Below are 57671 nucleotides of genomic sequence, written 5' to 3'. Positions count from 1 at the left end.
CGTGATCCGCCAGGGTGCGGTACGCGAGGGCCTGCATGCCGTGCATGTCGGCCTCGTCGAAGTTCTGCATCCAGCTGGGGTTCTCCTCGTCGCGCCGGTCGGACACGAACAGGTCCTCGGCCTCGCCGAGGGTGCGGCGCATGGCCTGGCCCCGGCCCATCGAGGCCTGCGCCCAGGCCTCGATCGTGTGGAACATGGCGCGAGTCCTGGGCAGGACGCGTTCACCCGAGCCGTCCTTGGCGAGCTTCATCAGGTCGAGGGCGTCGTCGGGCCTGCCCAGGTGCACCATCTGGCGGGCGGCACGGGACAGCGCCTCGCCGGCCCTCGGCCGGTCTCCGCCCTCACGGGCCGCGTGAGCGGCGATCACGAAGTACTTCTGCGCCGTGGGTTCGAGGCCCACGTCGTGGGACATCCAGCCGGCCAGGACGGCCAGGTTGGCGGCGACGCCCCAGAGGCGTCGCTGGAGATGGTCGGCGTGGCGGTAGGCGAGCATGCCGCCCACCTCGTTGAGCTGGCCCACCACGGCCTTGCGCTGGAGTCCGCCACCCCGGGAGGCGTCCCAGGCACGGAACACCTCCACCGAGTGCTCCAGTGCCTCGATCTCCTCCGACCCGATGGGGGCGGCCTCGTAGCGGTCGAACCCAGCGGGGTCGGCGTGGAGGGGATCGGTGGCCCGTTGGGGAGTTCCCTGGCGAGCGGGGTCGGTCTGCAGCCAGTCGTGCATGGCATTGCTGAGTACGGAGCCGGCGGCAAGCGCGGCACCCGCGCCCACCAGGCCGCGTCGGTTGAGCATGAGGTCCATTCCCGTGAATTCGGTGAGGACCGCCGCCGTACGATCGGGTGCCCAGGGCAGCCCGTCAGGGTTCTCCGTCTTCCTGACGTCCTGCTGCTTTCCGCTGCGCCCGTGTCGTACGAACCCGAGGTCCTCGATGGTCACGACACGGCCGAGTCGCTCGGTGAACAGTGCTGCCAGCACCCGGGGGACGGGATCGCGGGGGGTTTCGCCCCGGTCGATCCACCGCCGCACCCGCGAGGTGTCGGTCGCCAGCTGGGGGTGGCCCATGGCCGCCGCCTGCCGGTTGACGAGTCTCGCGAGTTCGCCCTTGGACCATCCGGCCAGGCCGAACAGGTCTGCCAGGCGGGTGTTGGTTTGTCCGGTCACGTCTAAGCCCCCAGGTTCTCGGCTGAGTTGACAGTAGCCCTCTGTCATAGGCCTGGCGACAATTCGCCAGGCTTCGCCAGGGTGCGCGAGATGTTCCGCCACCCGCGCCCGGGTGTCAGGTAGGAACGCGCCACCCCGCCCCGCCGACCGGCCCTCATTCCCCAGGGTGCGGACCGGGGGCGGGCGGGGCGACGCACGCAACTCGTCGGCACACGAAGGGATCTGTCACCTCCATGTACACAGCATCGTCCTCCGTGTCCGCCCCGCCCCGGCCGCAGCACCGCATCGTCCCGGCCGGCGCCGGGCCCTACCTCGCTCCCGCTCCGCAGGCCGTACGGCCGCGGCGCTGGGCGGCCGGCACGGGTACCCAGCCGATCAGCGGGAGAATCGATCTGTCCGGCCCTCAGGGGGCGCAGCTGAAGATCGCGATCGCCTCCGTCCACCGCATCTGCCCGGAGTTCAACCCGGTCCAGGTGCTGCGGCGCAGCGGGCGTTCCGTACTGATCGTCGGAACGACCGGGCGGACCACGGCGGTCGCGAAGTGTTTACTGGACCACTCCCCCGCGTGGGTCGAGCGGTTCCGGCACGAGATAGCTTCCTACCGCTCCTTCGTCCGCCACCGTCCGCCGGTGCGCGCGCCACGGCTGATCGCGGCCGACCCGGAGAACTGCACGCTGGTGATCGAGCGGATGCCCGGGCGGGCGGCGGCGCTCTCGCGCCACCCCGTCGAGGCTCCGCCCCGCGCCGACGTGCGGGCCGCGCTCGGCGCGATCGCCCGGCTCAACGCGTGGCGGCCGCCGGCCGGGACGTTCGACGCGCCGCTGGACTACGGCACCCGCATCGCCCGCTACCACGAGCTCGGACTCTTCACCGACCGGGACCGGGACGACCTGCAGAAGCTGCTGCACGGTCTGGCGCACGCGGGTGGCCGCCAGGGCATGGGGCAGTTCTGTCACGGTGACGCCCTGCTCTCCAACATCCTCCTGTCCCCCGCCGGACCGGTCCTCGTCGACTGGGAGCACGCCGGCTGGTACCTGCCCGGCTACGACCTGGCGACCCTCTGGGCCGTGCTCGCCGACGCGCCGCTCGCCCGGCGTCAGATCAGTCAACTCGCCCAGCAGGCGGGCCCGGCCTCCCGGGACGCCTTCCTGGTGAACCTGATGATCGTGCTGACTCGGGAGATCCGGACCTACGAGACGGCGGTGCAGCGCACCATGAAGGAGGCTCCGCCGGCCGGTTCCGTGCCGGTACCCACGGGCGCCCTCGCACCCGGTGAGGAACAGCGGCTGCTCCTGAGGCGGCTGCACGACGACTGCGCCATGGCACGGCGGGCCGTGCGCGCGGCGGTCGGGACGCGCTGAACGGGCGGGCCCGACCGACGACACGGGGGGGGTGCGCCGTGCGCCCGGTGCCGACACACCGGGACGCGGCGCACTGGCGTCTCCGCCCTCGGGCGGGGCGCGCCAATGGTCCACTCCACTGACGCGTCCCAGGCCCGGGACCCGTCTCGGCGAAACTCCGACGGATGGCCTCCATTCCCGCTCTGACGTGGGAACTTCCCTTCGCGCGAGCGTGATTGACGGATCGTCCGGGAGCCGATACCCCTGTACGGGTTCGGTCCCGCACGCCCCGGTGTCACCCCCCGCCCCTGGAGGCTGCCTTGCTCCGTTCCGCGTCCCCCAGACGTACGCCGTCCGGTCGTCTGCCGAAGACCCTGGGCGCCCTCGCGTCCGCCGCCCTGTTGCTCCCGCTGTTGTCCGCCGCCCCGCCGGCCGGTGCCGAGGCGCCCGAGGCGGGTGCCCTCCAGGAACAGTTCGCGCGGGCGGCCGCGCGCCACGGCGTACCGGAGAGTGTCCTGCTCGCGGTGTCGTACCTCCAGTCGCGCTGGGACGCCCACGGTGGTGCGCCGAGTGTGACCGGTGGCTACGGGCCGATGCATCTGACGGACGCGGTGACGGCGCTGGCCGAGGCGCCTCCGCACCACTCGGACGGTACGGAGGACGCGCGCGGCGACTCCTCTCGCACCGTGCGCTCCGGCGCGCACTCGCCCGAGCCCGCCCCCGTCCCGGCCGACGGTTCGCTGCCCACCCGGCTGCGGACCCTGGACCGGGCGTCCGCGCTGTCCGGGATTCCGGCCGAGGAGCTGCGGACCCGCACGGCCGCGAACATCGAGGGCGGGGCGGCGCTGCTGGCCGCCGCGCAGCGGGAGTCCGGGCGTCCGGCGAGCGCGGACCCGGCCGACTGGTACGGGGCGGTGGCGCGGTACTCGGGCGCCGACGACTCGGCGACTGCCGCCCGGTACGCGGACGACGTGTTCGACGTGATCCGGTCCGGCGAGTCGCGGCTGACGGACAGCGGGCAGGTGGTGACGCTCGCGGCAGCCCCGGAGGTCGCGCCCGACACCGCGCAGGTCGCCGGTCTCGGCCTGCGCCGCCCCGCCGACGGTCCCGTGGAGTGCCCGCGCACGGTGGCCTGCGAGTGGATCCCGGCGCCGTACGAGGAGTTCGGCGACGGCGACTACGGCAACCACGACAAGGGCGACCGGCCGGTCTCCCAGTCGATCGACTACATCGTCGTCCATGACACCGAGGCCACCTGGGACGTCACCCTGAAGCTGGTGCAGGACCCGACGTACGTCTCGTGGCAGTACTCGCTGCGCTCCTCCGACGGGCACATCGCCCAGCACGTGGCCCTCAAGGACGTCGGCTGGCACGCGGGCAACTGGTTCGTGAACGCCAAGTCCGTGGGCCTGGAGCATGAAGGCTTCCTCACCGCGCCGGACTCCTGGTACACGGAGGCGATGTACCGGTCGTCGGCGCGGCTCGTGCGGTATCTCGCCGCCCGGTACGACATCCCTCTCGACCGGCAGCACATCCTGGGCCATGACAACGTGCCGGGAACGGTGACGTCCACGATCAAGGGCATGCACACGGACCCGGGGCCGTACTGGGACTGGGCGCACTACTTCGAGCTGCTCGGCCGGCCGATCACGCCGAGCGCCGGTCCCCGGGCCGGCGTGGTGACGATCCGGCCCGACTTCGGGTCCCACCGTCCGGTCTACACCGGGTGTGTCGCGGCCGGCGAGGCGTGCGCGCCGCACGGCAGCGGGGCGGTGCGCCTGCACACCGGGCCGAGCGCCGACGCGCCCCTCGTGAGGGACATCGGGCTGCGGCCGGACGGGCAGGAGTCGACCACCGGGGTCAACGACACCGGGGCGCGTGCGTCGACCGGGCAGAGCTACGCCGTGGCGGAGCGCCGGGGCGACTGGACGGCGGTGTGGTACCTCGGGCAGAAGGCCTGGTTCCACAATCCGGCGAAGGAGCCGACCGCGGTGAACGCACGGGGTCTCGTCCTGACGCCCCGCGAGGGGCTGGCGTCGGTGCCGGTGTACGGGAGGGCGTACCCGGAGGCCTCGGCGTATCCGGCGGGTGTGCCGGTGCAGGCGGTGTCGCCGCTGCCCTACCAGCTGCTCGCGGGGCAGCGGTACGTGGTGGGCGACCGGACCCCGGGCGAGTACTTCTTCGCGCCGGTGTTCGACAGCAGCGGGCACACGGTCGTCCGGGGGCAGGAGGAGTACTACCAGATCCAGTTCGGCCACCGGGTGGCCTTTGTGAAGGCCGCCGACGTGCGGGTTTCCCAGTCCTGACGGAGGCATGGCCGAAAGCTGCGGGGTGGTGCCGGACGAACGATCCGGCACCACCCCTTCGGCGTTCATAGGACTATTCGGGAGATCGCGTGCGCCGTACGGGCGACGGGTAAAGGTGGGCCGGACACAGCCCATGCTCACCGGAAGGCCCCCCAGCGAATGCCTCAGCCCTTCGTTATGCCGGATTTCTATGTTCCGTATCCGGCGCGGCTCAATCCCCATGTGGAGGCAGCCCGCGCGCACACCCGTGACTGGGCGCGGGAGATGGGGATGCTGGAGGGTTCGGGCGTCTGGGAGCAGCACGACCTCGACTCGCACGACTACGCGCTGCTCTGCTCGTACACCCATCCCGACTGCGGAGAGGAGGCCCTCGACCTCGTCACCGACTGGTACACCTGGGTCTTCTTCTTCGACGACCACTTCCTGGAGATCTTCAAGCGGACCCAGGACCGGGCAGGCGGCAAGACGTATCTGGACCGGCTGCCGCTGTTCATGCCGGCCGACCCCGCGGCGGGCATGCCCGCGCCGACCAACCCGGTCGAGGCGGGACTCGCGGACCTCTGGCGGCGGACCGTTCCCTCCATGTCGGCGGGCTGGCGGGTGCGGTTCGCGGAGGCGACGGAACACCTGCTCTACGAGTCGCTCTGGGAGCTCGACAACATCAACGACGGGCGGATCGCCAACCCCGTCGAGTACATCGAGATGCGGCGCAAGGTGGGCGGTGCCCCCTGGTCGGCGGGGCTCGTCGAGTACGCGGCGGGGGCGGAGGTCCCGGCCCAGGTGGCGTACTCCCGGCCGCTGCGGGTGCTCAGGGACGCCTTCTCGGACGCCGTCCATCTGCGCAACGACCTCTTCTCGTACCAGCGCGAGGTGGAGGACGAGGGCGAGAACAGCAACGGCGTGCTCGTCCTCGAGAAGTTCCTCGGCTGTACGACCCAGGAGGCGGCGAACGCCGTCAACGACCTGCTGACCTCACGGCTCCAGCAGTTCGAGAACACGGCCCTCACCGAAGTGCCGCCGCTCGCCGCCGAGAAGGGCCTCGACGCGGCCGAGTGCGCGGCCGTCGCGGCGTACGCGAAGGGGCTGCAGGACTGGCAGTCCGGCGGCCACGAGTGGCACATGCGCTCCAGCCGGTACATGAACGAGGGCATGGTCGGCGGCCCTTCGCACCTCGAAGGGGTCCTCGGCACCTCCGCACTCGACATCCGCACGCTCTTCGGGCGCCCGGCGGCGTCGCGGCTGAGGGCGCTCACCCACGTACCGCACCAGCGGGTGGGGTCCTCCCTCCTGCCCGAGTTCGACCTGCCGTACCCGCTCACCCTCAGCCCGCACCACGCGGAGGCGCGCCGGCTGTCGCTCGACTGGGCCGAGCGGTTCGGACTCCTGGACGACCTCTGGGACCGACCGATGGCGGAGGGCTTCGACCTGGCGCTGTGCTCGGCCGGGCTCGACCCGGACGCCACCCTGGAGGAGCTGGAGCTCAGCGCCGAGTGGCTGACCTGGGGGACGTACGGGGACGACTACTACCCCGCCGTCTTCGGCCGCTCGCGCAACCTGCGGGGTGCCAGGGAGCAGACCGACCGGTTCAAGTCCTGCCTGCCGCTGGAGGATCCGGCCGCGGGCGCGGCGCTCGCCGTGAACCCGATGGAGCGCTCGCTCGCCGACCTCTGGGCCCGGACCGCGGGCCCCATGTCGCCGGAGGCCCGCAGCCAACTGCGGTACGCGCTCGACGTCATGCTGGACAGCTGGCTGTGGGAGCTGCACAACCAGGCGCAGCACCGGGTTCCCGACCCCGTCGACTACATCGAGATGCGCCGCAGCACCTTCGGGTCCGAACTGACCATGCTGATGTGCCGGTTGAGGCACTCCGACGTGCTGCCGCCGGAGCTGTACCGCTCGGGGACCGTACGCGCCCTGGAGAACGCGGTCATGGACTACGGGGCGCTGATCAACGACCTGTTCTCGTACCAGAAGGAGATCGAGGTCGAGGGCGAGGTGCACAATGGCGTCCTCGTGCTGCAGAAGTTCTTCGACTGCGACTACCCGACGGCGGTGGCCATGGTCGACGACCTGATGCGAGGCCGGCTGCGTCAGTACGAGCACCTCAAGACGCGAGAAGTCCCCTTGCTGTACGCGGACTTCGGGCTCGACGCGACGGGGCGTGCCGCGTTCGAGGCATATCTGCGGGAGTTGGAGGACTGGCTCGCGGGCATCCTGAACTGGCACCGGAAGGTGCGGCGTTACGCGGCGGAGGACGTGCACGCGGGCAGCGGTACGGTGCTGCTGCGGCGCGGGCCGACCGGTCTCGGCACCTCGGCGGCCCGGATCGCGGATCTCCTTGGGCCGGTCAGGGTCTGAGACGGCGTGTGGAGCGGCCCCCACGGGCCGCTCCACACGCCGGCGGTCAGCTGTGCCGTCCGCGCAGCTCGTCGAGTTCGCGGCGGTCTCGCTTGGTGGGGCGTCCGGCGCCCCGGTCCCGCACGGCGGCGACGGCCACGTGCTCGCGCGGCGGCGGGGGCGGGCTGTTGTCCACGTACGCCTCGACGGCGACCGGTGGGCCGACCCGCTTGGTGTGGAGCTCCTTGACCTCGACGATCCGTTCCCGCCCGCCGTGGAAGACCCGGACCTCGTCGCCGGGCTTCACCGCCTGGGCGGGCTTGGCCCGTTCGCCGTTGACCTTGACGTGTCCTGCCCGGCAGGCCGCGGCGGCCTGGGCACGGGTCTTGGTGAGGCGGACCGCCCAGATCCAGCTGTCGACGCGTGCGCTCATCGGCCCCCGCTTCCCCGTCAGCCCTGCTGGAACAGCTCGGCGGGGAGCGGCTTGAGCAGCGCGTACAGGTCGTCGGTGATCGGCCGGTCCCAACTGGCGATCGTGACGAGGACGTTGTCGCTGCGGTCGAACTGGACGCAGGAGATGCGGCTCTCGGAGAGCTTGAGGCGACGGACGATCAGGAGGTTGTCACCCTGCATCACAGGGACGTCCTCGGTGTCGAGGACCTCGACCGGCTCGTCGTTCTCGAGAGCGGCGAGCAGCTGGGCCACCTCGAAAGGGATCTGGCCGTCGGCGAGCTCGCGCGCCGGGGAGCCCTCGGGCAGGTTGCCGATGATCATCGCGGGGCCGCGGCCGCCGAACAGGTCGTACCGGAGGAAGACGCCCTGACAGGAGCCGTCGGGGGCGGGCAGCAGGCCGGCGCCGAGATTGCCGGGCCAGTCCCCCGGGTCCATGGCCAGGACATCGAAGTCCGGGCCCGCGGGAGTGGCGGCGCTGCGGCGGCGGAGGAAGGACATACGGCCATGGTACGTGCCCCGGCGCGCGATGCGACGCGCCGGGCGGCTCCGGACGGTCAGTCCTGTCCTGCGGGGTCCCGGGGCTCCCGTCCGGTGTTTCTGAGGGCCTGCGCGAGGCCCGTGCGGTCGGTTCCGAGCTTGCGGTAGACGGCCGAGAGGAGCCGGGCGACGGTGGTGGCGTCGACGCCGAGGATCGCGGCCGCGTCCTGGTCGCGGACGGTGAGATCGGCGGCGGCGCGCTCACGGGCGGTGAGCGTGTCCGTGCCCGCGGGGTGGAGCGCCCGGGGGCGGAGTCCGGCAGCCGCGAGCTCGGCGCGGGCCACCTCCACGAGCGCGTCGGCGCCGCAGTCCTGGGCGGCCTCCAGGCCCCGGTACAGGTGCTCGGCGGCCTCCCCGGCGCGTTCGGTGCGCCGCAGGGCCGCGCCGAGGGCGACGAGGGAGCGGGCCAGCTCGTACGCGGCGGGCGACTGGTCGAGCCAGTCGACGGACTCCTCCAGGAGCTTCACGCGATCGGCGGGCTCGGACACCTCGGCGGTCACGCGGAGCGCCTGGCCGATCGCGGAGGGCGCCCCGTACTGGCGGGCGCGGGCGACGGCCTCGTGGGCGGTGGCGAGGGCCTTCGACGGGGAGGTCGCCGCCTCGGCGAGCGCGAGGTGGAGCTGCCAGGGGCAGCAGGAGGGGTTGCGCTTGCCCCGCGGGTCGAGGCGCCGGCCGACGGCGGCCAGCTCCTCGGCGGCCTCCTGGGTGCGGCCGGTGGCGAGGAGCAGTTCGGCGTGGACGGTCTCGCAGTCGGGGATGGTGACGGCGGCGGGGAACGGCTCGCCGAAGTCGTGCTCGCGGGCGACCCGCACGGCCTCGTCCGTACGGCCGCGGGCGATGAGGACCTCGATCATGACGCCGGTGGCGTACCACAGGGCGGGGGTGCGGGCGCCGACGCGCTCGGCGAGACGGAGTCCGGCGCGGGCGAAGTCCTCGGCCTCCATCAGCCGGCCGCGCCGGAAGCGGATGTAGCCGATGAGGGTGTACGCGAAGGCGAGGTGCGCCCCGCGCCAACCCTGCTTCTCGAACTCGGCGGTTCCGGCGGCGAAGAGTTCCTCGGCACGGCCGGGCCGGTCGGCGTAGAGGTGGAGCAGGGCCACCAGGACCGGCACCTCGAAGCCCCGGCTCTCGTCGGCCCAGGTGAGGCCGCCTTCGAGGGCGCGTTCGGCCTCCTTGAGGGCGAGGGAGGCGGGTTCGGCGCGCAGGGTGGCGTCCCAGGCGCGCAGTCCGATGATGTACCGCTCGGTGACGTCGCGGCCGGTGAGCCGGTCCGCGAGCGCCGCGAGGCGCCGGGACCGGGCGGGCGATTCCGGTTCGTCGGCGCGCAGGGCGTCCCACATGAACTTCTCGGCCTGCATCCGCAGGCGGCTGCGGGCGTCGGTCGCCTTCCGGGCCTCCTCGCCGAGGAGCTCGGAGGCCTCGACCAGCCGGTCGCTGTGGGCGAGGACCTGGGCGAGACGGTAGACGATGCCGTGGCGGAGCGCCGGGTCGCTGACCGGCTCCTCCAGGGCGGCTCGCAGATGGTTGACGGTGGTGGCGGGCTCGGTGAGGAGCGAGGAGCAGCCGAGTTCGTAGAGGACGGCGGCCCGGTCGTCGGGGGCGGGCGGCTCGCGCAGGGCGCGGGCGAGGAAGCGGCGGGCCGCGTCGGGGGCTCCGGCGCGGAGGTTCTCGCCGGCGGCGGCGCGCAGCTGGCCGACGACCCAGGGGTCGCCCTCGGGGTGGGTCTCCAGGAGATGGCGGGCGGCGACGGTGGGGCCGAGTCCGGCGTCGACGACGCACCAGGCGGCCTGACCGTGCAGGGCGACGCGGGTGGCGTCCGGGATGGACCGGTAGACGGTGGACGCGATGAGGGGGTGGACGAACTGGAGGGGATCGTCGGCCTCTTCGGCCTCGGCGAGGACGCGGGCCTCGCGAAGCCGGGCGGCGCAGTCGGCGACCGCCTCGCCGCCGAGAGCGGCGACGGCACCCGCGAGTTGGGGCGAGATCTCGGTGCCGAGGACGGCGCAGGCCCAGGCGAGGCGGACGGTGGCGGGGCCGAGCCGTTCGAGCCGGGTGACGAGGCCGCTGCCCTTGAGGGCGGCGGAGAGGTCGGGGAGTTCGTGGGCGCCGTCGGCGGTCGGTTCGAGGCCTTGGTCGCGGACCTTGGCGGCGAGCTCGACCGCCTCGAAGGGGTTGCCGGCGGTGACGGACCAGAAGTCGCGGCAGAAGCTGTCGTCGGCGTGCGCGCCGACGCGGTCGCGGACGAGCCGGGCCACGGCGGACGAGGTGAGAGGGGCGAGGTCGAGGGGCCGCTGCCCGGACCGGCGTCCGGTGAACTCCACGCCCTCGGCAGGGAGTTCGTCGGGGCGGTAGGCGACGACGAGGAGCATGGGCAGTTCCTCGGCGCGCGGGGCGAACGCGGCGAGCCAGCCGAGGGATTCGGGGTCGGCCCAGTGGACGTCGTCCAGGACGACGACGAGGGGCGCGCGGCGTACGGCGAGATGGGTGAGGACCCAGTCCAGCCCGTCCCGCAGACCCTGCGGGTCGGGCGGCGAGCCCTCGGCGGAGGCGCGGAGCCCGAGGGCGGGGCCGACGATGTCGTACCAGGAGCCCAGCCGTTCGCGCAGTTCGGCGTCGGTGACGTGGGCCAGCTGCGGCTGGAGGAGCTGTCGGGCGACGTGGAAGGCGACCCGCTGTTCCTGGTCGCCGCCGCGCGCGGACAGCACCGTGCAGCCGCGGGCACCGGCGCGGCGCCGGATCTCGGCGAGCAGGGAGGTCTTGCCGAGGCCGGCGGGGGCGGCGTAGGCGAGGATGCCGCCGCGGCGGACGACCTGGGGGCGCGTGGTCTCGGCACCCGCGCCGGGTGCGGAGCTGAGCGCGGGTCCGGGGCGGGGACGGAGCTCCTGGGGCGATACGGAGCCGGCGTCGGGCACGGGCCGGAGTCCGCTCCGGCCGCCGGGGACCCGGTCGTCGTCGGACGGCGTGGACAGCGGGCCGGTCGCCGAACCGGCCTCCCGGGCGGACGTCCGGGAGGGAACGGCGACCAGGTGCGGGCCCCGCGTCTCACGGGGTGAGGGCACGACGACCGGCCACGGCGGCTCGTCCGCCAGACCTGTCAGGAGATCGAGCGCCTCCTCGGCCGCGGTGAGCGCCGCCTCACGCTCGAAGAGACCGGCTCCCTGACGGGCCGACCCGCCGTCCTGACGCACCACGTTCCACCCCCACACAGGGGGCGCGCGCCCGGCGCACGGTCAGGAGTGCCGAGCGGGAAGCCCCGCGAAAGTCCCAGCGTACGCCCGAAGGAGTGAGCTGGGACGGTCAACGGCCAAGCAAAATGCCGTCGTGTCGCAGGTGGCATATTCGGCTCGGCGCAGAGCGGTGGAGAGCGCCTTCGTCGCGCCCGTCCGCGGCCGCTTCCGTCATGGTCGGACCGGTGTCGACGGACGGGGTGACCTGCCGCTCCCCGCGCGGGGGGCGACGCCGAACGCCCGGTGTCCGACGGCCCGCACGCGTGGCCCCCGAACGGCTCTACGAGCGGCCCCGAGTGTCGCCGATGTCGCCGGCCATGAGCCGTTCGAGAACGGCCAACGCCTGCTCCGCGCGCGCGTGTTCCACGAAGAGGTGGTCGTGGTGGAAGCCGGCCACCACGTTGCAGCTGAGTCCCGCCCCGGCGAGCGCACCGGCGACGGCGGCCGTCAGCCCGACGGCGTCGAGCGCGGAGTGCACCCGCAGCGTGATCCGGCCCGCCACGTAGTCGTACGGGAGGGCGGCGGCGTCCGCCTCCTCCTGGCGTACGACGAGGGTGAGGCCCTCGTCCTCGGCGACGGTGACCACCGGGGCGACCCCGGCCGGGGCGGGGCCTGCCACCGTGGTGAAGACGTAGCGGCCGGGGTCGAGCTCCGGCCGCATCCCGGCGAGCAGCCGGGTCAGATCACGTTCCGCGTTCATGGCCGTCAGGGTAGGCGCCCGGCCCTGCCGCGCGGCTCAGCCGGTGGGCGGGGTGTCTCCCACGAGCCACATGGAGAAGAACTGGGCGCCGCCTCCGTAGGCGTGCCCGAGGGCCCGGTGTGCGCCGTCGACCTGGTGTTCGCCCGCCTCGCCCCGTACCTGGAGCGCGGCCTCGGCGAAGCGGATCATCCCGGATGCCCCGATGGGGTTGGTGGAGAGCACCCCGCCGGAGGGGTTCACGGGCAGGTCGCCGTCGAGTTCGGTCACGCCTGCCTCGGTGAGCTTCCAGCCCTCGCCCTCCTCCGCGAAGCCGAGGTTCTCCAGCCACATCGGTTCGTACCAGGAGAACGGCACGTACATCTCGACGGCGTCGATCTCCCGCCGGGGGTCGGTGACGCCGGCCTGCCGGTAGACGTCGGCGGCGCAGTCCCGGCCCGCCTGCGGCGAGACGAAGTCCTTGCCCGCGAAGAGGGTCGGTTCGCTGCGCATCGCGCCTCCGTGCACCCAGGCGGGCGGCCGGGGCGCGCGGGCCGCGCCCGTGCGGTCGGTGAGGACCATCGCACAGGCGCCGTCGGAGGAGGGACAGGTCTCAGAGTAGCGGATCGGGTCCCAGAGCATCGGGGAGGCCTGCACCTTCTCCAGGGTGAGGTCGTGCTCGTGGAGATGGGCGTACGGGTTCTTGAGCGCGTTGCGCCGGTCCTTGTACGCGACGAGGGAGCCGATCGCGTCGGGCGCGCCGGTTCGCCTCATGTACGCGCGCACGTGCGGGGCGAAGAAGCCTCCGGCTCCGGCGAGCAGCGGCTGCTGGAACGGCACGGGCAGGGAGAGGCCCCACATGGCGTTGGACTCGGACTGCTTCTCGAACGCCAGGGTGAGGACGGTCCGGTGGACGCGGGCGGCGACCAGATTGGCGGCGACGAGCGCGGTGGAGCCGCCGACGGATCCTGCCGTGTGCACCCGGAGCATGGGCTTGCCGACCGCGCCGAGCGCGTCGGCGAGGTACAGCTCCGGCATCATCACGCCCTCGAAGAAGTCGGGCGCCTTGCCGATGACGACGGCGTCGATGTCCGCCCAGGTCAGCTCCGCGTCCTCCAGGGCGCGGACGGCGGCCTCCCGGACGAGTCCGGCGATCGAGACGTCCCTGCGTGCGGCGACGTGCTTGGTCTGGCCTATGCCGACGACGGCGACGGGCTCCTTACCGGACATGCGGCTCTCCTTCCAGGACGGCGACCAGGTTCTGCTGGAGGCAGGGCCCTGAGGTGGCGTGGGCGAGGGCGCGGTCGGAGTCGCCCCGGTGGATGCGGGCGGCGGCCTCGCCGAGACGGATGAGTCCGGCGGCCATGACGGGGTTGGCGGCGAGCGCTCCGCCGGACGGGTTGACCCTCACGCTCTCGTCGAGGTCGAGGGCCCGGCGGAGGACGACCTCCTGGGAGGTGAAGGGCGCGTGGAGTTCGGCGGTGTCGACGGGCGCCTCGAAGGCTCCGGCGCGTTCGGCGGCGAGGCGGGTGGAGGGCGAGTCGGTGAGGTCGCGGACGCCGAGGGAGTGGGCCTCGATGCGGTGGTCCATGCCCCGGATCCAGGCGGGGCGGGCGCAGAGTTCGCGGGCCCGGTCGCCGACGGCGAGGATCGCGGCGGCGGCGCCGTCGCCGATGGGCGGGCAGTCCCCGGTGCGCAGCGGCCGCACCACGTACTCGCCCTGGGGGCGGGCACCGGGCAGCTGGGCGTGGGGGTTCGCGCCGGCGTCCTCGCGGCTGCGGCCGGCGATCGCGGCGAGGGCGGGTTCGTCGGTGGCGCCCGCGTCGACGAGCGCCTGCGCCTGGAGAGCGGCGAGGGCGACCGAGTCCGGCCAGAGCGGGGCCAGATAGTACGGGTCGAGCTGGCGGGTGAGGACGTCGCGGACGGAGCCGGGCGAGGACTTCCCGTACGAGTAGACGAGGGCGGTGTCCGCCTCGCCGGTGAGGAGCTTCACCCAGGCCTCGTACAGCGCCCAGGCGCCGTCCGTCTCGACGTGGGACTCGGAGATCGGCGGCCAGGCGCCGACGCCGTCGAGGGCCATCGTGAACGAGAAGGCGCGGCCGGCCAGGTAGTCGGAGGAGCCGGAGCAGGTGAAGCCGATGTCGGAGGTCCTGAGGCCGGTCTGCCGCAGCACGTCGTGCAGGACGGGCATGACCATCTCGACCTCGGAGAGGTCGTCGGTGCGGCGGCGGTGGTCGCTCTGCGCGAAGGCGACGATCGCCACCTCTCGGTCCGGCCGGTGCGGCGTCACAGCAGCTCCTTGTAGGTGTCGTAGTCGGCGTCGGGTTCGCCGGTGGGCCGGTAGTGGTCGGGGTAGCGGCCGTCCTCGCTCCACACGGGTTCGACGCGCAGGCCCATCCGGACCTGGTCGTACGGGATGCCGCCGATGCGTCCGTGGAGGGCGAGCCCGGCGCCGTCGAGGGCGATGTGGGCGTAGACGTACGGCACCTCGATGTCGAGATTCTTCGCCTTGATGTTGACGATGCAGTACGTGGTGACGGTGCCGCGCGGTCCGACCTCGACCTGGTCGGTGGTGGCGACCCCGCAGGTGGGGCAGGCACCGCGGGGCGGCACGTACACCTTGGTGCAGGAAGGGCAGCGCTCGCCGACGGTACGGCGCTCGGCGAGGGCGTGCAGGTAGCGGGTCTGGGCGCGGCCCGGGCTGTAGGTGTAGTCGAGCCGGGCGGCGGCGACGATGCCGGTGACGGGGTCGGTGAACCGTCCGTCGTGGGAGCCCGGTTCGGCCACCGGGTCGCTGTCGTACGGCTCGAAGCACGCGATGTCCGTGATGGCGCCGGACCGTTCGGCGGCCCAGCGGATCCGGACGCGCATGCCGGTGCGGACTGCTTCGGGTCCTGGGGCGTCGAGGGCGTGCAGGAGGGCGGTGTCGGCGCCGTCGAGGCGGACGAGGACCCAGGCGAAGGGCGTCGTGAGGGGCTGCCCGGGGCGGGGCCCGGGGTTCCATGCCCAGGTGGTGACGGTGCCGGTGGCACCGACCTCGACGAGGTCGTGGAGCTCGGCGGCGGTGGCGGGGTCGTACTCGACGGGTGGGACGAGGACCTCGCCGGTCTCGGTGCGGACGCCGAGGACGGTCTGTTCCCGGAGGCCGGTGAGGAAGGCGGACTGGACGGGGCCGAGGGAGCGGGTGAAGGGGAATTCGACGACGAGGGGTGCGCGGAGAGTCTCCGACGGAGGTGTCATGTGGGCTCCTTGGTGACGTTCGGTGGTGGATGCCGGGGGGGGGCGCTGCGCGGGGCTCTCCCCGCCCCTTCCCGAACCGGGGCTCCGGCCCGGGGCCCGCGCCTCACACGCCGGCGGGGCCGAGACGTCCGCCCGACGTTCGAAGGCTCGGCCGCAGGCCGTCCGGGGCGGGGAAGGGGCGGGGGGATCGGCTCACTCCCGCCGGTACTCCGGCGTCCGCTTCTCCGCGAACGCCCTCGCCCCCTCCTTCGCGTCCGCCGTGTCGAAGATCGGCCACCCCCGCTTGAGTTCGGCGGCCAGTCCCTCCGTCTCCGTCATCTCGGCGGTCTCGTACACGGAGGCCTTCACCGCCTCGACGGCGAGCGGCCCGCACGCGTTGATCCGCTCGGCGATGCCGAGGGCCGCGTCGAGGGCGGTGCCGTCGGGGACGACCCGGCCGACGAGGCCGATCCGGGCGGCCTCGTCCGCCGAGTAGGGGCGGCCCGTGAGGAGCATCTCGAGGGCGTGGGTCCGGGCGATCTGCCGGGGCAGGCGGACGGTGGAGCCGCCGATCGGGAAGAGCCCGCGCCGGACCTCGAAGAGTCCGAACGTCGCCGAGGCGGCGGCGACCCGGATGTCGGTGCCCTGGAGGATCTCGGTGCCGCCGGCGACGCAGTAGCCCTCCACCGCGGCGATGACGGGTTTGCGGGGGCGGTGGTGGCGCAGCATCGCCTTCCAGTGCAGGTCGGGGTCGGCCTTGAGCCGGTCCCGGTACTGCTCGCCCTCCATCCCCTTGCCGGCCAGGGCCTTGAGGTCCATGCCCGCGCAGAAGGCGCCGCCCGCTCCGGTGAGGACGACGGAGCGGATGCCGTCGTCGGCGTCGGCCTCCAGCCAGCCGTCGTAGAGGCCGACGAGCATCGGCAGCGAGAGGGCGTTCTTGGCCTCGGGCCGGTTCAAGGTGAGGACGAGCGTGGCGCCTTCGCGCCGTACGCCGAGATGTTCGGTGCCACCAGTGCCACCCATGGGGGTCTCCCGTCTCCAGTTCTGGAACAGGTTGCAGTAGCCGGGGGTCCAGTTCAATAGTTTTCTGACACTCAGTCAGATTCTTCCGCGCACCCCCTTCCCCCTGTGGCCGGTCGGCGCTCTAATGACCGCCGAGTCAGTGCGAACCGCGGTCAGGAGGAACGGTGGAGTACAACCTTGCCGACCTGTTCGAATCGGTGGTCGACGCGGTCCCCGACCGCGAGGCGCTGGTGTACGTCGATCATCCGGGGACGGGCGAGGAGCGCCGGCTCACCTACGCCGAGCTCGACGAGGCCGCGAACCGGATCGCGCACCACCTCATCGACGCGGGCATCCGGCCCGGCGAGCACCTCGGCCTCCACCTCTACAACGGCATCGAGTACCTGCAGACCGTCCTCGCCTGCCTCAAGGCACGGATCGTGCCGGTCAACGTGAACTACCGGTACGTGGAGGAGGAGCTCGTCTACCTCTACCGGGACGCCGATCTGGCCGCACTCGTCTTCGACGCCGAGTTCACCGACCGGGTCGCGGCGGCGCTGCCGCAGACGGAGAAGCTGCGGCACCTCGTGCGGGTGGGGACCCCGCCCACCCGTCACCCGACCGCCGCCCCTCACGGAGCGGCCGCGCTCGACTGCGTCCCGTACGCCGAGGCGGAGGCCGCCGGCTCACCCGCGCGCGGCTTCGGGCCGCGTTCGGCCGACGACCTCTTCATCATCTACACCGGTGGCACGACCGGGATGCCCAAGGGCGTCCTGTGGCGCCAGGAGGACCTGTTCTTCGCGGGGCTGTTCGGCGGGGACCCCTCGGGCGAGGCGGTGAAGCGCCCCGAGGAGCTGGCCGAGCGGGTCGCCGCGGGCGGCGCCGGCATCACCTTCTTTCCCGCACCGCCGCTGATGCACGGCACCTCCACGCTGACCGCGTTCATCGCCTTCAACTACGGCCAGCGGGTCGTCCTGCACCGCAAGTACGTCCCGGAGGAGGTCCTTCGCACCCTGGAGAAGGAGAAGGTCTCCAGCATCTCCCTGGTCGGGGACGCGATGCTGCGGCCCCTCGTGGACGCGCTGCGCGGGCCGCTGAAGGGCACGGACCTCTCCGCCCTCTTCAGCCTGTCCTCGTCCGGGGCGATCATGTCGGAGACCGTACGGGCCCAGCTGCAGGAGCTGATGCCGAACGTCCTGCTCCTCAACAACTTCGGCTCCACCGAGTCCGGTTCCAACGGCCGCGCCACCGACGACTCGGGCCCGGCCAAGGGCTTCCGGCTGCACGTCAACGAACGCACCCAGGTCGTCGACCCGGCGACCCGTACCCCCGTCGCCCCCGGCGAGATCGGCCGGCTGGCCCAGCGCGGCCACGTGCCGCTCGGCTACTACAACGACCCGGAGAAGACCGCCGAGACGTTCTTCGAGCGGGACGGGGTCCGGTGGGTACTCCTCGGCGACATGGCGACCGTGGACGAGACCGGGGTGGTCACCGTCCTCGGGCGCGGCTCCCAGTGCATCAACACGGGCGGCGAGAAGGTCTACCCGGAGGAGGTGGAACAGGCCCTCAAGTCCCACCCCGACGTGTACGACGCCCTGGTCGCCGGAGTGCCGGACGCCCGCTGGGGCAACCACGTCGCCGCGGTCGTCCAGCTCCGCGCGGACGCCCCGCCGCTGGACCTGGAGACCCTCCAGACCCACTGCCGGCCCCGCCTGGCGGGGTACAAGGTGCCACGCCAGCTGGTCCTCACCGACCACATCCAGCGCTCCCCCAGTGGCAAGGCGGATTACCGCTGGGCCCGCACGGTGGCGGTGGAGGCGGACACGCACGCGGGCCCGGACACGCACCCGTGAGCGAAGCGGAGCCCGGTCAGCTCTGCTCGGTGATGTTGACCATCCACGTGACGCCGAACCTGTCCGTGCACATGCCGAACACATCGCCCCACATCTGCTTCTCCAGAGGGACGGCCACGGTGCCGCCGGCGGACAGCTTGTCCCAGTAGCCGCGCAGCTCCTCGGCGTCGTCGCCGCTCAGGCTCACCGCGAAGCCGTTCCCCGGGGCGTGCTCCGTGCCCGGCGGGTTGTCGGCGGCCATCAGCGTGAAGCCGCTGGGCGTCTCCAGCATGCCGTGCATGATCCTGTCGGCGAATCCGGGCGGCGCATCGGAGCCGAACGCGCCGTACGTGTTGAGGCTGAGGTCGCCTCCGAGGGCCTGCTGGTAGAACTCCAGTGCCTGCTTCGCGTCGCCGGAGAAGCTGAGGTAGGGGTTGAGACGAGTGGTCACACCTGGCTCCTGTCATGTCGCGCCGTGGCGATGTCGGGCACCGTCCGAGGGCGCCGCCCCACCGATCCTCCACCGGCGGCCGCCCGTACGGCCGAGGCGCGCCGCCCATGGGCCGATCGGCCCATGGGCGGGAACACGCTGCAGCGGGTGTCCTGCCGGTCACGCCGCTCCCCCGATCCGGCCCGCTCGGCAAACGGGCCCTAGGCACGCGACGGCGTGTCCCCCGGCCCCGCCGCGAACGCCAGCGGCGGTGCCATCGCCCGGGCATCCGCGTTCTCCCCGACCCACAGCCCGATGAAGAGCGCGGCCGTCGCCTCCAGGAGCCCCGCCCTGTCGAGTCCTCCCCCGGCCAGCGGTGTGCAGCCCACGTCCCTCACCAGCTGCCGTACGAGCGCGAGCGCGGTGTCGTCGTCGCCGCACACCGGGACGGCGAGACGCTGCCCGCCGAAGACGGGAGGGTCCATCCTCCACACGTCCTCGTGGCACAGGTTGAAGGCCTTGACGACCCGGGTGCCGGGCGCGGCGTCCGCGAGGCGGCGCGCCGCCGAGGGGCCCCCGTCCGTGAGCAGCCGGAAGCCGGGTCCCACGGGGTTGGCGCAGTCCAGCAGCACCCTCCCGGCCAGGGGCGCCCGCAGCTCGCCGACGATCGTCTCCCCCGCCCCGTACGGCAGCGCGGCGAGGACCACATCGCCGAATCCCGCCGCCGCGCGCAGGCTCCCGTGTCCGGCTGCGCCACCCAGACGGCTCGCCAGGTGCCGCGCCTTCGCCGCGTCGCGGCCCCCGACGAGGACCTCGTGTCCCGCCCGTACCCAGTGGGTGGCCAGGGCGTCCGCCATGTTTCCCGTGCCCAGTACGCCGATCCTCATCGTCCGTCCCCTCTCCGCGCCGGCTTTCGGCGCCTCGGGAACGACGTTAGGAGGGCGGTCGGGCACCATCTGGTACGTGACTTCCGACGCCTATCTCGCCGACTGCCGCGCCCGGCTCGCCTTCGACCTGCTCTCGAACACCTGGAACGCCGTGGTGATCTGGTCCCTGCGACGGGGCCCGAGCCGCCACGGCGAACTCCGGGAGCTCATCGGCGGGATCAGTTCCAAGGTCCTCACCGAGACGCTGCGGCGGCTGGAGTTCAACGGGCTGGTGGAGCGACGCGTCGAGGACGGCGCGCCGGCCAGGATCAGCTATGAACTCACCGCTCTGGGACGGACCTTGCTGGGTCCGATCGACGCGTTCGGCGCATGGGCCTTCGAGCACGGTGACGAGGTGATGGCCGCCCAGGAGCGCCACGGCGGGTGACGGCGGCCGCCGCGACACGGCGGAACCGGCAGGGAGCCTGTCTCCCTAGAGGCCGAACTCCCTCAGTGCGCGGAGGAATTCGTCCGGTGCGTCGGTGTGGACGAGGTGCCCCGCGGTGATCGTGACGGACCGGGCGCCGGGGATCCGGTCGGCCAGCCAGGACAGCTGGTCCTGGCGGACGTGGCTGGTCGGGCCGCCCGCCACGACGAGGGTCGGGGCCGTGATCGCGGGGAGATCCTCGCGCCAGGCCGGGTCGGGGTCGTTCAGCTGGGCATCGGTGGACGGGACGATCTCCCAGTCGAAGCCGAGTGCGCCTTCGGGGCGTTCGACCGGAGGGCGCGGCGGGTCGAGCGGGAAGAACACGGGGACGTCCTCCAGGACGAGCCGGCCGATCAGGTCCGGTTCCCGGGCGGCGAGGAGATACGCGGCCCCGCCGCCCATCGAGTGGGCGACGACGGTAGCGCCGGTGAGGCCGAGGGCCTTGAGGAAGCCGCCGAGCTCGTCGCGGAAGACGTCGAAGCCGTAGCTGCCGGGCCGGTCGCTGAGGCCGTGGCCGCGCAGGTCGACCGCGTACACCCGGTGGTCGGCGCCGAGCTCCGTCGCGAGGCGTGTCCAGGTGGTGCTGTTCTCGCCCCGCCCGTGGACCAGGACGACGGGCGGGGCACCCTCGGAGCCCCGTACCCGGTAGGCGAGGCGGACGCCGTCCACCGTGACCGTACGGACCTCCGGGTCGAGGAAGGCCGCGACGGGGCGGACGAACGCCTCCGCGTCGTCGACCCACGGGAAGTGTCCGGCGCCGGGCAGCACGACGAGCTCGGCGTCCGGGAAGAAGGCGGCTGCCTCGGCGGCCTTGGCCGGGGTGGGGCCTGCGTCGTACTCCCCCGCCACGAGGAGGACCGGAGCCGTGAGCGCCGTGAGCGCGCGGCGGGTCGCCTCCGGGGAGTACGCGCCCTCCCCGTGGTACGCGGGGGAGGCCTCCCGGTTCAGCTGCTCCGCTTCGCGGGCCGCGTGGTCCTGGGCTGCCGCGTCCCAGCGGCCGTACGTGAAGGGCGCGATGATCTCGCGGACGCGGCCCGGCGGGGTGTCCGGGCCGATCGCGTCGAGCGCGGCCCTGGCCTGCGGGTACCAGGGCCGGTCGGCGAAGATCTCGGCGGCCTTGTCCCACTCCTCGTCGGTGGAGTCGACGCCGAGCGCCCGGCCCGCGCTGGTGACGAGAACGAGGGAGCGGATCCGCTGGGGATGGTCGGCGGCGTACAGGGTGGCGAGGTTCCCGCCCCCCGAATGGCCGAGCAGGTCGATCCGCTCCAGGCCGAGGTGGGCACGGAGCGCCTCGACGTCGCCGACCTGCCGGTCGCAGCGGTACGTGCCGGGGTCGGCGGGCTCGGCACTCGCCCCGGTCCCCCGGGCGTCGAGCAGGATCAGGGCACGGTGCGCGGCGAGTCCGCCCAGGTCACCGAGGTAGGTGGCGTCGCGCATCGGCCCGCCCGCGAGGCACACCAGGGGTTCGCCCTCCCCCACGATCCGGTAGGCGAGTTCGGTTCCGTCATACGAGGTGAACTTCGGCATGACACCGATCCTCACGGACCACGAACGATCTTCGCAACGGGTTTGGCGGGGAGCGCGATACGGTGGGTGGACCGTCCCCGACCAGCGAAGGAATCCTTCCACCGTGCCCGAGCCCCGGGAATCCGCACTGCGCGGCGACTGCGCCAACTGCTTCGGCCTGTGCTGTGTGGCGCTGCCTTTCGCGAAGTCGGCCGACTTCGCCGTGAACAAGGCGCCGGGCGAGCCCTGCCGGAACCTCCAGGAGGACTTCCGCTGCGGCATCCACACGCGGCTGCGGACGAGTGGCTTCCAGGGCTGCACGGTGTACGACTGCTTCGGCGCCGGCCAGCAGGTGTCCCAGGTGACCTTCGGCGGTGTGTCCTGGCGCGAGGCGCCGGAGACCGCGGGCCGGATGTACGACGTGTTCTATGTGATGCGCCAGCTCCACGAGCTGCTGCGCTATCTCACGGAGGCGCTGGCCCGACCGGCGGCCCGCCCCGTCCACGCCGAGCTGCGGACGGCGCTCGCCCGGGTCGAGGACCTCACCGCGGGCTCGGCGGACGCCCTGGAGAAGCTGAGGGTGCCGGACGTGCGCGCCGAGGTGAACGAGCTGCTCCTGCGGACGAGCGAGCTCGTCCGCGCCACGGCCGGAGCGAAGCCGAAGAGCCGGCGCGGGGCGGACCTGATCGGCAAGCGGCTGCGCGGGGCGAAGCTGCGCGGCACCGACCTGCGCGGGGCGCTGCTGATCGCCGCCGATCTGACGGACGCCGATCTGTCGCTCACGGATCTGATCGGCGCCGACCTGCGGGACGCCGATCTGTCGGGTGCGGACCTGACCGGCTCCCTCTTCCTGACGCAGCCCCAGCTGAACGCGGCGCGCGGGAACGCCGAGACCCGCCTTCCGGTGGGTTTCGAGCGCCCCGCGCACTGGGCGTCCTGAGCTACGACGCGGGGGCCGCGTTGCGCCAGACCGTCACGTCGAGCGTCATGTAGGTACTGGGCGAGTCCTCCGGGGAGATGCCCTTGACGGTGACGAGGCCGATGTGGCCGGTCCCGGTCGTGACGCAGAGCTGGCGGCCCTGGGACAGCTTGTTCACGTACACCTCCTTGGTGAACCGGGTCTCCCCGCGGCACACGTCGAGCGAACCCTCCTGTCCCGGGTCGAGGAGCACCATGTTGCCGCCGCTGCTCTCGGCGTCGAGGTAGCCGCCGGTGTCGTAGGAGAGTTCGTACCCGCCGTCCTCGCCGTCCTGGGGCCGTACGACCGCGTCCCCGAGGGTCAGGTGGTACCCGGCGGTGAGGTTGATGCCCTGGAAGTCGGCGGGCTTCGCGGCGGACGCCGTCGAGGGCTTCGCACTCGGCGTACCACTGGTTCCCTCGGTGCCGCTGCCGGTGCCGGGGGTGCCCGAGGCCGTCGGGCCCCCCGTGGCGCCGCTCGGCTTGTCGTTGTCCGAGGCGTTCGTCCGCTCCTTGTCCTTCAGGAGCGTGTAGGCGGTGACACCGCCCACGGCGCCGAAGGCGACCACGGCGGCCAGGGCGACGAGGAGCCCCTTCCTGGCCGAGCCCCGCCGTGGACCGGGCGGCGCGGACATCGGTCCGCCGGGGGCTCCGGGGTGCGGGTACGACGACGGCGGGTACGGCCCCTGCGCCTGCGGGTGGACGTGGCCGGGTACCGCATGGGCCGGTGCCGTGTGCGCCGGCGCGGCGTGGGTCGGCGCCGCGTGCGGCGGGGGCGTGCTGTACGGCCCGGGCGGCGGGGTCGCCCGATGTCCGGCGGACGGCCCGTACCCGCCGGGCGGGGCAGCCGGGGTCGACGGAGCGGTCGGCGAGTAGGCCACGGCGGGCGCGGGCGGCCCGGCCGGAGCGGTGGGCGTGTAGCCGCCCGTGGGCGCGGTCGTCGGGGGCGGCGGCGTCTGGACGGGCGCCGGAGCGGCCGCACGCGCCGTGATGTCGGCGGAGACCGGGCCCGGCAGCCAGTCCTCGGGCCGGCGGAGCACGGTCGACGCGTTCGCCGCCTGGCAGAGCTGGATGATCTCGGCGAGCGACGGCCGTGCCTCCGGATCCTTCGCCAGGCACCGGGTGACCAGCTCGCTCAGGCGCTCGGGCACCGCGCCGAGGTCGGGCTCCTCGTGCACGATCCGGTAGAGGACGCCGTGCGAGGTCCCCTCGCCGAACGCCGGCACGCCCGTCGACGCGTACGCCGCGACCTGACCGAGCGCGAAGACGTCGGTGGCCGCGGTCACCCTGCGCCCGGCGGCCTGCTCGGGCGCCATGAACGACGGAGTGCCGATGGTGACGCCGCTGCCGGTGAGGGAGGTCGCGTCGGCCGCGTGCGCGATGCCGAAGTCGATGACGCGGGGCCCGTCGGCGGCGAGCAGTACGTTGGACGGCTTGAGGTCGCGGTGCACGATCCCCGCGCCGTGGATGACGTGCAGGGCCTCGGCCATGCCCGCGACGAGCAGCAGCACCGTCTCCACGGGCAGCGCGCCGTGGGAGACGACCGCGTCGGCGAGCGAGGGGCCGGGGACGTAGGCGGTCGCCAGCCAGGGCTGCGCGCCCTCGGGGTCGGCGTCGATCACGGGCGCGGTGAAGAGCCCCTGCACGCGCTGCGCGGAGCGCACCTCCTGGGCGAAACGGCGGCGGAACTCGGCGTCCTCGCCGAACTCGGGGCGGATGAGCTTGATGGCGACGGGCCGGCCTCCGGGGGTGTACGACAGGTACACCTTGCCCATGCCGCCGGCGCCCAGCCGTGCGGCGAGCCGGTATCCCGCGACCGTGGTGGGATCGTCGGCCGCAAGCGGCTGGAAGACCTCGCCCGCGTCGCCCCCGCGACCCGACTGCTGACCACTCATGAACTCGTGTCTCCCCACGCAGACCTCAATTGCCGGTCGGCACCCTACCGTTCCGGACACCCGGCCCGCCGTGTCCGCGGGTTGCGCCGGGGAAGGGGTCGGTCTACCCGCCGTATGTGTGAGGGGTCGTGGTGGAAAGCGTGAGGAATCCGAGGCGTCGGAGGATCGGGCGGCTCGTGTCGGCCGCGTCGACCTGGACGTAGCGGTGGCCTCGTTCCGCCGCGATGCGCGCGCGGTGGGCGACGAGTGCGCGGTAGAGGCCTCGGCCGCGCCAGGCCTCGACGGTGCCGCCGCCCCAGAGCCCGGCGAAGTCGGTGCCGGGGCAGAGTTCGAGGCGGGCCGCGCTGACGGGTTCGCCGTCGGCGAGGGCGACGACGGCGGTGACGGTGTCGGGGTCGGCCGCGAGCCGGTCCAGGAGCTGGCGTTCGAGGTGGGCGCTGTCGGTGCCGAAGGCGCGTTCGTGGACCTCGGCCACCTGGCGTACCCCTGACTCGTCGGTGACGGCACGGAGTTCGACGCCCGCGGGCAGCGGTACGTCGTGGGGCAGCGCGGCGGCCTCGGCGGCCATCAGCGTCTCGGGTTCCTCGGCGGCGAAGCCCGCGGCGACGAGCCGCGCGCCGAGGTCGGCGGGGGTGTCGTGGGCGTACAGCTTCCACTCGAAGGACAGCCCTTCGGCGCGGTAGTGGTCGATCTGCCCGGCGATGGCACGGTCGGCGTCCTCGGCGTCGAGGCCGGACCAGAGGACGCCGTTCCAGGCGTGTGCGGGTCCGGTCTGGCGGACGACGTCGCCGACGCGCTCGACCCGGCAGCCGGGCCCGTCGGGGCGGGCGTCGCGGCGCAGCTGACGGTCGTAGAGGTCACGGAGGTGCTGGGGTTCCATGCGGGCCACTCCAGCACCCGGCCCCGCGCCCGGCAACGGGATTACGGACGGGGCCGCCCTGGCCTCAAGGGCTGCCCCGCCCCTGGAGGCCACCCTGTCCTCGGTGGCCTCCCCGCCCTTGGGGGTCAGCCTGCCCTCAGGGGCCGCCCTTCTCCGCAAGGGCCACCCGCCCCGTTCGATCGAGCGCATCCGACACACCGCGGGCTGCGACGGAGACACAGGCCGGGAAACTTGCTCCGCCCCCTTGCCAACCCCCCGGTACCTCCGGTTTTACTGACCGGGAACGGATCGACCGAATGATCGGTCGTCCGTTTTACGACCGTGAAGGAGTGGCGCGATGACGGAACTGCCGGACAGCGGCGAACGGCTCGGACGCGAGGAGCTCGCGGCCCTCCAGCTGGAGCGGCTGCGGGCGAGCCTGCGCCACGCATACGAGAACGTGGACTTCTACCGGCGCTCCTTCGACGCGGCCGGGGTGACCCCGGACGACTGCCGTACGCTCGCGGACCTGGCCCGCTTCCCCTTCACCGCCAAGACGGACCTGCGCGACCACTACCCCTTCGGCATGTTCGCCGTCGACCAGTCCCGGATCCGGCGCATCCACGCCTCCAGCGGCACCACCGGCCGGCCGACCGTCGTCGGCTACACCGAGGGCGACCTCGACATGTGGGCGGACGTCGTCGCCCGCTCCCTGCGCGCCGCCGGGGCCCGCCCCGGGCACAAGGTGCATGTGGCGTACGGATACGGCCTGTTCACGGGCGGACTCGGCGCGCACTACGGCGCGGAGCGGCTCGGGTGCACGGTGATCCCCGCGTCGGGCGGCATGACGGCCCGGCAGGTGCAGCTCATCCAGGACTTCCGTCCCGAGATCATCATGGTGACCCCCTCGTACATGCTGACGCTGCTCGACGAGTTCGAGCGGCAGGGCGTGGACCCGCGCTCGACCTCCCTCAAGGTGGGCGTCTTCGGTGCCGAGCCGTGGACGGAGGCGATGCGGAAGGAGATCGAGGAGGCCTTCGCGATCGACGCGGTCGACATATACGGCCTGTCGGAGGTGATCGGCCCCGGCGTGGCCCAGGAGTGCGTGGAGACGAAGGACGGCCTGCACATCTGGGAGGACCACTTCTACCCGGAGATCGTGGACCCGTTCACGGGCGAGGTGCTGCCGGACGGGGAGGAGGGAGAGCTCGTCTTCACCTCGCTCACCAAGGAGGCCATGCCGATCGTCCGCTACCGGACGCGCGATCTGACCCGTCTGCTGCCGGGGACCGCGCGGGTGTTCCGGCGGATGGAGAAGGTCACGGGGCGCAGCGACGACATGATCATCCTGCGCGGGGTGAACCTCTTCCCCACCCAGATCGAGGAGATCGTCCTCCGCACCCCGGCCGTGGCCCCGCACTTCCAGCTCCGGCTGACCCGCGAGGGCCGGCTCGACGCCCTGACCGTACGGGCCGAGGCCCGCGCGGGCGCGACCGGCGAGCAGCGCGCGGAGGCGGCCCGGACGATCGCGGCGGCGGTCAAGGACGGGATCGGGGTCTCGGTGGGCGTGGAGGTGGTCGACCCCGAGACCCTGGAGCGTTCGGTGGGCAAGATCAAGCGGATCGTGGACCTCAGGACCCCCTAGGGATGCCAGGCGTCGCGATCCCGGCCTGATCGGCAGGACAGCCCCTGGAGGTGCCAGGCCCGGCAGGATCGGCAGGGCACCCTCTGGGGCCACGACCGAGAAGGGGCAGCCCGGCGGCCCCTTGGCTCAGGAGAGCCTGACGCCGGCGATCCGGGCGCGGTAGAACCTGCCTTCGTAACCGTAGTAGTCCAGGCCGCGGCGGTAGCTCGGCTTCCCCGTGGGGTCGAAGAACTGCACGTACTCGTTCCACCACCCTTCCTTGTCCGGGTCCGTCACGTCGATCGCCTGCACCCAGAACGACTCGCCGTCCACGGCGCGGGCGAAGGACTTCACACCGGGGCTCTGCGGCCGGATGTTCGTGAGCGCGAGGTTCTCCTTGTTGACGGTCCAGATGGCCTGGGCGCCGTTCAGGACGAGGTTGTTCGAGTCGGTGTAGTCCATGTCGAGGCTGTGGCCGCCGAACTCGGTGGCCCACATGTGCTTCTGGACGAGTTCGAGACGGGCGCCCTTCAGTGAACCGGTGATCCGGTACTTGGCGAGCGTCCAGGTGCCGAGGGCGTACAGGTGGGAGCCGTCCCACCAGAGGCCGTGCGCGCCCATGAACTCTTTCCGGTCGACCGGCTCGGTCCCGAGCGTGCCGGGATCGTCGGCGTTCGTGGGGGCGTACACGGACAGGTAGCCCTGATAGGGGAAGGCGGACGACACCGGGGACGACGACGCCACGACCACGACACCGTGGCTGCGGATGTACTCGACGGCGTGCGGGTTCCCGCCCGGGGTCGCCGACCACAACAGGGCGTCGTCGTCACCGAAGTTGACCATGCCGACCTTGCCGCCACCCGCGGCGACCATGCACACCCAGCCGAAGCGGTCGGTCTCCCGGAAGCGCGCGTCGCCGAGACGTGCCCACCCCGTCTGGTCGGGCGCCGCCCACTCCCATCCCAGGTTCTCGGGCGTCCACAGTTTGATCGCGCGGAACAGCATGACCTTGTTCTTGACCTGCTCCGTCACGAGCACGTCGTAGTTGCCCGCCGCGTGGGCCGGCGTCGCGGCGGCGACGGACAGAAGCGGTGCCCCCATGCCGATCGCGGCAGCACTCTTCAGCAGAGTTCGACGATTCACGGATATCCCCCCCGGGATCACTGAACAGTTCGCGCGTCAAGCTAACACGCCCCCGGATCGGCGGCCGTCCCTGACGATCCATGCCGCCCGGGTCACGAATCGGGCGAGAAGCGGTCGCGCAGTTCGCGCTTGAGGATCTTCCCGCTGGCGTTGCGGGGCAGTTCGGGGGTGAAGTGGACGCGCTTGGGCGCCTTGAAATGAGCGAGGTTCTCCCGGGCATGGGCCAGGAGTTCGGCTTCGGTGACCTCGCCGCGCGGGACGACCACCGCCGTCACCGCCTCGATCCAGCGCGCGTCGGGGAGACCGATCACGGCCACCTCCGCGATCCCCGGATGGGTGTAGAGCGCGTCCTCCACCTGCCGCGAAGCGACCAGCACGCCACCGGAGTTGATGACGTCCTTCACCCGGTCGACGATCGTGAGATAGCCCTCGGCGTCGCGGACGGCGAGGTCACCCGAGCGGAACCAGCCGCCCCTGAAGGCCGCCTCGGTCTCCGCGGGCTTGCGCCAGTACCCCTCGCACAGCTGCGGGGAGCGGTAGACGATCTCGCCGGGGGTGCCGTCGGGCACGTCCTTGCCGTCCTCGTCGACGACCCGCGCCTCGACGTGGCGGACGGGCCGGCCGCAGGAGTCCATCCGGCCCTCGTGCTCGTCGGGGCCGAGGACGGTGGCGAGGGGACCGATCTCGGACTGGCCGAAGCAGTTGTAGAAGCGCAGTCCGGGCAGCCGTGCGCGCAGCCCCTCGAGGACCGGTACGGGCATGATCGAGGCCCCGTAGTAGGCCTTGCGCAGGGCCGACAGGTCGCGGCTCGCGAACTCGGGGTGGTTGGCGAGGCCGATCCACACCGTCGGAGGGGCGAAGAGGCTGTCGGCGCGGCCCGTCTCGATCAGGTCGAAGAGGACGGCCGGATCGGGTCCGTCGACGATCGTGTTCTCGGCGCCGACGGCGAGGTACGGCAGCAGGAAGACATGCATCTGGGCGGAGTGGTACAGCGGCAGCGCGTGCACCGGCCGGTCGTCCTCGTGCAGGTCGAGCGCCTCGATGGCGCTCGCGTACTCGTGGACGAGCGCCCGGTGGGTCATGGTCGCGCCCTTGGGCAGCGCGGTGGTGCCCGAGGTGTAGAGCAGCTGGACGAACTCCCGGGCGTCACGGTCGCTGTCGTACGCCTCCGGCTCCGCGAGCGCGTCGAGGAGTGAACCGGGCGCGTCCCGAAGCGCCTTGACCGCGAATCCGTCCGGTACGCGCTCCGCGAGGGCGGGGTCGGCGAGGACCAGGGAGGTCTCGGACTGTTCGAGGAGGTACGTGAGGTCCTCGCCGGCCAGATGGTGGTTGACCGGCACATGGATCAGGCCCGCCCGGGAGCAGGCGAGGAACGCGATGAGGTAGGCGTCCGAGTTGTGGCCGTAGGTCGCGACCCGGGCGGTCTCGGACAGGCCGAGGCCGTGGCGCGGTTCCCGCAGGACGGCCGCGGCGGTGGAGACGGCCGCGTCCAGCTCGGCGTACGTCCAGGTCCGGTCGGCGTAGCGGAGGGCGATCCGGTCGGGGACGCGCTGGGCGCTCATGCGCAGGACACCGTCGACGGCGCGGCTGAGGAGTCGATCCATGCGGTGATCCTCCGCGCGCACCGGGCGGAAGGTCAAGTACCGTGCGGGCGCGCCGGACAGGCCCGGACCTCGGATACCGAACGGGATGTTGACATGACGGCGCGCGGCTGCGTGCATGGTCCAACCCGTAGTGCACATCCGTCCGTTGGGAGGCATCTTGCACCTCCGTACCCGTCTGAGGCAGCTCGCGCTCACCGCATCCGCACTCGCCGTCGTCACCGCCACCCTGCCCGGCGCGGCGGCCGCCGACCCCGGGGGCCGGGGCCACCACCCGTCCGACCGGGGCCTGTCGGCGCTCATCCGGTACACCGAATACGGCATTCCGCACGTCGTGGCCAAGGACTACGCGAACCTCGGCTTCGGAACGGGCTGGGCCCAGGCAGCCGACCAGATATGCACGCTCGCGGACGGCTTCCTGACGGTGAACGGGGAACGCTCCCGGTACTTCGGCCCGGACGCCGCCCCGGACGGCTCGCTGTCGTCCGCCGCCACGAACCTCTCCAGCGACCTGTACTTCCGCGGGGTGCGGGACGCCGGAACCGTCGAGGCGCTGGTCGGCACTCCGGCGCCGGCCGGACCGAGCCGCGACCTGAAGGAGCTCATGCGCGGCTGGGCGGCCGGGTACAACGCCTGGCTGCGGAAGAACCGCGTCACGGATCCCGCCTGCGCGAAGGCCGACTGGGTCCGCCCGGTGACCGCCCTCGACGTGGCCCGGCGCGGTTTCGCCGTCTCGGTGCTCGGCGGCCAGGGCCGTGCCGTCGACGGCATCACCGCCGCCCGGCCGCCGGCCGCCCCCGCCGGCCCGCAGCCCGGCGCGACCGGGCAGGCGCCCGCCGCGCAGGCCGGCGCCTCCGGGCAGCTGCCCGATCCCGACCGCGCGGCCGAGGCCGCGCGGGAACTCTTCGCCGCCGAGAACGCCACGATGGGCTCCAACGCCGTCGCCTTCTCGGGGGCCACCACGGCGAACGGGCGGGGGCTGCTCCTGGGCAACCCCCACTACCCCTGGCAGGGCGGCCGCCGCTTCTGGCAGTCGCAGCAGACCATCCCCGGGGAGCTGAACGTCTCGGGCGCCTCACTCCTCGGCACGACCGTCGTCAACATCGGCTTCAACGACAAGGTCGCCTGGAGCCACACCGTCGCCACCGGCGTCCCGCTCAACCTGCACCAGCTGACGCTCGACCCGGGCGACCCGACGTCGTACCTGGTGGACGGCCGGCCGGAACGGATGATCCCGCGTCAGGTGACCGTCCCGGTCAAGGGCGGCGCCCCGGTCACCCGTACCCAGTGGTGGACCCGGTACGGCCCCGTCGTCGGCGGGCTCGGCGCGCAGCTCCCGCTGCCGTGGACGGCGAGCACGGCGTACGCGCTCAACGACCCCAACGCGAGCAATCTGCGCGGCTCCGACACCGCGCTCGGCTTCGGCAAGGCGCGCTCCACGCGGGACATCGCCGAGGCCCTGCGGCGAACCCAGGGGCTGCCCTGGGTCAACACCATCGCGGCGGACTCGGCGGGCCACTCCTACTTCAGCCAGTCGCAGGTGCTCCCACGCATCACCGACGAGCTCGCCGCGCGGTGCTCCACCCCGCTCGGCCGGGCCACCTACCCCGCGTCGGGGGTGGCCGTGCTCGACGGCTCGCGGTCGGACTGCGTGCCCGGCTCCGACCCGGACGCGGTACAGCCCGGCATCTTCGGGCCCGCGAGGATGCCGGTGCTGCGGGACACGCCGTACGTCGAGAACTCCAACGACAGCGCCTGGCTGACGAACGCCGACCGGCCGTTGACCGGCTACGAGCGGATCTTCGGCACGATCGCCACGCAGCGCTCGCTGCGCACCCGCGGCGGTGTCGAGGACGTGGCGGCGATGGCGGCGCGGGGCGATCTGACGGTGGCGGACCTGCAGCACCGGCAGTTCGCCAACCGGGCTCCCGCCGGTGATCTGGCGGCGGCCGATGCGGCGCGGGCCTGCTGGACGGCGCTGCCGGACGATCCCGAGGCCTGCCGGGTGATCGGCGCCTGGGACCGGACGGTGAACACGGACAGCAGGGGCGCGCTGCTCTTCGACCGCTTCTGGCGGAAGTTCACGGCGGCGGTGCCGTCGGCCCGGCAGTGGACGGTGCCGTTCTCCGCGACGGACCCGGTCCGTACCCCGAACACCCTCGACACGGCGGCGCCGGGCTTCGCGAAGGCCCTGGCGGACGCGGTCGCGGAGCTGCGGGCGGCGGGGATCGCGTTGGACGCACCGCTCGGCGCGCACCAGTTCGTCGTTCGGAACGGGGAGCGGATCCCGGTGAGCGGCGGCACCGAGTCGCTGGGCGTCTGGAACAAGACGGAGCCCGTGTGGAACCCGGCCGGCGGCGGCTACACGGAGGTCGCGCACGGGACCAGTCATGTGCAGGCGGTGGGCTGGGACGGCGGCCGGTGCCCGGTGGCCCGCACGCTGCTCTCGTACTCCCAGTCCTCGAACCCGATGTCGCCGCACTACAGCGACCAGACCCGGTTGTACGCGGGCGAGCGCTGGGTGACCTCCCGGTTCTGCGAGAAGGACATCCTGCGCTCGCCGGCGCTGCGGGTGGTGGTCGCCAGGGACTGAACGGCTCCGCCCAGCCTGACGCGGAACTCGTCAGGGGCTGAACGACAGGAACACGAAGGCGGCGAAGATCGCGAGATGGACGCCGCCCTGGAGGAGCGTGGCCCGTCCGGGCACCACGGTCAGGGCGCTCACCACACCGGTGAGGACGAGCAGCACCATGTGGAGCGGGCCCAGGCCGAGGACCAGGGGCCCGGACAGCCAGATCGAGGCGAGCGCGATCGCCGGAATCGTCAGGCCGATGCTGGCGATCGCGGAGCCGTAGGCGAGGTTGAGGCTGGTCTGGACGCGGTCCCTGCGGGCCGCGCGGACCGCGGCGAGGGTCTCGGGCAGCAGCACCAGCAGGGCGATCACGACACCGACGACCGCCTTGGGCAGGCCCGCCGACTGCACGCCGTCCTCGATCGTCGGGGAGATCAGCTTGGCGTTGCCGACGACGGCGACGAGGGCGACCACCAGGAGTCCGAGGCTGGTCCAGGCGTCGCGCCGGGTCGGCGGGTCCGCGTGGTCGTCCGCCGAGTCATGGCCGGGACGCGGCACGGGGAGGAAGTAGTCCCGGTGCCGTACGGTCTGGACGCCGACGAACACCCCGTACAGGCAGATGGAGGCGACGGCGGCGAAGGCGAGCTGTACGCCGGAGAACTCGGGGCCCGGGTGGCTGGTGGTGAAGGTCGGCAGGACCAGCGTCATCGTGGCCAGGGTGCAGACGGTGGCGAGCGCGCCGCCGGATCCCTCGGCGTTGAAGACGGCGACCCGGTTGCGGAGCGCGCCGACGAGGAGGGAGAGACCGACGATGCCGTTGCAGGTGATCATGACGGCGGCGAAGACGGTGTCGCGTGCGTAGGTCGAGGTCTTCTCACCGCCTCCCACCATCAGCGAGACGATGAGTCCGACCTCGATGACGGTGACGGCCACGGCGAGGACGAGCGATCCGTACGGTTCACCCACCCGGTGGGCGATGACCTCGGCGTGATGGACCGCGGCGAGGACGGCCGCGATCAGGCAGAGCGCGATGAACCCGACGGCGAAGCCCGGCAGATCGCGCCCCCAGGCCGCGACAAGCACAAGCGCCGCCACCACCGGCCCCCAGGTGGTCCACTGCCGTGTCAATGACGCCGTGCTCGAACTCATGATCCGCATCCTGCCACAAAGGGGGCTTTCGCCCGGTTCGGTCAATCCAGGGGGTCGCTGAGGCCGCGCTCGTACGCGGTGAGGGTGTCGAGGAACATCCGCCGCTGCGCCGCGTCGAGCGGAGCGAGGGCGGAGCGCCAGGCATCCGCGCTGCGACCGAGCCAGCCGTCGATCGCGGCGGCGTGCGCCGGCGCGATGGAGACGATCTTGCGCCTGCGGTCGGCGGGGTCCTGGACCCGTTCCAGTACGCCCTTCTTCGCCAGGTCCCCCACCATGAGGCTCACGGTCGTCGGGGCGATCTCCAGGCGGACGGCGAGCTCGTTGACACTGAGCGACCCGTCGAACAGGAGGTAGGCGAGCAGGGAGAGATGGCGGGGCGCGAGCGTGAGCGTCTGCAGCTCGTCGGGAATCCTGATCCGCTTCGCCCGCGACACCATCCGAGGCATGAGCAGCAGCAACGTGCGCACGGCCTCGTCGATTTCCGGCCCGTCGGCGGCCTCGTCACCCTCGTGTGCGGTTGACACCTTGCACCCTCCCTTTTAGCTTTGCTTTCAAAGCAAATAGATTCGTCGGGATCGATGCTACCGGAAGGCACAGCCATGTCCGATTTCAACCGACAGGTCATCGAGGAGTTCCGCGCCAACGGCGGCCGGGTGGGCGGGATGTTCGAGGGCGCGGCCCTGCTCCTGCTCACCACGACGGGCGCCCGCAGCGGGCGGGCCCACACGAACCCCGCCGTGTACGTACGCGACGGGGCACGGCTGCTCGTCTTCGCGTCGAACGCCGGCGGACCGAAGCACCCCGCCTGGTTCCACAACCTCAGCGCCGACCCGTACGTGACCGTCGAGCTGGGCACCCCGGACGGGACCGTCGAGCGTTTCGGGGCGACGGCGGATGTGACACAGGGCGAGGAACGGGACCGCCTGTACGCGGAACAGGCGGAGCGCGACCCGGGGTTCGCCGCCTACCAGGCGGCCACCGACCGGATCATCCCGGTCGTCGCCCTGCACCGGGTGGACCTCGGGGATCCGGCGCGGCACCGGGCGATCGCCGACCACCTGGTCGAGGTCCATGCCGAACTGCGCGCCGAGCTGACGGCGTTACGCGAAGGGCTGGGGTCCCCGGCGGAGGAGGCGGCGGGACCGACGGACGCGGCGGGCACGGTGGTGCGGGACACCCCGGCCCTCGGTGGCCGGCTCGCCCGCCACTGCCTGACCTTCTGCGGCGCGCTGCACGCCCACCACCACAACGAGGACAGCGCCTTCGACCTCCTGGAGCGGGAGTTCCCGGAGCTGTCCGACTCGCTGGACCGGATGCGCGAGGAGCACAGGGTGATCGCCCGCACGGTGGAGGAACTGGAGGCACTCCTCACCTCGGGGGCCGCACCGGGCACCCTCCGCGCCGAGGTGGACCGGCTGGCCACCCGGCTGGAGGAACACTTCACGTACGAGGAGTCACAGCTGGTCCCGGCCCTCACTCGCTCCCGGGCCGTGCCGGGAGCGTAGCCCCGGCGGCGGACGTCGGGCCCTGCGGCCACGCAGAACGGACTTCGAGCCCCGCTCTTCGCAGCCGCACCGGACGAGCTGCCGGTGCCCCCGCCCTGACGCCGGAGACGGCCTACGGCGTACGGAAGCCGCGGAAGGTCACCTGCTTGCGCGTCACGAAGCCGAGCTTCTCGTAGAGGGCGCGCGCGCCGGCGTTCGCCTCGGCCACATGGAGGAAGGCCCCTTCGCCCCGCGCCTCGATGCGCGCCGCGAGCGCGCCGACCAGGCGGGCGGCGTGGCCCTGCCCGCGGGCCTCGGGCGCGGTGCAGACCGCGCTGATCTCGGTCCACCCCGGCGGCCGGAGCCGCTCGCCGGCCATGGCGACCAGCGTGCCCTTCTCGCGGATGCCGAGGTAGGTGCCGAGTTCGGGGGTCCGGGACCAGAACGGTCCGGGCCGGGTGCGTTCGACGAGGTCCAGCATCTCGGGCACGCTGTCCGCGCCCAGTTCGACCACGCCGTCGTCCGACTCGCCCGCCGGGCACCCGGACGCGCCGCCGCCCGGCCGGATCATCTGGCGGCCCTCCAGGACGAAGACGGGCTCCCAGTCCGACGGCGGGAGAACCGGGCAGCTGAACATGTCGGCGAACGCACCCCGGCCGAGGAGTTCGGTGAGGTCGACCCATCGCACCGGGTCCGGGTCGGTGGACACGGCGGCGAAGGTCGAGACGCCCGGCAGATAGGTGACGGCCCCGCCGACGCGGCGGGCGAGAGGGGCGTGCCCGCCCCGGAGGGACTCGCCGACGGGGTCGTCCAGCACGAAGGGATCGCGGCCCGCCATCGTGTCGTCCCTCTCAAGCTCCGTGCCTTACGGGGAAGGAGGTCACCGTGGGAGACCTCCTCGCGCACGAAGTCTAAGGGGGCGGCCCGTGGGCCCGGTCGGTCCACGACCGGGTGGCGGGATCGCGAGCCGGCGGTCGTGTCCGCGAGCGGGGAGCGGCACCGTGGGGGCCAGCCTGGCACGGGCGGCCCCCCTGAAGGGGCGCCGCCCGCGGGTCCGGATGAGCCGGTGTCCTCAGAGCGGGCGCTCGTGGCCCTCCCAGTAGGGATCGCGCAGGCGGCGCTTGTACAGCTTTCCGTTGGGGTCGCGAGGCATGGTCTGGACGAAGTCGACCGATTTCGGACGTTTGAAGCCTGCGAGGCGGTCGGCGCAGTGGGCGAGGATCTCCTCGCCGAGCGCCGCCCCGGGCTCGTACGCCTCGGCCGCCTCGACGACCGCCTTGACCTCCTCACCCCAGTCGGCGTGCGGGATGCCGAAGGCGGCGGCGTCGGCTACGGCGGGGTGGGAGAGCAGGGCCGCCTCGATCTCGGCCGGGTAGATGTTGACCCCGCCGGAGATGATCATGTCGATCTTGCGGTCGCGCAGGAAGAGGTAGCCGTCCTCGTCGAGGACGCCCAGGTCTCCGACGGTGAAGAAGTCGCCGATGCGGTTCTTCGCGGTCTTCGCCTCGTCCTTGTGGTACTGGAAACCGCCGGTGTTCATCTTCAGGTAGACCGTGCCGAGTTCACCGGGCGGCAGCCGGACTCCGTCGTCGTCGAAGACGGCCAGTTCGCTGATGGGCCAGGCCCGGCCGACCGTCCCGGGCTTCTTCAGCCAGTCCTCGGCGGTCGCGAAGGCGCCGCCGCCCTCGCTCGCGGCGTAGTACTCCTCGACGCACCGGCCCCACCAGTCGATCATCGCCCGCTTGACGTGCTCGGGGCACGGCGCGGCGCCGTGGATGGCGTGGCGCATCGAGGAGACGTCGTACCGGTTCCGTACCTCCTCGGGCAGGGAGAGCAGGCGGTGGAACTGGGTGGGGACCATGTGGGTGTGGGTGCAGTCGTACCGGTCGATCAGACGGAGCATCTCCTCGGGTGTCCACCGGTCCATCAGGACCAGCGGGTGCCCGATGTGCAGGGCGGCGGCGGCGAATTGCAGCACCGCCGTGTGGTAGAGCGGCGAGCAGACGAGGTGGACGTTCCCGTCGGCCGGCCGGATGCCGAAGATGCCGAGGAAACCGCCGAGGTGGGTCTCCTCGGGGAGCTTCCCGGGCAGCGGGCGACGGATGCCCCGGGGACGTCCGGTGGTGCCGGAGGTGTAGTTCATGACCCAGCCGAGGGTGCGGTCGGCGGGCGGGCTCGCGTCCTGTCCGTCGAGCAGTTCGCCGTACGCGCGGAAGCCGGGGATCGCACCGACGGCGTACCGGTGGGTGGCGAGGAGTCCGGCCTCGTCGGCGGCGAGGGTCACGGCCTCGGCGAACCGCTCGTGGGCGACGAGGACCTTGGCGCCGGAGTCCTCGACGATCCAGGCGATCTCGGGGCCGACGAAGTGGTGGTTGACCGGGACGAGGTAGAACCCGGCCTGACTGGCGGCGAGATGGGCGGTGAAGAACTCCGGCCCGTTGGGCAGGACGACGGCGAACGCGTCGCCGCGTTCGAGGCCCGCCGCCCGCAGCCCGTGGACCAGTCGGTTGGCCTCTGCGTGCAGCCGGCCGGCGGTCCACTCCTCGCCGTCGGGTGCGATCAGGACCGTACGGCCGGGGTCGGCGGTGGCCTGGGCCCAGAATCCGGTGGCTGCGGCTGACTGGCTCATGCCTCGCTCCGTCCGGCGATGCGGTTGATGCGGTCGACGGCCTTCTCGAAGCCGCGGGTGAGCTCGTCCACGACCTGCTGGACACTGCGCTCGGAGTTCATCCGGCCGACGATCTGTCCGACGGGGGTGCCGAGCAGCGGATCGACCTCGTACCGCTGGATACGGGAGACGGCCTCGGCGACCAGCAGTCCCTGGAGCGGCATGGGGAGCGGGCCGGGGCCCGCCGGGTCGTCCCAGGCGTCGGTCCACTCGGTGCGGAGCTGACGGGCGGGCTTGCCGGTCAGGGCGCGGGAGCGGACGGTGTCGCCGGAACCGGCGGCGAGGAGCTTGGCGGTGAGGGCGCGGGAGTGCAGTTCGGCCTCGGTGGTGGTGAGCCAGATCGAGCCGAGCCAGACTCCCTGGGCGCCGAGGGCGAGTCCGGCGGCGATCTGCTCACCGCTGCCGATGCCGCCGGCGGCGAGCACGGGCAGCGGGGACACGGCGTCGACGACCTCGGGCGTGAGCACCATGGAGGCGATCTCGCCGGTGTGGCCTCCGGCCTCGTAGCCCTGGGCGACGACGACGTCGATCCCGGCGTCGGCGTGGTGGCGGGCGTGCCGGGCGCTCCCGGCGAGGGCGGCGACGAGGACGCCGTGGTCGTGGGCGCGGGCGACGACGTCCGGGGGCGGGGAGCCGAGGGCGTTGGCGAGGAGTCTGATCGGGTAGTCGAAGGCCACGTCGAGCTGGCTGCGGGCGACCTGCTCCATCCAGCCGGTGATGCGCCAGCCGGAGGCCTCGCCCTCGGCGAGTTCGGGCACGCCGTGCTTGGCGAGCGTGGCGCGGACGAACGCCCGGTGCCCCTCCGGGATCATGGCCTCGACGTCGGCCTCGGTCAGTGTCTGATGTCCCGGGGCCTCGACCTTCTTGGCGGGCATCACGACGTCGAGGCCGTAGGGCAGGCCGTCGGTGTGGTCCTGCATCCAGTCGAGGTCGCGGGCGAGGTCGTCGGGGGCGGTGTAGCGGACCGCGCCGAGGACGCCGAACCCGCCGGCTCTGGTCAGTGCGGCGGCCACCGCGGGGAAGGGCGTGAAGCCGAAGATGGCGTGCTCGATCCCCAGGGTGCGACTCAGCTCCGTCTTCATGGGCGGCAGGATGCCGCAGCGGCGCGACGGAGGGAAGAGGTTTTCTGATGCATCGTCAGATTCTTTGGGGCGCCGGACGCTTCCGCGACGAGCCTCGGCTCCGGTAGGAAAGTTTCAGATCTTTCCGGCGTGGCCGAAGGTTTCTTTCAAAGGGCTGTGGGAGAGGGTGGGCATGACGGAGGAGTCCAGGAGGGCCCGGGGAACGAGCCGCCGGGCGTTCGGCGGCGGAGTCCTCGCCCTGGGAGGTGCGCTGATGATCGGTTCGATTCCGGGGGCCGCGGCGGCGCCGGAACCGGGCAGCCGAGGAGCGGAGACCCCGGGAGCGCCGGGGGACGGCGGCGCCCGCGGCGCGCGGGGGACCACCCTGCGACGCGGGTCCGCCGCGCGGGCGGGGCTGCTGTCGGAGCCCCTGGACCGGCTGGTCACGGACGCCGAGGCCTTCCTCGCCCCCTCCCCCGCACACCCCTGGTACGCGGGCGCCGTACTGCTCGCCGGGCGGGGCGGGACGGTGGCCCTGCACCGGCCCATCGGCATGGCCGTGCGGTACGCCTCGTACGACGAGAAGACCGACACCGGTGTGGAGCTGCCGCCGCACGAGCAGGTCCCGATGACCGAGGACACCGTCTTCGACCTGGCGTCGGTCTCCAAGCTCTTCACCTCGATCCTCGCCGTGCAGCAGATCGAGCGCGGGGCGCTGGAACTGGAGTCGAGGGTCACCGCGTACCTGCCGGAGTTCGGCGGCGGCGGGAAGCAGGACGTCACGGTCCGTCAGCTGCTCACCCACACCTCGGGGTTCCGGGCGTGGATCCCGCTGTACAAGGCGCCGACGCGGGAGGGGAAGCTGCGGCTGATCTGGGACGAGGTCCCGGCGAACCCGCCGGGGTCGACGTACCTCTACTCGGATCTGAATCTGATCACGCTCCAGCTGATCCTGGAGAAGATCACCGGTCTCGGTCTGGATGTGCTGCTCCATGACGAGATCACCGCTCCGCTCGGGATGCACCGCACTCGCTTCAATCCACCGCTCTCCTGGCGGCCGGGGATCGCCGCCACCGAGGACGCCCGCCCGCCGTGGTCCGGTCTCGACCGGGGCATGGTGCGGGGCGAGGTCCACGACGAGAACGCCCACAGCCTGGGCGGGGTCGCGGGCCACGCCGGGATCTTCTCCCGCGCCTGGGACCTCGCGATCCTCGCCCGCACCCTGCTCAACGGCGGTGCGTACGGCAAGACCCGGATCCTCTCCCCCGCCTCGGTGGACCTGATGTTCACCGACTTCAACACCGCGTTCCCCGGCGACGAGCACGGGCTCGGTTTCGAGCTCTACCAGCACTGGTACATGGGCGCGATGGCCACACCCCGGACGGCCGGCCACACCGGGTTCACCGGCACCAGCCTGGTCCTCGACCCGACCACCGACGCCTTCCTGATCGTCCTCGGCAACTCCGTGCACCCGGTGCGTTCCTGGCGCTCGGGGTCGGCTCCCCGCGTCGCCGCGGCGAACAACCTCGCCCGCGCCGTCCCCGTCCGCCCCTACCGGGGCCGTACGTCCTGGTTCTCCGGCATGGCGAGCGCCACCACCGCCACCCTGACACTCCCTCATGTGCCGGGCGCCGCACGCCTGGAGTGCGCGCTCTGGTGGGACACCGAGCCGGGCGCCGACACGGCCGTACTGGAGGCCTCGGCCGACGGCGGCGCGACCTGGCGACCGGTCCCCTTCACCACCGACGGCCGCACCGATCACCCGACGGGCGCGGCGGGCGGCTGGGCCGGCCGCGTCTGGCACACCGTGTCCGCCCCGCTGTCCGCGACGGACGCCCTCCTGCGCTGGCGGTACACGACGGACCAGCGGTACGTGGGACGCGGCGTGTACGTGGACGGCCTGAGGCTCCTCGACGGAGGCGGACGCCCGGTGTTCGACGAGGCACGGCCGGCGGACGGGACGCGGATCGAGGCGAACGGCTGGAGCAGGTCGGCCGATTGAGCCCGCCCGCCCACCCGGACGAGGCGAACCTCCGCCTCGGCTTCTCCACCCTCCGGCAGTCGGGCGAACCCCCGGCCGGCGGACGTACCGTTCGCCGGCCGGGCGCCGAGGGCGGCTCAGGCCGCCTCCGCGTACAGCTCCTCGATCAGCCGGGCCACGTGCTCCGGCTCCCGCAGCGTCGGGTAGTGGTCGGAGGCGGTCAGCCGGACGAGACGGCAGCCCGGGATCCGGTCGGCCATCTCCTCGTTGCAGCGCACGACCTCCGGCCGGTCCAGCTCGCCCAGCGCGAGCAGGGTCGGTGCGGAGATCTCCCCGAGCCGGTCGAAGGCGGGCGGGCCGGTGAGCTGGTGGCCGATGTTGCCGAACCAGGCGGGCAGCACGGCCCGGCAGAGGGCGGCCGCGACCGGGTCGGACTCGGGGGTGCCGCCCCCGGCCCGTGCCCACGCGCGGAGGCCGAGCCGGACGATGCCCTCCATGTCGCCCGCCGTGGCCAGCGGCTCCAGACGCTCGAAGAACTCGCCCGTCTCCAGCCCCTCGTACCCGGAGACACCGGGAACGAGGAGGGCGAGGCCGGCCACCCGCTCGGGCGCCTCCAGGGCGAAGTCGACCGAGGTGGCCCCGCCCATGCTGGAGCCCACGAGGACGGCCCGTTCGATCCCGAAGTGGTCGAGGACCTCGGCCAGATCGCGGACAGGGAGGTACGGGGCGGTGGGCGCGGGCGAGCGTCCGTAACCGCGCACGTCGTAGCGGATCACCCGGCGCCGCGCGCCGAGCGCCGGCAGGACCGGGTCCCACACCGCGGAATCGCCGACGCCGGGATGGAGCAGGACCAGCGGCAGGCCGTCCCCTCCCGCGTCGTCCGCCCAGACCTCGCCGTGACTGACCCGCACCATGGTTTCCACGGTTCCCCAGTCTGGTGGGGCCCACGGGGCTCCGCCAGCACCCGAGCGGCGTTTGGCGGAGATCGTGCGTCAGGCGCCGGATTCCGATGCCACGCCCAGGGCGGTCAGTACCGGGCTGATCAGGGGGTGGTCCTCCGCGCCCCGCCGGACGGCGGCGAAGACCCTGCGGGTCGGGGCGACGCCCTCGATCGGGCGGACCTCCACGCCCGTGAGCTCCATGCCGCGCAGCGCCGAACGCGGCACGAGTGCCACGCCGGCGGACGCGGCCGCGAGGGCGACGACGGCGCGGAAGTCGTCGGACGAGTGCTCCGGATTCAGTGTGAAACCGGCGTATTCGCAGGCCAGGACGGTGACGTCATGGCAGGGGTTGCCCGCGGACTGGCCGATCCAGGCGTCCTTCGCGAGGTCGCCGAGCGCGACCCGCTCGCCGGCCGCCAGCCGGTGGCCGGGCGGCAGGACCGCGTCGAAGGGTTCCGCGTAGAGCGGGACGCGGGTGAGGCGGGCGTCGTCCTCGCCCGGCGCGCCCCGGTACTCGACCGCGACGGCCACGTCGACCTGCCGGTCGAGAACCATCATCAGGCTCTCGTCGCCCTCGGCGTCCCTCACCCGGACCCGGATACCGGGAGCGGAGTCGGCCAGTGCCCGGATGGCCGGGGCCACCACGAGTCCGATGCCGGTGGCGAAGGCGGCGACCGTGACCGTACCGGCCTCGCCGGAGCCGTAGGCGGCGAGCTCGGACTCGGCGCGCTCCAACTGGGCGAGGACGGCGTTGGCGTGGCTGAGCAGGATCTCGCCGGCCGGCGTGAGGCGGGCGCCACGGGCGCTGCGGTCCACCAGGCGGTGTCCGGTCTCCTGCTCCAGGGCGGCGAGCTGCTGGGAGACGGCGGAGGGGGTGAGATAGAGCGCGGCGGCCGCCGCCGTGACCGTGCGGTGGTCTGCCACCGCACGGAGGATGTGCAACCGCCGCGCTTCGATCATTCCCCCAGTCTCGCAGGCCGCGGGGCCCGCGCCCGCCTCAGCCCCGCAGGGCCGCGCGGGCGTCGACGAAGGCGTCGACGGCCCGGTTCACGTCCTCCGTGGAGTGGGCGGCGGAGAGCTGGACGCGGATGCGGGCCTGGCCCTGCGGCACGACCGGGTACGAGAAGCCGATCACGTACACGCCGCGCTCCAGGAGCAGCTCGGCCATGCGGCCGGCCTCGGACGCGTCGCCGATCATGACGGGGGCGATGGCGTGGTCGCCGGGGAGGATGTCGAAGCCCTCCGCCGTCATCCGGGTGCGGAACAGCTCCGTGTTGGCGCGCAGCCGGTCGCGCAGGTCACCGGCGGACTCCAGCAGGTCGAGGACCTTGAGGGAGGCGGCGGCGATCACCGGGGCGAGGGTGTTCGAGAAGAGGTACGGGCGGGAGCGCTGGCGCAGCAGGGCGACGATCTCGGCGCGGGCCGCGACATAGCCGCCGGAGGCGCCGCCGAGGGCCTTGCCGAGGGTGCCGGTGATGATGTCGACGCGGTCCATCACGCCGTGCAGCTCGGGGGTTCCTCGGCCGCCGGGGCCGACGAAGCCGACGGCGTGCGAGTCGTCGACCATGACCATGGCGTCGTAGCGCTCGGCCAGGTCGCAGATCTCGCCGAGCGGGGCGACGTAGCCGTCCATGGAGAAGACGCCGTCGGTGACGATGAGCTTGCGCCGGGCGCCGCCCTCCGTGGCCTCCTTGAGCTGCTGCTCCAGGTCGGCCATGTCGCGGTTGGCGTAGCGGAAGCGGCGGGCCTTGGAGAGTCGGATGCCGTCGATGATCGAGGCGTGGTTGAGGGCGTCGGAGATGACGGCGTCCTCGGGGCCGAGGATGGTCTCGAAGACACCGCCGTTGGCGTCGAAGCAGGAGGAGTAGAGGATCGTGTCCTCCTGGCCGAGGAAGGACGAGAGGCGCGCCTCCAGCTCCTTGTGCACCTCCTGCGTGCCGCAGATGAAGCGGACGGACGCCATGCCGTAGCCCCAGCGGTCGAGCGCCTCGTGGGCGGCGGCGACCACCTCGGGGTGGTCGGCGAGGCCCAGGTAGTTGTTGGCGCAGAAGTTGAGCACCTCGCCCGGGCGGCCGCCCGAGGTCACGGCGACGGTGGCCGACTGGGGGGTGCCGATGACACGCTCGGGCTTGTGGAGTCCGGCCTTCTGGATCTCGTCGAGCGTGGCACGGATGTCGTCGCGTACGGAATCGAACATGGGTCAGGCTCCCGCAGTCCAGTCGAGGATGATCTTGCCGCTCTTGCCGGAGGCCGCGTCGTCGAAGGCGGCCTCGAAGTCGGTGTACGCGTAACGTCCGGTGACGACGGGCGAGAGGTCGAGTCCGCCCTCCAGGAGCACCGACATCGCGTACCAGGTCTCGAACATCTCGCGGCCGTAGATGCCCTTGATCGTGATCATGGAGGTGACGATCTTCGCCCAGTCGACGGCGAAGTCCTCGCTGGGCAGGCCCAGCATGGCGATCTTGCCGCCGTGGGTCATGTTGGCGACCATGTCGCGCATCGCGCGCGGGTTGCCGGACATCTCCAGGCCGACGTCGAAGCCCTCCTTGAGCCCGAGGGTGCGCTGGCCGTCGGCGATGGTCTGCTCGGCGACGTTGAGGGCGAGCGTGACGCCCGTCTTGCGCGCCAGGGCGAGGCGCTCCTCGCTGACGTCGGTGATCATGACGCTGCGGGCGCCGGCGTGCTTGGCGACGGCGGCGGCCATGATGCCGATCGGGCCCGCGCCGGTGACGAGGACGTCCTCGCCGACCAGCGGGAAGGAGAGCGCCGTGTGCACGGCGTTGCCAAAGGGGTCGAAGATCGCGGCGATGTCGAGGTCGACGGGGACGCGGTGCACCCACACGTTGGAGGCGGGCAGCGCCACGTACTCGGCGAACGCGCCGTCCCGGCCCACGCCGAGGCCGATGGTGGCGCGGCAGAGGTGGCGGCGGCCGGCCAGACAGTTGCGGCACTTGCCGCAGACGAGGTGGCCCTCGCCGCTGACCAGATCGCCGACGGTGATGTCGGCGACGTCACGGCCGACGGAGACGACCTCGCCGACGAACTCGTGGCCGAGGGTCAGCGGCGTGGCGATCGTCTTCTGCGCCCAGCCGTCCCAGGACCGGATGTGCAGGTCGGTCCCGCAGATACCGGTCCGCAGCACCTTGATGAGTACGTCGCCGGGACCGGTCTCCGGCTCGGGCACGTCCGTGAGCCAGAGTCCCGGCTCCGCCTTCAGCTTGACCAACGCCTTCAATGCCACGGCTCCCGACGTGCGTGTCCTGTGATGTGCGGGGTACGGGCACGGCAGCGCGCCCAAGATCCCTGGAACAGAATCTTCCGTACGGAGCGCTCGCGGTCCATCGAGGATTTCTTAAGCGCGCTCGCAGATCAGCTTCACACCACAGGCGGGGGCGGGGCGACGTCAACGCGTCCGAACGGAGAGGCCACCGTCGGGGACCTCCCGTCCGGTCCGCGTGACGGACATCCGGGTCAGCGGCCGAGGGCCGCCATCGCCGCGTTGTGGCCGGGGACGCCGCTGACGCCGCCGCCCCGGATCGCGCCCGCGCCGCACAGCAGCACGTTGGCGTGGCGGGTGCCGACACCCCAGCGGCCCGCGCTCTCGCCCGCGTCCGCGCCCGCGCTCGCGTCCTCCGCCGCGTACGGGAAGGACAGGTCGCGGTGGAAGATGTGGCCCCCCGGGAGGCGCAGCTCGCGTTCGAGGTCGAGCGGGGTCTTCGCCTCGATGCAGGGGCGGCCGTCCGCGTCGAGGGCGAGGCAGTCGGCGATCGGCTCGTCGAGGTGGGCGTCGAGCTGTTCGAGGGTCGCCGCGAGGAGCGCGGCGCGCGTGCCCTCGTTGTCGGCGGCGAAGAGACGCGCGGGAGTGTGCAGCCCGAACAGGGTGAGGGTGTGGTGGCCCGTGGCGGCGAGTTCGGGGCCGAGGATCGTGGGGTCGGTCAGGGAGTGGCAGTAGATCTCGGAGGGCGGTGCGGAGGGCAGCCGCCCGGCGGCGGCCTCGGCGTGGGCGGTGGCGAGCTGGCCGTACCCCTCGGCGATGTGGAAGGTGCCGGCGAAGGCCTCGTGCGGGTCGACGGAGCGGTCGCGGAGCTTCGGCAGCCTGGTCAGCAGCATGTTGACCTTGAGCTGGGCGCCCTCGGGGGCGGGCGGGGGCGTGTCGCCGAGGAGGGCGGCGAGGTCGCGGGGTGAGGCGTTCACCAGGACGCGGTCGGCCTCGACGGTCCCCTCGCCGTCGGCGGTACGGAAGGTGATCGCGGCGCGCTGCCCGTCGGTCTCGATCCGGGTGGCCTCGTGGCCGGTGCGGATGTCGGCCCCGGCGGCGCGGGCCGCGTCCGCGAGGGCGTCGGTGAGGGCTCCCATGCCGCCGACGGGTACGTCCCAGTCGCCGGTGCCGCCGCCGATGACGTGGTAGAGGAAGCAGCGGTTCTGGAGGAGCGTCGGATCGTGCGCGTCGGCGAAGGTGCCGATGAGGGCGTCGGTGAGGACGACGCCGCGGACGAGGTCGTCGGCGAACTCCCGCTCGACGGTGACGCCCAGGGGTTCCTCGAAGAGCATCCGCCAGGTGTCGGCGTCGTCCACGCGGGCGCGGAGCGCGGCACGCGTGGGGAGGGGCTCGGTGAGGGTGGGGAAGATCCGGCGGGCGGCGCGCGCGGTCCGCTCGTAGAAGGCCTGCCAGGCCTCGTGCTCGCGGTCGGACCCGGTGAGTTCGGCGAAGGAGGCACGGGTGCGGTCGGTGCCGCCGCCGACGAGCAGGCCGCCGTCGCCCTTCGGGGTGTACGAGGAGATGGACCGTTTCCGTACGGCGAACCGCAGCCCGAGATCGCGCACGATCTTCTCCGGAAGGAGCGAGACGAGGTACGAGTACCGGGACAGGCGCGCGTCGACCCCGGCGAACGGCCGGGTGGACACGGCCGCCCCTCCGGTGGAGCCGAGCCGCTCCAGGACGAGCACGGAGCACCCGGCTCGGGCGAGGTAGGCGGCGGCGACGAGGCCGTTGTGACCTCCGCCGACGACGACGGCGTCGTACGAGCGGGAGACGGGCCGGGCGTCCGGAAGCAGGTCAGGGGCAGTCATGGCTCATGCTCACACGGAGTCGACGGCCGGGGAAGAGGACGAATCGGCGGGCCGACGGACGCCGGGCCCACGGAAACGCGCCTGCCGCGGGACGCGTCTCCTGCGAACGGCCGGACCCGTCACCGGCGCCGAGAAGGTGTCGGGGTGGGCCGGGCCGAGGAGCCGGGTGCGGGCGGCGGCCTCGGCGTGGCGGCCCAGGCGCCGGGCAGGGGGCCTCGTCGTCCGGGTCGGTTCGGGCCCGTCGCAGCGGCCCCGGTCCCCTCAGCCCTGCGGCGGTGCGGTGGCCGCTCTCAGGTGCAGAGCCGCGGCCTCGGCGTGACGGCCCAGGCGCTCCAGACAGTGGGCCTCGTCGTCCAGGGCCGCGAGGGTGTCGGGGTGGGCCGGTCCGAGGAGCCGGGTGCGGGCGGCGGCGACCGCGCCGTGCGAGGCGAGTGCCTCCTCCCAGCGGCCGAGGCGGCCGAGGGCGACGGCGGTCTCCCGGCGGCTCAGGAGCGTGTCCGGGTGGTCCGGGCCGAGCACCCGCTCGCGGTCCGTGTGGACGCCCTCGGACTCGGCGAGCGCCTCGGGCCAGCGGCCGAGACGGCCGAGGTTGACGGCCAGGGCGTGGCGGGCGCGGAGGGTCTCGGGACCGTCGGCGCCCTGTGCGCGGGTGCGCGCGGCGACGAGGTCGCGGCAGACGCCCAGCGCGTCCGCGGCCTGCCCGAGCCGGCCGAGGAGGACGCCGGTCTCGTAGCGGGCGGCGAGGGTGTCGGGGTGGTCGGGGCCGAGGGCGGCGGCACGCGCGTCGGCGACCGCGCGGTACTGGGCGAGGGCCTCGTCGCCCCGCCCCAACCGCCCGAGCGTGTACGCCACTTCGCGCCGGGTCACCAGCGTGTCGGGATGGTCCTCGCCGAGGAGCCGGGCCCGTGCCTCCGCGACCTCGTGCGCTGTGCGGTACGACTCCTCGAAGCGGCCCAGGCGACCGAGCGTGAAGGCGAGGTTGTGGCGGCAGCGCAGGGTGTCCGGGTGGTCGGGGCCCACGGTGCGCTCGCGTGCGGCGAGCACGGTGACGTACACCTCGTACGCCTCGGGGTGCCGTCCCAGGCGGCCGAGCGCGTACGCCCTCTCCTGCCGGGCGGCGAGGGTGTCGGGGTGGTCGTCGCCGAGGACGCGCGCGCGGGTGGCGGCGACCATGCCGAAGACGCGCAGGGCGTCGGCGGGGCGGTCGAGCCGGGCGAGGGCGAAGCCGACCTCGTAGTGGCTGGCCAGGGTGTCCGGGTGGTCCTCGCCGAGGGCCGCCGAACGGTGCTCGGCGACGGAACGGTGCACGGACTCGGCCTCGTCCCAGCGGCCGAGCCGTCCGAGGCCCATGCCCGCCCGGTACCGGCCGGCGAGCACCGCGATCAGCTCCGCGGAGGCGGCGGGGCGCACGGGCGCGGGCTCGTGCTGCTGCTCGGGCGCGCCGCCGGCGCTCGTGGCGGCGGTCGTCCACTCCGTGGTGAGGACGGCCGCGGCGGGGTCGTGGGCGACCGGGCGCGGCACGGTGGCCGCGTCGGCGGGCCGGTGCCCGCCGGTGATCGCCCGGACCCACGTGGGCATGGGGGCGGTCGCCCCGGGGTCGACACCGGAGCCGTGAAGGGCACCGGGCCCGGAAGCGGATCCCGGCCCCGGCCCCGGCCCCGGCCCCGGCCCCGGAACCACGGTCGCCCCTGCCTGGGACGCGCCGGCGGCGCCCATCCCCGGCAGGGACAGCGAGACCCGACCCGTCACGATCCGGCGACGCAGGTCTCCCGCGTCGGCCGGCCGCTCCGCCGGCACCTTGGCGAGCAGGTCGACGACGATCCGGTCGAAGTAGTCCGGGAGTTCGGCACGGTGCGCGCGCGGCGGACTCGGCACCGTGTCGCGGTGCCCGATGAGGATCGCCCAGGAGTCGCCCAGGTCGAAGGGTGGGACCCCGGTGGCGAGTTCGTACAGCACGCACCCCAGGGAGTAGAGGTCGCTGCGGTGGTCGATCTCGCCGCCGCCGATCTGCTCGGGCGACATGTAGTGGGGCGTGCCCATGGCGATGCCCGTGCCGGTGAGCTTGGACGTGAAGCCCACGTCCGCGCCGAGGCGCGCTATGCCGAAGTCGCAGATCTTCACCGTGCCGTCCCGCAGCCGCATGATGTTCGCGGGCTTCAGGTCGCGGTGCACGATCCCGTGCCGGTGGGTGTACGCGAGGGCGTCGGCGACCTGGTCGGCGATCTCGACGACGTCGTGGACGGGCAGCGGATGCTGGGCGTTGGCGGCGAGGAGCTGGCTGAGATTGCGCCCCTCGAGGAGCTCCATGACGAGGAAGAGCACGCCGTCGTACTCGCCGAAGTCGTGCACGACGGTGATGCCCCGGTGCTGGAGCGCGGCGGCCACCCGGGCCTCGCGCCGGAACCGCTCGCGGACCACGGTGAGGACCTGCGGGTCCTGCTGCGGTCCGATCGGCTTGAGGCACTTCACGGCGACCCCGCGGCCGAGCGCCTCGTCGGTGGCGCGCCACACCTCGCCCATGCCCCCGCGACCGATGACCTCGTGCAGGCGGTACCGGCCCTGGATCAGTCTCGAGTCCCCCATCGTGTGCTGCCGCCCCCGTCGATTTCCTACGCCTTTTCCGGCTCCTCCAGTATGGACGCCGGTTCGGACAGTGGGTACGGGGCGGGGTACGTATAAGGGTCGGGTCGCGTCCCCGGGCCCAGCCGTTCCATGGCACGGAGGATGTGCCGGGGCGGCAGCCGCCAGCGCAGGCGGGCGGGGACGCGGCGCAGCAGGCCGGCCGTGGTGACCAGGCGCCGGGTGACGGTCTCCGGCGGCGGCGCGGGACGGCCGTAGAGCGCGTGGGCGTAGGGGGGCAGAGTGTCGTACGCGAGGGCCGCGACGCGCCGCCAGATCACCTCGCGCGCCGGTACGAGCGCGGGTTTCACGGGCGGCCTGCGCAGGAAGTCCTCGACGGTGCGGGCGTCGGCGCCGGCCTCGAGCCGGGGCCGTACGGTCGCGAAGTAGGCGGTGAGTGCGGCGGTGGATCCGGGGACGGTGGCCGGATCGAGGCCGACGAGCCGCGCCGAGGTGCGGTGTTCGTCGACGTACCGGTCGGCCAGGGCGTCGGTGAGCGGGATGCCCGAGCGGCGTGCGACCGAGAGGTACGAGTCGGTCTCCGCGCAGTGCACCCAGAGGAGCAGTTCCGGGTCGTCCACGCCGAGCCGCCGATGGATCCGGCGGACCCGCGCCCCGGCGGCCTCGGCGGCCGCGGTGGTGCCGTAACTCAGGGTCCCGACGAAGTCCGCGGTCCGCATGAGCCGCCCCCAGGGATCCTTCCGGAAGCTGCTGTTGATCATGACGCCGCGCACGGCGACGGGGTGCAGCGCCTGCAGCCACAGCGCCCGCACCCCGGCGATCCACATGACCGGGTCGCTGTGCACCTGCCAGGTCACGGAACGGGGCCCGAAGAGCCCCGGGTCGGCACTCAAGAGGCGTCCTCGCTCATACCGTTCAGGCTACGCCGGAACCGGCTCCCCGGAACCGGTCGTGCGGGGACGGGGCGAGCGGGCCTCGCCGGAGAACCGGTGCGGGCCTCAGGGCTTGATGTTCTGGTTCAGGTGGAACAGGTTCCCCGGGTCGTACGTCCGCTTGACCTCGACCAGACGGTCGTAGTTCGCCCCGTAGTTGGCTCTGATCCGGTCCTGGTCGTCGTCGGCCATGAAGTTGATGTAGCCGCCCTCCTCGGAGTGCGGGGCGGTGGCCTCGTAGTAGTCGCGGACCCAGCCGATGTTGGCCTCGTTGGCGGAGGGGTCGGGCCACATGCCGGCGATGACGGTGGCGAACGAGGCGTCCCGGTAGGCGAAGGCCGTGGCGTCCGGGGCGACCCGGTGGCAGGCACCGTTGATCGGGTAGATGTGGACCGTCGAGTTCACTGCGGGCAGCCCCGGTGCGTGCTGGACGTGCGCCTCGATCGCGGCGTCGGTGAGCTCGCTCACGAAGTTGGCCTTCCAGTAGTGCTGGAGGCCGGGCGGCACGAGCGCGTCGAAGGCGCTGTTGAGCGCCGGGTACGGCATGGGCCCGACGTGCTCGGCGACCACCGGCGCGAAGTCGCGGAGGGGACGCAGGGCGCTCTCGCCCTCGTCGAGCGGTCCGGACCAGCACGCCACGACCAGGGCGAAGGTGTCACCGTGCCGGTCCTCCGGGATGAACGGGAGCGGCGGGGCGATCTGGAAGGCGGGGAACCCGCCCAGTTGCTCCGGTGCGTCGGCGATGTAGTCGGCGAAGGCGCGCACGACGGTGGCCGCGTCCTCCAGCTCGAAGAGCATCGGTCCGCCGTAGATGTCCTTGACGGGGGCGAGCCGGTACTCGAACGACGTCACGGCGCCGAAGTTGCCGCCGCCTCCGCGCAGCGCCCAGAACAGGTCGGCGTTCTGCTCCTCGTCGGCGACGACGAGCCGGCCGTCCGCGGTCACCACATCGGCCGAGACGAGGTTGTCGCAGCTCAGGCCGACCCCGCGGGCCAGATAGCCGATGCCGCCGCCGAGTGTGAGTCCGCCGACGCCGGTGGTGGAGATGATCCCGCCGGTGGTGGCGAGACCGAAGGGGTAGGTCGCCGCGTTGAAGTCGCCCCACGTCGCCCCGCCCTCCGCGCGGGCCGTCCGCCGCACGGGGTCGACACGGACGCCTCGCATCCCGGAGAGATCGGCCACGACGCCGCCGTCGCACGTCCCGAAGCCGGGCACGCTGTGCCCGCCGCCCCGAACCGCCAGATCGAGCCCGTTCTCGCGGGCGAAGTCGACCGCGGCCATGACGTCGCCCGCGTTGACGCAGTGCACGACGACGGCAGGTCTCTTGTCGATCATGGCGTTGTGCACCGTGCGTGCCTCGTCGAAGGCGTCGTCGTCGGCTGTGACGACCGTCCCGCGTACCCGTTCGCGCAGCTGGTCGTTCGAGAGCTTGCCCATGGCCACCGCTCCTCGGTCGGATCATTTCCACGCTACGCCGATGACGCGGGGCCTCAACCGGAGCCCGGACGCACGGACACCGGCCCGCTCCGTCCAGTACGTGAGACCGGGCCGGACGGGGATGTGACGGCTCCTGCCGCGCCCTTAAGGTGCCCCTACGCGTGGCCCGTACACGAAGCCCCGGCCACCCCTTCGCCCGATTCGCATGAGGATGTCCATGTTTACGGTCAACGAGTACTTCGACGGCACGGTCAAGTCGATCGCCTTCACGCAGGAGCAGGGCCCCGCGACCATCGGCGTCATGGCCCCCGGGGAGTACGAGTTCGGCACCGCCGCCGCGGAGATCATGCACGTGGTCAGCGGCGCCCTGACGGTGCGGCTGCCCGGCGCCGAGGCATGGGAGACCTTCGCCGCCGGGGACCACTTCAAGGTCCCCGGCGACAGCAGGTTCCAGCTGCGGGTCGCGGTGGAGACCGCCTACCTCTGCGAGTACCGCTGACCCTGCCCGGGCATCACCCACGCCGTTTCGGCCTGACCCGGGTCCCACAGGCCGCCTCGGCCTGATCCGGTCCCACGGGTCGCCGGGGGGCCACGGGCACCGGAGTCGCACGGCGCCGCTCGTGGGCGAACTGCGCACTGCGCGGCCGGTGTCCGAGGCCTGTCGTACTCTTCCCCGAGTTCGACTGCCCTGGGAGATTCGCTTGTCCGTTCACGCTCGGCTCCGTGCCACCGTCCCCGCTCTCCTGCCCTCGTCCCAGGCCGGTCCGCCGGAGATCGCGGGGCCGCCCGGGCACAGGATGCTCGTCCAGCGGAGCGACGACGAGATCGTGGCCCAGCCCCTGGACGACGCCTTCGCCGCACGCGCCGGGGCGGGCGTTCGGTTCCCCGCGCCCTGGCCCCGTAGTCGCGGAACCTGGGAAGTGGCGCCGGACGCGAGCGTGGCCGTCTTCGCCGGGGTCCATGCCGTGCGCGCGGTGGATCCGTCGGGTGCGACGCGTTGGGAGGTCCGCCACGGATGCTGGTACGGCGCGTGCCGGGAGATGCACGCGTCCTACGACGAGTACGCGGATCGGGAGGACCATCGGTACCCCGAGAGCGGCTCGGTCGGTTTCTCTGCAGACGGCAGGCTCGTCTGGGCGCACGTGCGCGGCCCGTTGCCCGAGGGCGAGCTGAGCCCCGACACGGCCGACGAGTGGCTGGTCATCGACGCCGAGAACGGTCGTGTGCTCGCGCGGGCCGACGCCGAAGCCGCGGCAGCCGGCAGCCTTCACCTTCCCCACCCGACCGATCCTCACCAGATGGGGCTGAGCATCGGCGAAGGCCAGGACGGCGCACCGCTGCGATGGGGCCGTTGGGACGGGAGGGAACTGGCCGTGGACTGTCTGGACGGCGACCTGTGCCTGCTGAGTCTCAGCCCCTCGGGCGACCGGCTGATGACCGTCTCCCACGACCAGGACTCCCTCGCCGTACGAGACTCTCACGGCGCCGTCGTCGAGGCGCTGGACTGGGACGCCGAAGCGACGATTCCCCAGCACCCCGACGTTCCCGCCGACACCGACGAGGACGAGCTGCCCGTCTGCTGGGACTGGGCCGGCGGCTTCCTCGACGAGACGACCCTGGTCGTCTCGACCGTCGAGAGCGACGAGGAGTGGGGGCAGGGCCGGCACTGGCTGGTCGACACCGCGGGGACGCACGGCTTCACGCCGATCGACTACCCCTCGCCGGTCTCCTGCGAGCCGACCGCGCTGGGAGGCGGGGTCTGGTCGACGCTGTCCCCCGCACGTGACGTCCTCCACGTCTGGAGTCTCCACGGCCTGGAAGGCTGATCTCGGCAGGGGGCCGGCAGCTCGCCGCCGGACCCGCACCTCCGTCTGGGAGACTCCGCCCCATGACCGGATCAGCCACCCGCACCATCACCGTCGTACCCCTCACGGCCGACCACGCCGACGAGGTCGTCGCGATCTACCAGGCCGGCATCGACGAGGGCAACGCCACCTTCGAGACCGTCGCCCCGACCTGGGAGCAGTTCGACGCGGCCAAGCTGCCCGAGCACCGATTCGCCGCGCTCGACGAGACCGGCCGGGTGCTCGGGTGGGTGGCGGCCACCAAGGTCTCCGACCGGTGCGCGTACGCCGGAGTCGTCGAGCACTCCGTGTACGTGCACCCCGACGCACGAGGACGTGGCGTCGCCTCGGTGCTGCTGAAGGCGCTCATCGACTCCACCGAGGCGGCCGGGATCTGGACCGTTCAGTCCGGCATCTTTCCCGAGAACTCCGCCAGCCTCGCCGTCCACGCCCGGGCGGGCTTCCGGGTCATCGGCACGCGTGAGCGCGTCGGCCGCCACCACGGCGTCTGGCGCGACACCGTCCTCGTGGAGCGTCGCAGCCCGCACATCGACTGACGCGGCCGAGCACGGACGGCACGGCCCGCCGTCGCGACGACAGCGACGGCGGGCCCAGGAGGACGAACGGGAGCCCGGCGGCTACCGGCGGACGCGGGGCATGCCCAGGCCGATCCAGGAGATGATCTCGCGCTGGATCTCGTTGTTGCCGCCGCCGAAGGTGAAGATGACGGCGGAGCGGTAGCCGCGTTCCAGTTCACCGTGGAGGACCGCGCCCGCCGAGCCCTCCTTGAGGGCGCCCGCCGCGCCGACGACCTCCATGAGGGCCGCGTAGGCGTCGCGGCGGGCCTCGGAGCCGTAGACCTTCACGGCGGAGGCGTCCTGGGGGGTGAGGGTGCCGTTCTGGACGGCGTTCACCATCTGCCAGTTGAGGAGTTTCATCGCGTCGAGCCGCGCATGGGTGCGGGCCAGGGTGCGGCGGACCCAGGGCAGGTCGATGACGCGCCGGCCGTCGGCGAGCGGGGTGTCGGCGGCCCAGCGCTGGACGTCGTGCAGCGCGCGGATCGCCATCGTGCCGTGGGCGGCGAGGGTGACGCGCTCGTGGTTGAGCTGGTTGGTGATGAGGCGCCAGCCCTTGTTCTCGTCACCGACCCGGCGCGAGGCGGGGACCTTGATGTTGTCGTAGTAGCTGGCGGTGGTGTCGTGCGAGGCGAGGGTGTTGATGATCGTGCAGGAGTAGCCGGGGTCGCTCGTCGGGACGAGGAGCATCGTGATGCCCTTGTGCGGCGGCGCGTCCGGGTCGGTGCGGACGGCGAGCCAGACCCAGTCGGCGGTGTCTCCGTTCGTGGTCCAGATCTTCTGCCCGTTCACCGTGTACGTACCGGTGCTCTCGTCCCCCTCCCGGACCGCGCGGGTCTTCAGGGCGGCGAGGTCGGTGCCCGCGTCGGGCTCGCTGTAGCCGATGGCGAAGTCGATCTCGCCGGACAGGATCCCCGGCAGGAAGTACGCCTTCTGCTCGTCGGTGCCGAAGCGCATGATCGTCGGTCCGACGGTGTTCAGTGCCATGAGCGGCAGGGGCACGCCGGCCTGCGCGGCCTCGTCGAAGAAGATGAACTGCTCCATCGGGGTCAGCCCCCGCCCGCCGTACTCGGCCGGCCAGCCGACCCCGAGCCAGCCGTCGGCGCCGAGCCGGCGCACGGTCTCCCGGTAGAAGCGCTTCTGCGCCGCCGGGTCCGCGTAGCGGGTGTGGACGTCCTCGGGGACCAGCTCGGCGAAGTACGCACGCAGCTCGGCGCGCAGGCTGTTCTGAGCGGGCGTGTATTCGAGGTGCATGGGGCGGGCCTCCCGTGGCGGCTGTCCTGCGGCGGCGGTCCTGCGGGGTCCTCGGCGTCACCCGGGGGCTGCGACGCGCGACGGCGGCCACGGTAGAACGTGTTCCACAAATGCGGAAGCCTCGGAGCGGCCCCGGACGACCCTCGGCCCCGGTTCGCAGCTGCCGAACCGGGGCCGAGGGGGTTGTCGAGGGGTACTGCGGGTCACTTCTGATCACTGTGGATCGCTGCAGATCCTTGCGGATCACTGCTGCGGATCACTGCGGATTGTCGGCCGGGGCGGCCTACGGCAGCAGCTCGTCCATGGAGGCGCGACCCTTCTCCGCCATACGGCGTTCCGCCCAGGCGAGAGTCTTCGGAGTCACGTCACGGCCGGAGGCGAGGACCAGGTCCTCAGCCGTGAACTCGCCCTCCGACCCGGAATGCAACAGCCGGTCGGGCGTCGGGAAGTCCCCCAGGGACGTCTTGTCGGGCTCAGCGTTCATGCCGCCTCCTACGTGTTCGTCCGGCACTGGCCATTCTCGTGTCCGGTCACGGGGTCCGCATCCGGGAGCCGCGGGCGCCGGTGCCTCGCGCCCGCCCGCGCCTCCCGCACGCTTGCCCCCGTCCGCCGTGCCTACCCGTCCCCCGTGACTCCCGGCCGCTTGCTCCCGGCAGCCGAGCCCTGTCCCTGCGGCACCTCCGCGTCGTCACCTCCGCCCGCATCACCCCGCGTACCCGGCACGTCACCCTCGGCGGGACCTCCCTCGAACTGACCGTACGCCCGCTGCACGGCGACGCGGGCGGGGCGTGGGGCACAGCCACCCAGGAAAGGGGCTCGAACAACCGCCTTACGACGCAGCGGGTGAAGCCCCGTCATCGTGCCCGGATCCTGCCCGCCGTCCTCGTCCCCGCCCCTCGCCGCATTCGGGTGGTACGCCACCCGGTCCGTCCTCCCGACTGCGAGGTCCCCTTCTGCGCGTTCACCGGCAGTGACGGACAGCCGTTCTCCGAGGACGGCGAGCCGGTGACCTGGGACGAGTTGAGCGAACGCGCCTACCGGGACCTGGTCGCCGAGGGACGCTGCGAGCCGCCCTCGGCCCGCTGGCGCCACTGGATCGGCCGACCGGGTCCGGGCCTCGTCCGGACCCGGTCAGGAGGCCGGAGTGCTCCCCGGGTTCCGCACGAGCTCCGCGGCCGCACGTGCCGCGAGTCCCGTCCCCTCCTCGTACGGGCGCGTGTACGCCTCCGAGGGGAGCGCCGCGCGGAGGGTCTCCTCGGCCCGCGCCCTGATCAGGGCCTCCGTCTCGGCCGTGAAGGGCCGGAAGCCGCCGTCCGTGCCGGAGCCGGCGTGGGCGTCGTACGCTCCGAGGAGCCGCGCCCCGGTCTCGGCGTCGCCCGGCCCGCCCCGCCCGCCGAACGCCCACGCGGCCGTGGCGAACTGAGTGACGACCAGGTACGGGGCCACCAGGTGGGCCAGGGCCTCGACCTCCGCGACGGCGCGCGCCAGCCGCTCCAGGGCCCGGTCGTAGGAGCCGTCGAGGCAGTCGAGCCAGGCCCACGCTCCTCCGGCGAGACCCCAGAAGAGGGCCGGGGTCACCTCTCCGAACTCGGCCTCCAGGCAGGAGAGCTGAGCCCGGGCGAGACCCGTGCGCCCGGTGTGGCCGTAGTGCTGGGTGAGGAGCAGCCGTGCGGAGCCGGCGACCTCGGCGCCCCACTCGCCCGCCGCGTCGGCGGCCTCGGCCAGGAGCTGTTCGGCCGCCGGGTCCCCCTCCGGGTGGAGCCGGAGCCGTACGGCGGCGAGGCGCGCGGTGTAGAGGGGCACCTGGGAGCGCGCGCCGACCTGGGCGGCGGCGTCCGTGGCCCGCCCGAAGTCGGCGGCGGCCTCGGCGAGCCGGCCCGCGCGCTCATAGGCCTCGCCCCGGGCGGCGAGCGATTCGGCGATGCCCCACGAGTCCCCGGCTGTCTCGAAGAGGGCGAGCGCCTCGGCCGCGTCGTGAGGGCCGTGGACGACGAGCTTGGCCCGTACGAGGAGGGCGAAGCCCAGGTCCCAGCCGGGGGCGTGGTCGCGACAGGCGTCGACGATCGCCGTCAGTGTCTCGTCGAGGCCGGCGAACTCTCCGGTCATGAGCCGGGCGAAGTACCACATCATGGCCGGCTGCCGGCAGGTCTGCGGAAGGCCGGGGCGGTACGCGGAGACCAGCGCGGCGAGCCTGGCGCGGGTTTCGGGGTGCTCGAACGAGGTGGCGCCCCGGCCGCCCTGGGTCGCGAGCACGTACAGCCGCCCGCCGCGCCGGGCCTCGACGAGGCGCTCGCCGCTCCACGGCGGAGGGACGTCCGTGCACCGGCCGTCGAGCGGCTCGGCCGGGCGGACGGGCTCCCGGAACGGATCGGGGCCGAGCCGGGCCGCTTCCGCGGCCCAGGTGCGGGCGTCGACCTGGTGGTGACGCAGTTGCCAGAACCAGCTGAGGGAGTGGACGAGGCAGAGCACCTCCTGCTCGTCGCCGAGCGCGACGGCCGTCCGCAGGGCCCCGCGCAGGTTGCCGTGCTCGCGCTCCAGGAGGGCGGTGGCCGCGACTTGGCCCGCGCCGCGGAGTTCGGGGTCGGTGGTGCGGGCGAGTTCCCGGTAGTACGTCAGATGGCGCCGCTCGGTCGCGGCCCGCTCCCCGGACTCCTCCAGACGCTC

44 protein-coding genes and 1 pseudogene (1 of these 45 running past the window's edge) are annotated in these 57671 nt (G+C 73.0%); 13 read left to right on the top strand and 32 right to left on the bottom strand.

Annotated elements, in window-relative coordinates; genetic code table 11:
• Window positions 1–1162, bottom strand: the 5' portion of a protein-coding gene (locus IF00_RS0105400; protein WP_030314783.1) for a DNA-binding protein NsdB. 332 nt of this gene lie to the left of the window's left edge; only the first 1162 of its 1494 coding nucleotides appear in the window; it begins with the start codon at window positions 1160–1162; its stop codon lies off the left edge, out of view.
• A 233-nt stretch (window positions 1163–1395) separates the two neighbouring features.
• On the opposite strand from IF00_RS0105400, the gene IF00_RS0105395 reads away from it, so the two are divergent.
• From IF00_RS0105395 to IF00_RS0105385, 3 genes are all read left to right on the top strand, one after another.
• On the top strand, window positions 1396–2523 hold the full coding sequence (locus IF00_RS0105395; RefSeq protein ID WP_030314781.1) for an aminoglycoside phosphotransferase family protein: 1128 nt from the start codon (window positions 1396–1398) through the stop codon (window positions 2521–2523).
• 353 nt (window positions 2524–2876) lie between these two features.
• A complete protein-coding gene (locus tag IF00_RS0105390) occupies window positions 2877–4808 on the top strand; it encodes an N-acetylmuramoyl-L-alanine amidase (RefSeq protein WP_030314777.1) in 1932 nt (643 codons plus the stop codon).
• Window positions 4809–4967: 159 nt separating this feature from the next.
• Entirely contained in the window at window positions 4968–7166 is a 2199-nt protein-coding gene (locus tag IF00_RS0105385) for a terpene synthase family protein (RefSeq protein ID WP_030314776.1), read from the top strand.
• A 46-nt stretch (window positions 7167–7212) separates the two neighbouring features.
• Here IF00_RS0105385 and IF00_RS0105380 read toward each other — a convergent pair whose 3' ends face one another.
• The 8 genes from IF00_RS0105380 to IF00_RS0105345 form a co-directional block, all read right to left on the bottom strand.
• Window positions 7213–7578, bottom strand: coding sequence for an RNA-binding S4 domain-containing protein (locus IF00_RS0105380; RefSeq protein WP_030314775.1), 366 nt, complete (start codon window positions 7576–7578; stop codon window positions 7213–7215).
• Window positions 7579–7595: 17 nt separating this feature from the next.
• The gene (locus IF00_RS0105375) at window positions 7596–8096 is read right to left on the bottom strand and encodes a hypothetical protein (protein WP_024757478.1); all 501 of its coding nucleotides are present in this window, start codon (window positions 8094–8096) and stop codon (window positions 7596–7598) included.
• 56 nt (window positions 8097–8152) lie between these two features.
• Entirely contained in the window at window positions 8153–11047 is a 2895-nt protein-coding gene (locus tag IF00_RS0105370) for an ATP-binding protein (RefSeq protein WP_078944568.1), read from the bottom strand.
• A 595-nt stretch (window positions 11048–11642) separates the two neighbouring features.
• Window positions 11643–12062, bottom strand: a complete 420-nt coding sequence (locus tag IF00_RS0105365; RefSeq protein WP_030314772.1) for an ACT domain-containing protein — start codon at window positions 12060–12062, stop codon at window positions 11643–11645.
• A 36-nt stretch (window positions 12063–12098) separates the two neighbouring features.
• Window positions 12099–13268 (bottom strand): thiolase domain-containing protein, encoded by a 1170-nt coding sequence (locus IF00_RS0105360; protein WP_030314771.1) that lies wholly within the window; start codon window positions 13266–13268, stop codon window positions 12099–12101.
• On the bottom strand, window positions 13258–14328 hold the full coding sequence (locus tag IF00_RS0105355) for a thiolase domain-containing protein (RefSeq protein WP_030314769.1): 1071 nt from the start codon (window positions 14326–14328) through the stop codon (window positions 13258–13260). The genes IF00_RS0105360 and IF00_RS0105355 overlap by 11 nt, the downstream gene beginning before the upstream one ends.
• Window positions 14325–15278 carry a Zn-ribbon domain-containing OB-fold protein gene (locus tag IF00_RS0105350; RefSeq protein WP_030314768.1) on the bottom strand — a complete coding sequence of 318 codons (954 nt, stop codon included), beginning with the start codon at window positions 15276–15278 and terminating at the stop codon, window positions 14325–14327. The genes IF00_RS0105355 and IF00_RS0105350 overlap by 4 nt, the downstream gene beginning before the upstream one ends.
• Window positions 15279–15470: 192 nt before the next feature.
• Complete coding sequence (locus tag IF00_RS0105345) at window positions 15471–16280, bottom strand: crotonase/enoyl-CoA hydratase family protein (protein ID WP_030314767.1); 810 nt, start codon at window positions 16278–16280, stop codon at window positions 15471–15473.
• A 164-nt stretch (window positions 16281–16444) separates the two neighbouring features.
• Here IF00_RS0105345 and IF00_RS0105340 point away from each other — a divergent pair, with 164 nt between their 5' ends.
• Window positions 16445–18112 (top strand): acyl-CoA synthetase, encoded by a 1668-nt coding sequence (locus tag IF00_RS0105340; protein WP_030314766.1) that lies wholly within the window; start codon window positions 16445–16447, stop codon window positions 18110–18112.
• Between the two features lie 16 nt (window positions 18113–18128).
• Here the strand turns inward: IF00_RS0105340 and IF00_RS0105335 are convergent, their stop codons facing one another.
• Entirely contained in the window at window positions 18129–18542 is a 414-nt protein-coding gene (locus IF00_RS0105335; protein ID WP_030314765.1) for a VOC family protein, read from the bottom strand.
• Between the two features lie 200 nt (window positions 18543–18742).
• Window positions 18743–19408, bottom strand: a complete 666-nt coding sequence (locus IF00_RS0105330) for an NADPH-dependent F420 reductase (protein WP_030314763.1) — start codon at window positions 19406–19408, stop codon at window positions 18743–18745.
• Window positions 19409–19484: 76 nt separating this feature from the next.
• Here IF00_RS0105330 and IF00_RS0105325 point away from each other — a divergent pair, with 76 nt between their 5' ends.
• The gene (locus IF00_RS0105325; protein ID WP_030314761.1) at window positions 19485–19835 is read left to right on the top strand and encodes a winged helix-turn-helix transcriptional regulator; all 351 of its coding nucleotides are present in this window, start codon (window positions 19485–19487) and stop codon (window positions 19833–19835) included.
• Window positions 19836–19880: 45 nt separating this feature from the next.
• On the opposite strand, the gene IF00_RS0105320 is transcribed toward IF00_RS0105325, so the two are convergent.
• A complete protein-coding gene (locus IF00_RS0105320; RefSeq protein WP_030314759.1) occupies window positions 19881–21401 on the bottom strand; it encodes an alpha/beta fold hydrolase in 1521 nt (506 codons plus the stop codon).
• Window positions 21402–21504: 103 nt separating this feature from the next.
• On the opposite strand from IF00_RS0105320, the gene IF00_RS0105315 reads away from it, so the two are divergent.
• The gene (locus IF00_RS0105315) at window positions 21505–22320 is read left to right on the top strand and encodes a pentapeptide repeat-containing protein (protein WP_030314757.1); all 816 of its coding nucleotides are present in this window, start codon (window positions 21505–21507) and stop codon (window positions 22318–22320) included.
• A gap of 1 nt (window position 22321) precedes the next feature.
• Here the strand turns inward: IF00_RS0105315 and IF00_RS0105310 are convergent, their stop codons facing one another.
• Both IF00_RS0105310 and IF00_RS0105305 read right to left on the bottom strand, forming a co-directional pair.
• Window positions 22322–24232 (bottom strand): serine/threonine-protein kinase, encoded by a 1911-nt coding sequence (locus IF00_RS0105310; RefSeq protein WP_030314754.1) that lies wholly within the window; start codon window positions 24230–24232, stop codon window positions 22322–22324.
• Between the two features lie 103 nt (window positions 24233–24335).
• On the bottom strand, window positions 24336–25112 hold the full coding sequence (locus tag IF00_RS0105305) for a GNAT family N-acetyltransferase (RefSeq protein ID WP_030314753.1): 777 nt from the start codon (window positions 25110–25112) through the stop codon (window positions 24336–24338).
• A gap of 337 nt (window positions 25113–25449) precedes the next feature.
• Here IF00_RS0105305 and paaK point away from each other — a divergent pair, with 337 nt between their 5' ends.
• A complete protein-coding gene (gene paaK / locus IF00_RS0105300) occupies window positions 25450–26736 on the top strand; it encodes a phenylacetate--CoA ligase PaaK (protein WP_030314751.1) in 1287 nt (428 codons plus the stop codon).
• Window positions 26737–26862: 126 nt separating this feature from the next.
• Here paaK and IF00_RS0105295 read toward each other — a convergent pair whose 3' ends face one another.
• Both IF00_RS0105295 and IF00_RS0105290 read right to left on the bottom strand, forming a co-directional pair.
• A complete protein-coding gene (locus IF00_RS0105295) occupies window positions 26863–27858 on the bottom strand; it encodes a hypothetical protein (protein WP_158710429.1) in 996 nt (331 codons plus the stop codon).
• 92 nt (window positions 27859–27950) lie between these two features.
• Window positions 27951–29462 carry a fatty acyl-CoA synthetase gene (locus IF00_RS0105290; protein WP_030314747.1) on the bottom strand — a complete coding sequence of 504 codons (1512 nt, stop codon included), beginning with the start codon at window positions 29460–29462 and terminating at the stop codon, window positions 27951–27953.
• A 157-nt stretch (window positions 29463–29619) separates the two neighbouring features.
• Between IF00_RS0105290 and IF00_RS0105285 the strand changes: the two genes are divergently transcribed.
• A complete protein-coding gene (locus tag IF00_RS0105285) occupies window positions 29620–32052 on the top strand; it encodes a penicillin acylase family protein (protein WP_030314745.1) in 2433 nt (810 codons plus the stop codon).
• 30 nt (window positions 32053–32082) lie between these two features.
• Here IF00_RS0105285 and IF00_RS0105280 read toward each other — a convergent pair whose 3' ends face one another.
• Window positions 32083–33180 (bottom strand): calcium:cation antiporter, encoded by a 1098-nt coding sequence (locus IF00_RS0105280; RefSeq protein WP_030314743.1) that lies wholly within the window; start codon window positions 33178–33180, stop codon window positions 32083–32085.
• A gap of 41 nt (window positions 33181–33221) precedes the next feature.
• The gene (locus tag IF00_RS0105275) at window positions 33222–33626 is read right to left on the bottom strand and encodes a MarR family winged helix-turn-helix transcriptional regulator (protein ID WP_051819897.1); all 405 of its coding nucleotides are present in this window, start codon (window positions 33624–33626) and stop codon (window positions 33222–33224) included.
• A 153-nt stretch (window positions 33627–33779) separates the two neighbouring features.
• On the opposite strand from IF00_RS0105275, the gene IF00_RS0105270 reads away from it, so the two are divergent.
• The gene (locus tag IF00_RS0105270) at window positions 33780–34685 is read left to right on the top strand and encodes a nitroreductase/quinone reductase family protein (RefSeq protein WP_078944552.1); all 906 of its coding nucleotides are present in this window, start codon (window positions 33780–33782) and stop codon (window positions 34683–34685) included.
• A 112-nt stretch (window positions 34686–34797) separates the two neighbouring features.
• Here the strand turns inward: IF00_RS0105270 and IF00_RS0105265 are convergent, their stop codons facing one another.
• The 3 genes from IF00_RS0105265 to IF00_RS0105255 form a co-directional block, all read right to left on the bottom strand.
• On the bottom strand, window positions 34798–35502 hold the full coding sequence (locus IF00_RS0105265; protein WP_030314737.1) for a GNAT family N-acetyltransferase: 705 nt from the start codon (window positions 35500–35502) through the stop codon (window positions 34798–34800).
• 234 nt (window positions 35503–35736) lie between these two features.
• Window positions 35737–37293: an acyl-CoA synthetase gene (locus IF00_RS0105260; RefSeq protein ID WP_030314735.1), complete on the bottom strand. Its 1557-nt coding sequence runs from the start codon at window positions 37291–37293 to the stop codon at window positions 35737–35739.
• Window positions 37290–38414: an NAD(P)H-dependent flavin oxidoreductase gene (locus IF00_RS0105255; protein ID WP_030314733.1), complete on the bottom strand. Its 1125-nt coding sequence runs from the start codon at window positions 38412–38414 to the stop codon at window positions 37290–37292. Before IF00_RS0105255 ends, IF00_RS0105260 begins: the two co-directional genes overlap by 4 nt.
• Before the next feature lie 172 nt (window positions 38415–38586).
• On the opposite strand from IF00_RS0105255, the gene IF00_RS0105250 reads away from it, so the two are divergent.
• Window positions 38587–40395, top strand: a complete 1809-nt coding sequence (locus IF00_RS0105250; protein ID WP_030314731.1) for a serine hydrolase domain-containing protein — start codon at window positions 38587–38589, stop codon at window positions 40393–40395.
• 116 nt (window positions 40396–40511) lie between these two features.
• Here IF00_RS0105250 and IF00_RS0105245 read toward each other — a convergent pair whose 3' ends face one another.
• The 8 genes from IF00_RS0105245 to IF00_RS0105210 form a co-directional block, all read right to left on the bottom strand.
• Entirely contained in the window at window positions 40512–41288 is a 777-nt protein-coding gene (locus tag IF00_RS0105245; protein WP_037637572.1) for an alpha/beta fold hydrolase, read from the bottom strand.
• A gap of 78 nt (window positions 41289–41366) precedes the next feature.
• Window positions 41367–42275 (bottom strand): LysR family transcriptional regulator, encoded by a 909-nt coding sequence (locus IF00_RS0105240; RefSeq protein WP_030314727.1) that lies wholly within the window; start codon window positions 42273–42275, stop codon window positions 41367–41369.
• A 37-nt stretch (window positions 42276–42312) separates the two neighbouring features.
• Window positions 42313–43512 (bottom strand): glycine C-acetyltransferase, encoded by a 1200-nt coding sequence (locus IF00_RS0105235; RefSeq protein ID WP_030314725.1) that lies wholly within the window; start codon window positions 43510–43512, stop codon window positions 42313–42315.
• 3 nt (window positions 43513–43515) lie between these two features.
• Window positions 43516–44550 carry an L-threonine 3-dehydrogenase gene (gene tdh, locus IF00_RS0105230; protein ID WP_030314723.1) on the bottom strand — a complete coding sequence of 345 codons (1035 nt, stop codon included), beginning with the start codon at window positions 44548–44550 and terminating at the stop codon, window positions 43516–43518.
• 236 nt (window positions 44551–44786) lie between these two features.
• Complete coding sequence (locus IF00_RS0105225; RefSeq protein WP_030314722.1) at window positions 44787–46385, bottom strand: phytoene desaturase family protein; 1599 nt, start codon at window positions 46383–46385, stop codon at window positions 44787–44789.
• A gap of 261 nt (window positions 46386–46646) precedes the next feature.
• Window positions 46647–48968 (bottom strand): serine/threonine-protein kinase, encoded by a 2322-nt coding sequence (locus IF00_RS0105220; protein ID WP_030314720.1) that lies wholly within the window; start codon window positions 48966–48968, stop codon window positions 46647–46649.
• Between the two features lie 26 nt (window positions 48969–48994).
• Window positions 48995–49858, bottom strand: a complete 864-nt coding sequence (locus tag IF00_RS0105215) for an oxygenase MpaB family protein (RefSeq protein WP_030314718.1) — start codon at window positions 49856–49858, stop codon at window positions 48995–48997.
• A 105-nt stretch (window positions 49859–49963) separates the two neighbouring features.
• A complete protein-coding gene (locus tag IF00_RS0105210) occupies window positions 49964–51334 on the bottom strand; it encodes an FAD-binding oxidoreductase (RefSeq protein WP_030314716.1) in 1371 nt (456 codons plus the stop codon).
• A gap of 217 nt (window positions 51335–51551) precedes the next feature.
• Here IF00_RS0105210 and ppnP point away from each other — a divergent pair, with 217 nt between their 5' ends.
• The 3 genes from ppnP to IF00_RS0105195 all read left to right on the top strand — a co-directional run bounded on the left by ppnP (window position 51552) and on the right by IF00_RS0105195 (window position 53735).
• Complete coding sequence (gene ppnP / locus IF00_RS0105205) at window positions 51552–51833, top strand: pyrimidine/purine nucleoside phosphorylase (protein WP_030314714.1); 282 nt, start codon at window positions 51552–51554, stop codon at window positions 51831–51833.
• 202 nt (window positions 51834–52035) lie between these two features.
• Window positions 52036–53160 (top strand): hypothetical protein, encoded by a 1125-nt coding sequence (locus IF00_RS0105200; protein ID WP_030314712.1) that lies wholly within the window; start codon window positions 52036–52038, stop codon window positions 53158–53160.
• Window positions 53161–53222: 62 nt separating this feature from the next.
• Window positions 53223–53735, top strand: coding sequence for a GNAT family N-acetyltransferase (locus IF00_RS0105195; RefSeq protein WP_030314710.1), 513 nt, complete (start codon window positions 53223–53225; stop codon window positions 53733–53735).
• An 81-nt stretch (window positions 53736–53816) separates the two neighbouring features.
• On the opposite strand, the gene IF00_RS0105190 is transcribed toward IF00_RS0105195, so the two are convergent.
• The 3 genes and pseudogenes from IF00_RS0105190 to IF00_RS0105180 all read right to left on the bottom strand — a co-directional run.
• Window positions 53817–55007 (bottom strand): acyl-CoA dehydrogenase family protein, encoded by a 1191-nt coding sequence (locus tag IF00_RS0105190; protein WP_030314708.1) that lies wholly within the window; start codon window positions 55005–55007, stop codon window positions 53817–53819.
• 283 nt (window positions 55008–55290) lie between these two features.
• Entirely contained in the window at window positions 55291–55491 is a 201-nt protein-coding gene (locus IF00_RS0105185) for a hypothetical protein (RefSeq protein ID WP_030314702.1), read from the bottom strand.
• 647 nt (window positions 55492–56138) lie between these two features.
• Window positions 56139–57671, bottom strand: a pseudogene (locus IF00_RS0105180) (AfsR family transcriptional regulator); the annotation flags it as partial.

It is taken from the genome of Streptomyces flavochromogenes (assembly GCF_000717595.1).
In the GTDB taxonomy this organism is placed as follows: Bacteria; Actinomycetota; Actinomycetes; order Streptomycetales; family Streptomycetaceae; genus Streptomyces; species Streptomyces flavochromogenes.
The sequence above is the reverse complement of the archived record's forward strand: the minus strand, read 5'-3'. Positions and strand labels throughout refer to the sequence as shown.

Bases quoted from the DNA above. Each gene is read 5' to 3' on its own strand.
- paaK (WP_030314751.1), top strand. From the start codon at position 25,450: ATGACGGAACTGCCGGACAGCGGCGAACGGCTCGGACGCGAGGAGCTC.
- IF00_RS0105290 (WP_030314747.1), bottom strand. From the start codon at position 29,462: ATGGATCGACTCCTCAGCCGCGCCGTCGACGGTGTCCTGCGCATGAGC.
- IF00_RS0105380 (WP_030314775.1), bottom strand. From the start codon at position 7,578: ATGAGCGCACGCGTCGACAGCTGGATCTGGGCGGTCCGCCTCACCAAG.
- IF00_RS0105395 (WP_030314781.1), top strand. From the start codon at position 1,396: ATGTACACAGCATCGTCCTCCGTGTCCGCCCCGCCCCGGCCGCAGCAC.
- IF00_RS0105385 (WP_030314776.1), top strand. From the start codon at position 4,968: ATGCCTCAGCCCTTCGTTATGCCGGATTTCTATGTTCCGTATCCGGCG.
- IF00_RS0105245 (WP_037637572.1), bottom strand. From the start codon at position 41,288: ATGGTGCGGGTCAGTCACGGCGAGGTCTGGGCGGACGACGCGGGAGGG.
- IF00_RS0105185 (WP_030314702.1), bottom strand. From the start codon at position 55,491: ATGAACGCTGAGCCCGACAAGACGTCCCTGGGGGACTTCCCGACGCCC.
- IF00_RS0105330 (WP_030314763.1), bottom strand. From the start codon at position 19,408: ATGAGGATCGGCGTACTGGGCACGGGAAACATGGCGGACGCCCTGGCC.
- IF00_RS0105280 (WP_030314743.1), bottom strand. From the start codon at position 33,180: ATGAGTTCGAGCACGGCGTCATTGACACGGCAGTGGACCACCTGGGGG.
- IF00_RS0105270 (WP_078944552.1), top strand. From the start codon at position 33,780: ATGTCCGATTTCAACCGACAGGTCATCGAGGAGTTCCGCGCCAACGGC.
- IF00_RS0105255 (WP_030314733.1), bottom strand. From the start codon at position 38,414: ATGAAGACGGAGCTGAGTCGCACCCTGGGGATCGAGCACGCCATCTTC.
- IF00_RS0105350 (WP_030314768.1), bottom strand. From the start codon at position 15,278: ATGACACCTCCGTCGGAGACTCTCCGCGCACCCCTCGTCGTCGAATTC.
- IF00_RS0105310 (WP_030314754.1), bottom strand. From the start codon at position 24,232: ATGAGTGGTCAGCAGTCGGGTCGCGGGGGCGACGCGGGCGAGGTCTTC.
- IF00_RS0105345 (WP_030314767.1), bottom strand. From the start codon at position 16,280: ATGGGTGGCACTGGTGGCACCGAACATCTCGGCGTACGGCGCGAAGGC.
- IF00_RS0105260 (WP_030314735.1), bottom strand. From the start codon at position 37,293: ATGAGCCAGTCAGCCGCAGCCACCGGATTCTGGGCCCAGGCCACCGCC.
- IF00_RS0105195 (WP_030314710.1), top strand. From the start codon at position 53,223: ATGACCGGATCAGCCACCCGCACCATCACCGTCGTACCCCTCACGGCC.
- IF00_RS0105275 (WP_051819897.1), bottom strand. From the start codon at position 33,626: ATGCCTCGGATGGTGTCGCGGGCGAAGCGGATCAGGATTCCCGACGAG.
- IF00_RS0105250 (WP_030314731.1), top strand. From the start codon at position 38,587: ATGACGGAGGAGTCCAGGAGGGCCCGGGGAACGAGCCGCCGGGCGTTC.
- IF00_RS0105225 (WP_030314722.1), bottom strand. From the start codon at position 46,385: ATGACTGCCCCTGACCTGCTTCCGGACGCCCGGCCCGTCTCCCGCTCG.
- IF00_RS0105360 (WP_030314771.1), bottom strand. From the start codon at position 13,268: ATGTCCGGTAAGGAGCCCGTCGCCGTCGTCGGCATAGGCCAGACCAAG.
- IF00_RS0105190 (WP_030314708.1), bottom strand. From the start codon at position 55,007: ATGCACCTCGAATACACGCCCGCTCAGAACAGCCTGCGCGCCGAGCTG.
- IF00_RS0105305 (WP_030314753.1), bottom strand. From the start codon at position 25,112: ATGGAACCCCAGCACCTCCGTGACCTCTACGACCGTCAGCTGCGCCGC.
- IF00_RS0105220 (WP_030314720.1), bottom strand. From the start codon at position 48,968: ATGGGGGACTCGAGACTGATCCAGGGCCGGTACCGCCTGCACGAGGTC.
- IF00_RS0105210 (WP_030314716.1), bottom strand. From the start codon at position 51,334: ATGGGCAAGCTCTCGAACGACCAGCTGCGCGAACGGGTACGCGGGACG.
- IF00_RS0105375 (WP_024757478.1), bottom strand. From the start codon at position 8,096: ATGTCCTTCCTCCGCCGCCGCAGCGCCGCCACTCCCGCGGGCCCGGAC.
- IF00_RS0105320 (WP_030314759.1), bottom strand. From the start codon at position 21,401: ATGCCGAAGTTCACCTCGTATGACGGAACCGAACTCGCCTACCGGATC.
- IF00_RS0105365 (WP_030314772.1), bottom strand. From the start codon at position 12,062: ATGAACGCGGAACGTGATCTGACCCGGCTGCTCGCCGGGATGCGGCCG.
- IF00_RS0105235 (WP_030314725.1), bottom strand. From the start codon at position 43,512: ATGTTCGATTCCGTACGCGACGACATCCGTGCCACGCTCGACGAGATC.
- IF00_RS0105240 (WP_030314727.1), bottom strand. From the start codon at position 42,275: ATGATCGAAGCGCGGCGGTTGCACATCCTCCGTGCGGTGGCAGACCAC.
- ppnP (WP_030314714.1), top strand. From the start codon at position 51,552: ATGTTTACGGTCAACGAGTACTTCGACGGCACGGTCAAGTCGATCGCC.
- IF00_RS0105265 (WP_030314737.1), bottom strand. From the start codon at position 35,502: ATGGCGGGCCGCGATCCCTTCGTGCTGGACGACCCCGTCGGCGAGTCC.